The following is a 57,671-nucleotide window of genomic DNA, read 5'->3' on the forward strand; positions in this document are numbered from 1 at the left end:
CCGGCCAGGCGAAGATGCCGGATGCCGACAGCGACATCTCCATCGGTGACCCACGTACCCTGCTGCGCCGCGGCACCGGTGGCGGTTATGCCGAGGTGGATTTTGTCGGCGTCAGTGGCCGCCGCTACCGCGCGCGCTGGGAAGCCAATCGCGCGCGCGACAAGGCCAGCGGCAAGTTGCAGAACAGCCGCCAGAGCCTGATCGACCTGGACAGCGACCAACTGCTGGCCAGCCAGAAAACCGAATACAAGACCCAGCTGGAATTGGCCCTGGGCCTGAACTTCGAACAGTTCACCCGCGCCGTGTTGCTGGCGCAGAGCGAGTTCAGTGCGTTCCTCAAGGCCAACGACAACGAGCGCAGCGAACTGCTGGAAAAGCTCACCGACACAGCCCTGTACACCCAACTGGGCCGGCGTGCCTTCGACAAGGCCAAAGAGGCCCGGGATGCGCACAAACAGTTGCAGGACCAGGCCACCGGCGTGGTGCCCCTGGCCCCTGAAGCCCGTGCCGAGCTCGATCAACAATTCGATGCCGCGCAGCAGCAACTCAAGGTCCATCAAGCCCAACTCAAGCAGTTGGAGCTTCAGCACACCTGGCTCAAGGAACTGCGCGAATGGCAGGAACGCCAACTCGCCGCCACCGAACAGCTGCAGCAGGCGCAGGCCGACTGGAATAACCAGGACGCGCAACGCCAGGACCTGGGCCACCTGGAACAGTTGGCGCCGCAGCGTCATCTGTTCGTGCGCCAGGCGGAACTCGGCACACAGCTGGCGCCGTTGGCGGCGCAGATTCAGTCCCATACGCGGCAACAAGCCGAATTGCAGGCCCGCCAGGACCAGGCCCGGCAGCAACTGGCCAGCGCGCAAACCGCCTTGGCGCAAGCCCTGAAAAACCAGGCGGATGCCGCGCCTTTGCTGCGCCAGGCGTTCGACGAACACAGCACCCTCACCCACTTGACCAAAGAGCTGGCCAAGCGCACCGAGGACAAACAGCAACACGCAAGCGCCTGCACCGAAGGCCAGGCCCGGCTCACCGGCCTGCTGGAAAAACAGAGCGAAGTCGCAGAGCGCCTGCAACGCCTGGCCAACGAGCTTGAGCGTAGCGCCGCCCTCGCGCCCTTGAGTGATGCGTGGACCGCCTACCGCGACCGCCTGCAACAACTGATGCTGATCGGTAACCGCCTGAATAAAGGCCAGGCCGAACTGCCGCAATTGGAGCAACGTGCAACCCGCGCCGCCGAACAGTTCACCCAGCAACGCGAAGCACTGGACTTGCTGTACCAGGAGGCCGGTGCCGAGCCTCACGCCGTGGCCGAGCAGATCCAGTTGCTGGCCAGCCTGCTGCAAGACAATCGCAAACAGCAGCGTGCCTTCGAAGACCTGACGCGCCTGTGGGACCACCAGCAACAGCTGGATCAGCAAGCCGCCGGCCTGACGCAAAAGCTCACCGTGACCCAACAGCAACGCGAGCAGTTGAACCAGACCGGCTTGCAAACCAAGGCCGAGCTGGCGGTGGCCGAACAAACGCTGGACGTGACCAGACAACTGCTGGAACGCCAGCGCCTGGCCCGCAGTGCCAGCGTCGAGGAGTTGCGCGAGCAGTTGCAGGACGATCAGCCCTGCCCGGTGTGCGGCAGCCACGAACACCCGTACCACCAGCCCGAAGCCCTGCTGCAAAGCCTCGGTCGTCATGACGAAAACGAAGAAGCCAGCGCGCAGAAAGCGGTGGACACCCTTAAGGAAAAACTCACCGAGTTGCGTGGCGAAGTGGGCGGTTTGATCGCCCAGCAAAAGGAATACCTGCAACAGCAGGAACACCTGGCGACGCAACAGCAAGCGCTGAAACCGAGCCTGGATGCACACCCGCTGTCCGCGTCGCTGTTCAATCAGGAACCGGCCAAGCGCAGCGCCTGGCTTGAGCAGCAACTGGGCCAGTTGACCCAAAGCATCACCCAGGATGAACAGCGCCAAGGCGCCCTGCTCAACCTGCAACAAAACGCCGGGCGCCTGCAGCAACAACTGCAAGCCGCCCAGGAAGCAAGCCAGCAGGCCCGTCAATTGCTGGTGGACCAGCAGCGCGAGCTGGCCACCGACCGCGAACGCCTTGAGCAGGAACTGAGTGCCTTCGCCAGCCTGCTGCCCGCAGACACCTTGGAAGGTCTGCGCGCCGAGCCCGCTGCCACCTTTATGCAGCTGGACCAGCAGGTCAGCCAGCGCCTGGAACAACTGGGCCATCAGCGCGACGAATTGGCCGAGCAACAAGAGCGTCAACAGGCGATCGAGAAGGAACAGACCCACCAGCAGCATCGCCAACAGCAACTCGACGCCCTGCTCCAGCAAGTCACCGAACTGGCGACCCAACAGCAAGCGGCTCAGGAAAAACTCAACGCGTTGCTCGGTGAACACACCAGCGCCGAGCAGTGGCAGCAACAGTTGGAACACGCCGTGACACAGTCACGCCAGAGCGAAACCGACGCCAACCAACAACTGCAGGACATCCACAACGCCCTGATCCAACTGGCCGCCGACCTCAAGGCCCAGCAGGAACGCGAGCAGGCATTGCAGGCCGAACAGCACAGCCTCGACATGCGCCTGCACGACTGGCGCGCGCTGCACCCGGAACTCGACGACGCCGGCCTCGACCGTTTGCTGGCCTACGACGACGCCCAGGTCAGCCACTTGCGCCAGCAGTTGCAACACAGCGAGAAAGCCGTCGAACAGGCCAGGGTCCTGCTGCAAGAACGTGAGCAACGCCTCGCCGAACACCAAGCCCAGCACAATGGCAACTTCGAAGCCGATGAACTGGACACCGCCCTGGCCACGCTCAACCAACAGTTGGCCGAGGCCGAGAAACACTGCGCCGAACTGCGCGCGCGCCAGTCCGAAGACCAGCGCCGCCAGGACGCCAACCAGGCGTTTGCCGAACAGATCGCCAAGGCGTATGACGAATGGCAACGCTGGGCGCGCCTGAACGCACTGATCGGCTCAGCCACCGGTGACACCTTCCGCAAGATCGCCCAGGCCTACAACCTCGACCTGCTGGTGCACCACGCCAACGTGCAATTGCGCCAACTGGTGCGCCGCTATCGCCTCAAGCGCGGCGGCAGCATGTTGGGGCTACTGGTGATGGACACGGAAATGGGCGACGAACTGCGCTCGGTGCACTCGTTGTCCGGCGGCGAAACCTTCCTGGTGTCACTGGCGTTGGCCTTGGGCCTGGCGTCGATGGCATCCAGCACCTTGAAGATCGAGTCGCTGTTTATCGATGAAGGCTTCGGCAGCCTGGACCCGGAATCGCTGCAACTGGCGATGGACGCGCTGGACGGTTTGCAGGCCCAGGGGCGCAAGGTGGCGGTGATTTCCCACGTGCAGGAAATGCACGAACGCATTCCGGTACAAATCCAGGTCAAGCGCCAGGGTAATGGTTTGAGCACGCTGGAGGTGAAGTGAGCGAGGTGCTGCTGTATTCGTTCCGGCGTTGCCCGTATGCGATGCGGGCACGCCTGGCCTTGCGTTATTCAGGCGTGCCCGTACAGATCATCGAGGTCAGCCTCAAGGCCAAGCCGGCCGAGATGCTGGCATTGTCGCCCAAGGGTACGGTGCCGGTACTGAGCGTTGACGGACGCGTGATTGAAGAGAGCCTGGAGATCATGCAATGGGCCCTGGCCCAGCACGATCCGGATGATTGGCTGCTGCAGGGTGACCCGGCGGTATTGGCACTGATTGCCGAGAACGACCAGGGTTTCAAGTATCACTTGGATCGATACAAGTACGCCGACCGCTACCCGGAACACCCGATGGAACATTATCGGGCCGAGGGCGAGGCGTTCTTGCAGAAGCTGGAAGGCCTGCTGGGGGAACGCGCCTACTTGCTGGCAGAGCATCCGAGCCTGGCGGACATGGCCCTGGCGCCGTTTGTACGCCAGTTTGCCCATGTGGATCGGGAGTGGTTCGCCGGGACGCCGTATCAACGGTTACAAGCCTGGCTTCAGCGCGTCCTTACTTCACCGCTATTTATCGCCGTGATGACAAAACCCTGAGGCCGGCACAATCAAATGTGGGAGGGGGCTTGCCCCCGATGACGGTGGATCAGTCAGCTAATCTGTAGCTGACCCACTGCTATCGGGGGCAAGCCCCCTCCCACATTTGATCTCAGTGACCTACCGCTTAGTGCTGGGTCTTGTGATCCAGTGCGGCGTAGAAGTTGGCACTCTGTTGCAAGTATTTCTGGGTATAGGCGCTGGTGCTGGATTTTTTGCCGGTGACTTCCACGCTGGCTGCGGCAGGCAGGGCAACGGTGGCGGAAACAGCGGAAGCGGCGATGATGGAGAAGAGGTTCAGATTCATGTCGGTAACCCTTGTGTTCGTTTGGTTGAGTGGCCGGGGAAGGCCTTGGAACCAAACTTACGCCCGAGGGCTGAACCTTAGAAATGCTTTGAAACAGTAGCCGCTATTAACAGAATTAATAGAAAGGGTCAGGCCCCGCACGGCGGGGCCTGTGGCTTATTGACGCACCAGGAACTTGAGGTCGCTGGGGGCATCGATCGGCAATTTCTGCACGGTTTTACCCAGCAGGCCGGTTTTGGGGTCGCGTTCGACCACGACGATTTCGTTGCTTTTCTGATTGGCGATCAGCAGGAACCGACCGCTGGGGTCCAGACTGAATTCGCGCGGGTGGTCACCGTCCACCGAGCGACGTTGTAATTCCTTGAGGTGCGCGGTGGCCGGATCGATGCTGAACACCAGCAACTGGTTGGCCGTGCCACGGTTGCTCACGTAGAGGAATTTTCCGTCACTGGAGGCGTGCAACGCGGCACCGGCCTTGTCGGACACCGGTTGGCCGGCGGCGAAGTCCACCAGTTGCGTCTGGGTCAACTGGCCATCCTTGTAGTCGAACACTGCCACCTGCGCACTCATCTCAGTGGTCAGCCAGGCGTGCTTGCCATCGGCGCTGAACAACAAGTGACGCGGGCCGCTGCCTGGCGGCAGTTGCACCGAGGCCGGATTGGCCGGGGTCAATGGCAGCTCATGGTTGGCCTTGGGATCGTAGCGGTAGGCAAACAGCTTGTCCGCCCCCAGGTCCTGTACAAACACGTACTTGCCATCCGGCGACGACACCACCGAGTGCACATGGTTGGACGCCTGGCGCTCAGGGTTCACGCGGCTGGCCGGGTGCCCGCTCAGTTGCACCGGAGGCGACAGCTTGCCCGTGGCATCGACCGGCAGCACCGCCAGGCTGCCACCCGGGTCCTCCACGACCGAATAGTTGGCGACGAACAGGTAGCGCCCATCGGCGGCCAAACTGGAATGGGTCGGCTCGTTGCCCAGGCTCTGCACCTGGTTGATCAGGGTCAATTGGCGAGTCTGCGGATCGATGCTGTAGCTGCTGACGCGCCCGACCGGGTCCTTCTGGCCGGGGCCGTTCTCGTTGACCACGAACAGGTGCTTCTGGTCCTTGGAGATTGTCAGCCAGGACGGGTTGGCCGCTTTGGCCGCGAGCACCGGTTTACCGCTGAACTGGCCTGTGCGGCTGTCAAACTGCAGGCGATAGATCCCTTCACTGCTGCCGGCGGTGTAGCTGCCCACCAACAGTTCATAGGTATCGGCCGGCGCGGCTTGCACCGACATCGCTCCCACGCTGCCGGCCATCAGCAGCGGCCAGAATTTACGCATCATCATCCGCTTCATCCTCGTCGTTATTGTTGCCGGTGAAGGCGCTCATGCAGATCAGGCGGTGCTCGCCCGAATCACCGGTAAGGGTCCAGCTTTGCAAGGTGTCATCGAACGTCGCGGCGTTGACCTGTTCCAGGCTGAAACGCCAGCGTTTTTCTGCACGGCCGTCCATGGCGGTGATCAGCAGTTTTTCGTTGTCGAGTTCAAAATCAAAGGCATGCAGCCCATCGATTTCAAGCATGTCGCTGGTTTCAAGGACGGCAGGCAAATTCTCAGTCATCACAGTCTTTCATCAGGTTCAAAGCGCTAATCATAGGCCAGTTTGCCGCCAGGGCCTAAAACCATAGCGGGCTACCGCATGGCGACAACGCTGGGCATTACCTTGCAAGGACGCACTCTTATCCGACATCAAGGAACCCACATGCCTGTACAGCCCCCCGCCCCAGCGGCAAACCCCACACGACAAGCGATTGCAGCGCAATTTCTCGGGCGCCCCACTTTGCGCACCGTCACCGCGCAAATGCTGGGCACCCACCTGGTGGAGAAGTACCCGCCCCTGACGCTGCCCGTCGCCGACCTTCGGCTGGCCGTCCCCCGCGAAGGCGGCGGCCGCGCCCTGCTGCCGTTGCTGGACGTTGCCCTGGACCATATCGCCGACGGCAGTTTCCCCGAGCTGACGGCACGCCAGAACCTGGATTGCTACCTGAGCGATGCCACTGGCACCCGGCTCGGTTCTCATGAGAACGGAGAGCGCCGCGACTTCGACCTGCGGGTTATCGAAGCCCTCATCCGGGAGCTGCCACGGGTGCTGTTCATCGGTTTTCAAGAAGCCTTGGCTGCGTACTGGGGACAGGACAGCGACGCAGGGAGCGTCCGCTGGAAGTGGCTGGCCGATGTGCTGCAAGGTGTGTTGCTCGAGGTCGCCACACGCCAGACCGGCCTCGCTGCCCAGCACATTGAAATACTCAGCGCGTTGAACCGTTATCCCGACCGGGCATCGCGCACGCTCAGCCCCGCCCCCGCCAACGAGGTCCACGCCTACACCTTGGAAACCCACTTGCAACGCGCCGGCAAGCGGCTGACCGTACAAGGCACCGAGATCCTGGTGGTGCGCGGTAAGCAAGCACTGCTTTTTCGCCTGAACGGTGAGATCCAGACCTACCCCGACCTGGAAACCTTCGGCCAGGCGTGGGGCGAGCAGTTGCAACAGCGCTTCATGGCCGAGCGCATCACCTGGCAGCAGTACGAACCCGACGGCAATATTTTCGAAGTGCAAGCGGCGCTCATCCTGAACCAGCAGTTGGACGATCTCGCGACTCTCCAGCTTCCCGCCCAATCCACGCGGCAAGCAGTGGAACGCCTGTTTGCCGTCACCACCGACCCTGCGCAGTGGCTGGCGCCATCAAACGCCACGTCGCCGGCAACGGTGGCGGCCATCCAGGCCGCCCTGCCGGATCATCTGCAAGCCACCAGCGCCGCCAACCGCCTGGCCTACCGACACACCCTGCTGGAAAACGCCAGCATCAAGCGCCAGACCCTTGGCGACGCCGACTTCGATAGCCTGGAAACACTGCGCGGCTATGCCACCGCGCATGTGAACCAGCAACTGTGCATGGACCGTGCGGTTGCCCAGGGCGGACTGCGCGCCTGCACCCATGAAGCGCTGGCGACCGGCTACGATGCTGGCGATCTGGAACTGACCTTTCATGTGCCGGTCGGTATCCTCGAAGGCGGTTACGTCGAACCGGTCGTCATGAACCTGGTCGACCTGGCCCTGAAGAACCTGTCGGGCCGCCCCAAAGGCCGCATGACAATACGCCACGTCAAAGGCCGCGCGATCGAAGCCTGGCTGACACCCGACTACCTCCTTCAACTGGTCCAGCGCGTCGACATCGGCAAAAACTACCCCGCTTACCTGCGCCGGGAGCTGATGGGGCAGACCGAAGCGGCACGCAAACGTCAACGCCTGTTCGAGCAACTGCGCCCCCTGCATCTGAAAACCCAGGCACTGGAGCGTTTGATCAAGGGCGAAGCCGGCCTCACCCAGCGTGGTTTCGAGTGTGTGAAAGCGCTGGTCAACCCCAACCCGCTGGAGCGCCGGGTCAATGGCGAGGATATTGTCATCCGGCCGCTGGCCTTTGTACGCAAGCCAGGCGCCACCGCGGATGTGGTGCGCAATATGTTCGTCATCGAACCCCGCGACACGCAGTCGGGACCGCACCTGCTGTATCGACCGGCCTATGCCGAGGCGCTGCTGGAATACCCCAATCGCCAGCAGTTGCTGGCGGCCATCGTGCAACCCGGCGACCTGCAGGAGAGCGTACTGACCTGGTTGCCGGACCAGGCCAGGGCGGTCTACAGCAACGGCGGTTTCAACGAGCCTCACTACGTGCGCATCGGCATGGGCTCGGAGTTCGACAGCCTGCCCAGCGTGCCAAAGCCCGCCGAGCTGGCCGGTGCCGACGACGAAAGCAACGATGAAATAGGCCTGGCGCTGCGCAACGGCAGCCTCATGGAATATCTGTTCGGCAGTGAAACACAGCAACTGGTGGACCAGGCCGAAAGGGAGTCGACCTCCAACAGTGAAAGCCGCTGGGCGCTTATCCTTGAAGGCCTGCAACTGGGATTCAACACCCTGCTGCTGGTTGTACGCGGCCCCATGGCGGCAGTCGGTTGGCTGATGCAGGCCATGCATGGCGTAGTGAAGGACCTGCCGGCACTGGAGAGTGCCGATCCCACAGCCAGGGAGCTGGCGTGGATTGATCTGCTGCTCAATATCGGCATGGCGATGTTGCATCACGGATCGACCGGCGCGTCGCACGAAGAATCCCAGCGCGATGAACAGGCCACGATCCCTTTGCCCTTCAAGCACCCACTGCCAGGCCAGCGTCTGATCAGGCCGGCGGTGGTTGAACGAGGCGCTGTCGGCCTGCCTTCCGAGCCACCGGGGGGTGGTCGCACGCTGTTGGACTTTGATCGCTCCCTGGCCGGCGATGGCGCCTCGGCGGCGCTTTTCGAGCGACTGCGGGCCGTCAATGTGCCCTGGCCCACGCCGGCTCCCGAACCGGTCAATCTCGGGCCCTATCGGGGTTTGTACAAGATCAACGACCAATGGCATGCCTCGGTGGGAGGCTTGTTGTTCAGGGTCAACATCGTGCCGGGTTTCGGTGAAGTCTTTATCATTCACCCGCTCAAACCGGATCACCCGGGCATCAAGCTGAAAACCGACGGCAACGGCCATTGGACGCTGGACCGTGGTCTCAAGTTGCAGGGGGGCGGACGCAAGCGGTTGCAGGAGTTGCGCCATGAAAAACAACTTGAGAACAAAAGGTTGAAGGATCGCTTGCTCCAGCTCGCTCAGGAGGCGCAGTACCTCATGGTCCCCATTGATCAGGCAGGAGCGCAACTGGCATCCGCCCTCAAGGGCCTGGAGAAACAACTCAAGACCCTGCGAATCATTCAGGATCTGCTGCTCAAGGCTTCGCAAACCCAGCGTCCAGACCTGGAAATACGCCAACAGACTGAAATCTCCGAGTACAAACGCCTTCGCAACCAGTTTGGTGTATTGCTGCAGCACCTCGAAACTCAACTGTCCGAATCCCTGCCCGTGCGCTTTGAGTTGGCCACCTTGACCCGCCAGCTGGAGGCCGCCGCCATTGCCGACCTGCCCCTGATCAATGCGTCAACCATCCTGAAAGAGCTCTGGAACCAACAGTTGTTCCTCCACAAGATGCAATTGGAAGCGTTGGATTTTCATACCGCTACCGAGGCGGGCGAGCCATTGGCGGCATGGCACGAACGGATGCAACCGCGAATCGTCGCGGGAGACTTGACCCTCGTCGACGAAAACCTGCGGATGGTCACCGGTTACATCGACTACCTCGAACACATGGCCGCGCATTCCGCCACCATGGAAGCCACCCTCCAGCATCTGGGACAAGCGTCCGCTGCAGCGCGCGCGGTACGGCAGGAACTGCTGGCAGGCATTCCAATCGTTGAATTGTTTTTCTCCGACAACCTCAAGCTCAGCGCGCTGGAACTGCTTGCCAGCCTGAGCCAACTACGCTTCAAGATGCCTTCATCACTGTCTGCGTTGCAGTGGTATTACAAGGCGCGTTATCAGGTGTGCGGGCTGGACATAGGCCTGAAATCCCACATCGAGGTACGCAGCAGTACCGAATACCCGTTGGCCGAGCAACGCAATGTCTACGAGACAGTTCTCGATAAATACCAGCAGGCCGAGTTCGCCCTGAGGGCCCTCAAGACGCTGAAGCCCGATGCCTTGGGGCCCGAAGCCGAACGTGTGCTCAAGGGCCTCGAATTCGCCAGGGCGTTGGCGCAAAACGAACTGGAGGCGGTGGTCAGAGAACAGGAAGACCTCAAGGTCGAACTGCCACTGTCCAAGACACTGCGTGCCAAGCCCCCGGCAAAGCGGGTGTTCAAGACCCGCAAAAAGGAATACCTGATCGGAGAGTTCAAGCCCGCCGACGCGCATAACGGCGAGGAACACATCACCATCACCGACACGTTGCTGGGCAAGACCCTGGCTTCGTATAACCAGCATACGGACGGTTGGGCCCCCATCGACGAGGCAACCACCTCGACGCCGGCCCCGCAGCTTCGCTCACTCGCGACCCTCAAGAGTGAAGCCCAGGGATTGATCGGACAACGCCAGGACCTGGAGCAATTGGTCGCGGCGGACCAGGCGAAACTGGACAACCCCCTCACTCGCCAGGATGCCAATCCCGGCGAATGGGACACGCTGCTCAACGCGCAAGCCGAAAAACTTACCCAACTCGCCAATGAAATCAAACGCGACCATCTCGATGCACCCACGGCCCAGAACCTGATTGACGAATGCCTGGCGCAAGCCAAGGACATCAATCGCTGGGCACAGCGCATCTGCAGCGATGCCTACAAACGCCAGTGGCCGACAATGGAAAGCGTCGCCTACCTCTGGGACCACCAGCAGATCGATATCAACCTCACGAGCCAGGCCGACCCGCAACGCCCGACCCTCAGTGGAGACTTCTTCACCGAATACGCGGTGTACGACAAGGCGCAAAAACCGCCGGTGGTGTTGTGGTACGCCCATTTCCACTACGCCACCGCCGACGCGCCGCCCGATGGCTATACGCGGGCCCATCTGAAATTGCCGGAGCAACGCAAACTCACCCAGAAGGATTTGCTCAAGGCCCATGTGCAGGATTACCTGAGCCGCGTGAAAGACCCGGGCAGCGAACCCGTGACGAAAATCGTCTACGTGCTCATCACTCCACCGCTGGACAACCTGTTCCTCAAGATAGCGCCCAAGCCCAAGGGTGTTCAGGCGTGAACAAGGCCGGCTGACCAGAGGATGGGGTATTAGCGTGGTCGCCAGCGGGTACGACGGTCGACGTGGCGGTCACGTACCCGTTGGCGCCGTCTGTTCACACACTGAAACAGGCGCGCTCAAGCGCGGTACGACAAGGCTTGGCAAACGTGTCGGCGGCGACTCGACACAGTTCAAAACGCTTTTTCGAAACCTTCGCTGCATCGAGCTTGTACTTTCTCTGGCGCTTATCAACCTGAAGCCAAGGAAGTGCCTCTATGCCATCAGTACACAGCGCCTATCGACTCAGTTCCGCCCCGTTCAGCACTACGTTGCCGGCCATCATCAGCCAGGCGCCCGTCACACACTCACCCCTACTGGAGCGGCCAACCGCAGCGGCGAAACCCCGACGTGCCCGTCCTCCACTGCCAGGCCCGGGATCGAGGTTCCTTGCTCAGCTCACCCCAGGCACGCCAGTAGTGCATGACTCGCCCGCCCAGGTGGTGGCTGACCAATTCGCAACACGGCCAACGGTGCGTTCGGTGGTGGCCTCCCTGCTGAATGAAGCCGTGAGGCATCGATACCCCACGCTGGAGTTCGACAGTGACAAGACCTCCGTGGCAGTGGCGACACAGTCCGATCCGCTGCAGTACCGGCTCAGGCCACTGGTGGACCTGGTGCTTGAACATCTGGCATCCGGCGCCGAACTGGACTTTAGCGACCGCTACGGCGAGCCGTGCAAGTGGGTCGACTCCACCAGCGGCAGCACGCTGAAAATCGTCGACGGCACAGGCAGTCGTGCAACGCCCCTGGATACGCAGACCGTCGAGCTGGCCATCGGCAGCCTGAAATCCTGCCTGAAGGATGCCTACGCCCAAGCACTGAGCCAGTATTGGGGCCAGGACGCCTTCGTGCAGGCCACGGGAGCAGGCGCTTCCGTCAGCCGCTGGCGGTGGCTCAGCGACACCCTCTGCGACACCCTGCGTATCGCCGGCCTCAAGCAGCCCGGCCTGGATGAGCGGCAGCGCGCAACCCTGGATCAGGTCACGCGCTACCCGGATACCCGTGAACGAACCCAGGTCCACGGCGCGAACGCCGCCAAGGTATTCACCCTCGACTCTATCCTGAAACACGGCCAGACCCGCGCTGACGTGCTGAGCCCGGACCTGTTGATCACCCACGAGGTCGACGGCCATACCGTCGTTCTGCAAGTGACGAGCGCGGGCGTCGTCACGCCCTATGAGTCCCTGGAGCAGTTTGCCGTGGCCTGGGAGCGTCAGCTCGGCGCGCAGTTCAGCTTCGACCGCCTGAACTGGAAGCGCGTGGAACCGGACGGCAACATCTTCGATATCCAGGCCGCCATTCTCCTGGACCGTCAATTGCAGAACCTCAATGCAATCAAGCTCCCCGCCCAGGGCAATGGGACCGATCTTGAACAACTGTTTTCCCAAGCCACCGATACCGCCGCGTGGTTCAGCACGAGTTCGCAGTTGCCGCCCAACCGGCTGGAGCAGTTCAAGCGCAACCTGCCCGATTGGCTGGCAAAGGCCGGCGAAGCCGAGCGCTTTGCCTACCAACGCCATATCCTGGACCTGGCCAGCAGCGTGCGACGCCATCAGGGCCGAAACTTCCTTACCGACATCCCGGACCTGCGCACCTACGCCGAACAACAACTCGATGCAGAACTGGCACCCAAGGGCTACACCGCCAAGGACCTGGAAATCACCTTCAAAGTCCCCGTGGGCAACATGGGCAGCGGCTATATCGAACCGGTCAGGATGAGCCTGGTGGACATGGCGCTGGAGAATCTCGCGGGGCTGCCCAAGGGAGCCATGGATATTCGCTTGCGCGGACAGCCGGTGAACGATCCCCAGATGGCGCAGACACTCAAGGACCTGATCAGCAAAGTCGACATCGGCCAGCACTATCCGGCCCTGCTCAACCAGCAGTTGCTCAGTGACACTGCCCAGGCCCGGGAACGTGCCGCGCTGTTCTGCGAGCAAGTGCCGATCCAACTGGCCATGCAGGCGCTGGAACTCAAGTTGAAGGGGCAAGCGGGGATCAGCGCGAAAGGCTACCAGTTTGTCGAAGCCATTGCTCAGCCCGGCGCCGGTGCGCGCCGGGTCGACGGCCAGGAAATCACCGTGCGTCCCCTGGCGTTCCTGCGCAAGCCGGGGGCCACGCCGGATGTGGTCGCCAACATGTTCCTGATCGAGCCCGTGGACCCCGCGAAAGGCCCGCACATCCTGTACGGCCCGCAACTGTCCCCGAGCCTGCAAGAGTTTCCCAGCCGCGATGCGCTGCTGGCCGCGATCCAGGAACCCGGCACGCTGCAACAGCGCATCCTGGCCTGGCTGCCGGACGAAAAAACCCGTGCGATCTACGGTAACGGCGGGTTCAAGACACCCAACATCGCCCGTTACGGCGTGTTCAACGAATTCGACGCCCCCAGCCAGCCCGCTCCCACCACCTTGGCGGTCGGTGGTTACCCGGCGGCACAGCAGTTGCACCACGATGTACAGAACGGCGACCTGATGCAATATTTGTTCAACGCCAACGCTCGCAGCCTGGTGACGCTGGCCGATAACCAATCCACCTCCGACGCCCAGAGTCGCTGGGCGTCCTGCAAGGAGCTGGGATGGCTGCTGTTCAACACACTGCTGCCCGTTTTACGCGGCCCAGGCGCGATGGTTGGCTGGCTGATGCAGTTGGCCAGCCTCGAGCACGACATCAAAGAAGGCAGTGAACCGAATACCCGTGATCCGGCCGCCAACATGGTCGATCTGCTGGTCAATGTCGGCACATTGCTGAGCCACACCGCCGTCACAACCAAGCCGGTCCGCCCCGTGGGTGACGTGCCTTTTGCACAACGCACGGAAGTCGAAATTGCGCTACGTCGCACCGATGCCGTCAGTCCTCCCTCGCAAATATTGGTCGAAGAGGGTGACCCCGCGTCCGCCCCCGGATTCATCGACAGCCAACGGGCGTTTGACTTCGCCTATTCCAGCCCGCGAGACCTGAGCCCTGCCCAATGGGCACACGTGCAGACATTCAGCGTACCCGCCCCTGCCGAACCGGGCACGGCGATCACTGAAGGGAGCTTGAAAGGCCTGTACCGTATTGATGACAAACTGCATGCGCACATTGGCAACCTGTGGTTCCGCGTGGCACGGGACCTGGACGGGGTGTTCGTGATTGATCAGCAGGACAAGGCGCGCACAGGGCCGCCCCTGAAGCGCGATGACGCCGGCCGCTGGGATTTCGACCTCAGCCCCAAGCTCAGGGGGGGCATGCCCAAAGGCGGCATCGCACGTAAGATGGATGAAAACCTCAGGGCAGAGGCGCTGAAAGAGGCCGAGTTCGATCAGCAAACTGACAAAGTGAAGATGGCCTCGGATAGCTATCTCAAAACACTCAATGAGCTCAACAAAGACCTGGTTGGCGACAAAGACCTGGTTGGCTACGAAGGTGCCAGAAAGAAACTCATAACGCTATGGAAACTCACCCGAACGGACCCTTCGAGCGGACGTTTTGACGCTCAATATGCAGAACAACTGCGTACCACGGAAGCACTGAAAAGCAAGATCGACCAACATCTCACCCAGCTCGAACCCTACCTTGCTGAATTCCTGCAGCATGGCAGAAATGCCATCGAAGTCCTCCGGCCCAAAAAATTTGCTGACATCGATGATCTCCTGGAAAACAAGATGCGACGTTCGTTGCTTTATATGAGCATGTCAAAAGCGCTGAATAACTCGATTATCGTCTACAAACGACTGCTCCGAGAGAGCCAGGCGCACACCGCTCATGGCGAGCCCATGAACGAGCTGGTTCAAGAGCTTCGATCGGGTTCCGCAGCTGCGTACCCAAGAGTCATAGAAGGGACGAAAGCGATTTACCAGAACCGTGAAAAACTGTGGCAGGCCAAGCAAGCCTTCGCGACGTTGGAAGAAGAGTGGCGCAATGACTCCTCCTTCGCCGCCACAGAAGTCGATCATTACCTTGACCGCATAACAACGCGGCCTCCGATCATCGTAGCGCTCGAAGAAAAGTTAACACTTTTGAAGACGCTCAAGATACTCAGCGTCAACCGGTTTGCCAGAATCGCAGAGGGGTCAGACGCTCAGTTTTATGCAAATCGCTTTCACACAACGTCGCTGGACGCAGTGAGTCGGGCGTTTAGGGATCTGCACGAATATAGCGGCTACACGCTCGATGAACGCAAAGCGTTATTGCAAACCATCATCGACACCTACAAACAGAGCCTGCACGACAGCACTGCCCTATCTGAAACAAGCCCTGAGCTGTGCCGTCCCGAGTACCAAAATGTATTCCACCAACGCCTGAACGAATTCATCGCCGCTGCCGAACGTGATCTGGCCGATGTCGTCCGGGAAGAACTGCAACTGACGCCCCCCCGACCCGCGAGCAAGAAACGCCCGCCCAAAACAAAGAAACAGCAGGTGTTCAAAACCCGTGACAAAAAGACACTAACAGGCACCTTGCGTGAACCCAAGACTGCGCCGTTCAACATCATTGACGTGAAAGATCCCCAGACGGGGGAGACCCTCGCCAGCTACAGCGAACATGTCACCGAAGGCAAATGGGTTCAGATAGTTGAGGGACAACCGTCCGCCCCCCAGCTTCCTCGTCCGCCGAAATCACTGGCGACCTACAAAGAGGAAGCCGCCACAGTGATGGTGGAAGCCGCGCAGAAAGAGGCGTCGATCAAGCATCAGAAAAAGAAACTCGAGAAACCCGAAACCCGGGACACCGTTGATCCATTGGATTGGCACGATATGCTGCAACAGCGCGCCGACAAGTTGCGAGAACTGGCCCAGCAAGCCGAGCACCACCAGGGAACGCGTCCGGAAACCGCTGAGCTCGTGGCCCGTTGGAGAAACGAGGCGGATGAGCTACAGCGCAAAGCACGGCAATATGCGGCGGATGGTTATTTCGCAGTGAAACCCAAGCCGGAGAATGTCGACTTCCTCTGGCGCAACGGCTTCGTCGATATCAACCTGGTGCGGCGCGATATACCCACCGCAAGCGGCGACGTCTTCACCGAGTACGTGGTCAGGAAAAAAGGCACTGTGGAGCCGTTGTGGTTTGCGCACTTTCACTACCCACAACCCGGCGCACCGCGTGACACGTACACGGCGGCGCACCTGAAGATACCCGCCCAGCGCTACCTGACCCAGAAAGACCTGGTCAACGAGCCGGGTTCTGCCGGGGCGGTGGATCTTGTCCGTGCGCAGATTGGCAAGCCACTGGATGAGAAACTGTTCCTGAAACTGTAACCCGCAAAAAAGCCGCACCCTGTGCGGCTTTTTCGGAGGCGGCGACTCAGTGCGCAAACAGCGAGTTGCCCTTCTGCCCCGCCAGTTTCTCCGGTTTGATCAGGAAACGCGCCAGGGCCGGCAACAGCCACAGCGCACCGAACATGTTCCACAGCAACATGAAGGTCAGCATCAGACCCATGTCGGCCTGGAACTTGATGGCCGAGAAAATCCAGGTGCACACGCCGATCGCCAGACACAGGCCGGTGAATAGCACGGCTTTACCGGTGGACTTGAGGGTCTGGTAATAGGCTTCTTGCAACGGCAAACCGGCACGCAGGAAGCTCTCCAGGCGGCTGTAGATGTAGATGCCGTAGTCCACGCCAATCCCCACGCCGAGGGCCACCACCGGCAAGGTCGCGACCTTGACGCCGATGCCCATGAATGCCATCAGCGCGTTGCCCAGCACCGAGGTCAGCACCAGCGGCAGCACGATGCACAGCGTCGCGGCCCAGGAGCGGAAGGTGATCATGCACATGGTCGCCACGCACAGGTACACCAGGATCAGGATGGTCAGTTCCGACTCCTTGATCACTTCGTTGGTGGCCGCTTCGATCCCGGCGTTACCGGCGGCGAGGATGAATTCCAGGCCGTCCTTGTTGTTTTCCCTGGCAAAGTCCTGCACGGCATGCACCGCACGGTCGAGGGTCTCGGCCTTGTGGTCGTTGAGGAACACCAGCACCGGCGCCAGGGAACAGTTGTTGTTGTACAGGCCATCGGCACGGGCGATGGAGTTGTTCAGCACATCCGGGTTGCGCGACAGGGTTTCCCATTTCAGGTTGCCCTCGTTCATGCCCTTGATCATCTGCTTGGACACGGTCACCAGCGAAATCGCCGACTGCACGCCCTCGGTGTTCTGCATCTTCCACATCAGTTGGTCGATGGGCGCCATGGCTTCATAGCGCGAGCAACCTTCGGCCTTGGTCTTGACCATCACCACCAGCACGTCGGAACTGGTGGAGTAATTGCTGATGATGAAGTTGTTGTCCTTGTTGTAGCGCGAGTCCGGGCGCAGCTCCGGCGCACCCTGGTCAAGGTCGCCGATCTTCAGGTTCTGGCTGTACCAGAGGCCGCCGCCAAAGGCGACAAGCGCCAGGGCGATGGAGATCGGCGCGACTTTCGGGTTGGCAAAATTCGACAGCAGGCGCCAGAACGAATGTTCGCGATTCGCGTCTTTCTTGCTCTTGGCGATGGCGCGCTTGCTGATACCGACATAGGAGATCGCTACCGGCAACAGGATCAGGTTGGTAAACACGATCACCGCTACGCCGATGGACGCGCCGATCGCCAGTTCACGGATTACACCGATGTCGATGATCAACAGCGTGATGAAGCCCACGGCGTCGGCCAGGATTGCGATCATCCCCGGCAGGAACAGTTGCCGAAAGGTGCGCCGGGCGGCGGTCAGCGCGTTGTCCGCCTCGCTGGACTGCAGCGCGATGCCGTTGATCTTCTGCACGCCGTGAGAGATCCCGATGGCGAAGATCAGGAACGGCACCAGCATCGAATAGGGATCAAGGCCGAAACCGAAGAAGTGCATCAACCCCAGCTGCCAGATCACCGCCACCAGCGTGGTGCTCAACACGGCGACTGTGCTGCGCAGGCAGTTGGTGAACCACAGCAGCAGGATCAGGGTGATAACGAACGCGATGCCGAAGAACATCACCACCATGACCAGGCCGTCGATCAGGTCACCGACCTTCTTGGCGAAGCCGACGATGTGGATCTTGACGTTGGGGTTCTGGGCTTCGAACTTGTCGCGGATCTTGTCTTCCAGTTCGTGGGAGAACTTGCGGTAGTCCAGGGCCAGCAACTTGCCCTGGTCCTGCGGGTCCGGGTAGGACTCCAACAGCGGGATGTCGACAATGCTCGACTTGAAATCGTTGGCCACCAGTCGCCCGACCTGGCCAGACTTGAGCACGTTGTTGCGCAGTTGATCGAGACTTTCCGGCGAGCCGTTGTAGCTCTGCGGGATCACTTCACCGCCGGCAAACCCCTCTTCGGTCACTTCGGTCCAGCGTACGCTGGGGCTCCACAGCGACTTGAGCCCCGAACGATCGACGCCGGAGATGTAGAACACCTCGTCGTTGATCTGCCGCAGAGTCTCCATGTACTCCCTGGTAAAAATATCACCGTCCCTGGCCTCCACCGAGATGCGCACCGTATTGCCCAGGTTGGCCAGGTCGTTGCGGTGTTCCATCATCTTTTCGATGAAGGGGTGCTTGAGGGGGATCATCTTTTCAAAGCTGGTGGACGGGCGTATCAACGTTGCCTGCCAGAACAGGAAAATACTCACCAGCAGGCAGATCACGATCACTGCCGGGCGGTTGTTGAAGATCAGGCGCTCAAGAAAGGTCGCTTTATCGTTGTGATGACTGCTCATGGTTCCCCGCCTTCTTCTTATTTTGGCTCTTTATTTCAGGAGCAGTTCGGCGCCAGTCGGCGTGGCAACCCGCACCCCACCCTGCCCGGCCAGAATCAAGTTGCCGTTGCCGGCCGCCGTGACGGACGACAGCGAAATCCGGTCCGGACGGTTGAACACGCTGAAGGTCAGCCCATCGTCATGGCTGACCACCACACTGCCGCCGTTGCCCACCACGACGATGGCACCGTCATCCAGCAACGCCGCGCCCGACAAACCAAACTCCAGCGCTCCCCGCGCCGCGTTCAATTCGACCTGTTCCCAGGTACTGCCGAAATCCGTGGAGCGGTACAGGTTGCCGCGCAAGCCGTAGGCCAACAGCGTTTGCGCTTGGGCGGTGCCGATCACGCCAAACAACGAACCCTCGTAGGGGCCTTCGAGTTTTTCCCAGGTCTGGCCGTCGTCACTGGAGCGGAACATGCTGCCCTGCTCGCCGACGATGAACAGGCCGGCATCCTTGATGTGGGCAATGGCGTTGAGGTGATACTGGTCTTCGTTGTCGAGGCGGTCGCTGACGTCATTCCAGGTCTTGCCACCGTCGGTGGTTTCAATCAGCGCACCGTAGGCGCCCACGGCCAGGCCGTGGTTCGCGTCGTTGAACCACACATCGAGTAGAGGCGCTTCGCGCTTGAGGTCCTGATACTGCTGGCTCCAGGTCGCGCCGCCGTCGGTGCTGGCGAGGATCTGTGCATCGTGGCCGACCGCCCAGCCTTGCTTGTCATCGACAAAAAACACCGCCGTGAGCAATTGCCGGGTGGGGACTTTGGCTTGGGTCCAGGTGCTGCCCTGGTCGTCCGAATAGAGGATGTGCCCGCGATCACCGACTGCCACCAGGCGCTTGCCTGCGTGGACCACGTCGATCATCAGGCCCTTGGCGGCCTTGGGGGATTCAATCGCAAAAGTGGTATCGCCGGCGGCCTGGACGGAGGTCGACAACGCGGCTGACGCTACCCCCAGTCCAAACAGCGAGAGCGCTGCGGCCAGCATCGCAACCCTGCGTGCGGCGCGTGGGCGGCAGACAACCCAACCCATGACAGGCTCACTCATAGACCCTTCTCCCATTTATTATTGTTATCGCTCGCCTTCCGGGGCCTTGGAACCTGCAATCTAGAGCGCCTGGAGGAAGCAGGGGCCATCCTATCGGGCTTTCGAATCGTCTGACAATCGGCGCTACGTTATCTTTTGTTAACTGAAGGCATTTGGCCCCATGGTGAATGTAGCTGCATTCGCCGGGGTGATTGCCAGCGCACAAATGAATTTTTATTCCATCTATTGAATTTAAGGAATTTTTATTCCATTAATAGCCTTCCTGAAAACAATAATCCAAAGGACCACGGCGATGCGTGAACTCGGAATCGGCTTGATCGGCACAGGCTTCATGGGCCGCGCCCATGCATTGGCATTCAATAACGCCCGTGCGGTATTCGAACTGCCGGTACACCTCAAGCTGGCCGCCCTGGCCGATGCCGACAGCGAACGCGCCCGGCGCTGTGCCACCGCCTGGGGGTTTACCCAGGCCCATGGCGATTGGCAGGCGCTGATCAATGATCCGAGCGTCGATGTGGTGGCTATCACCACGCCCAACCATTTGCACTATCCCATGGCCATGGCCGCGATAGCCGCGGGCAAGGCGGTGTACTGCGAAAAACCCCTGGCCGTGAGCCTGGAACAGGCCGACGCCATGCGCCGCGCCGCCAGTGCCGCCGGGGTGGTGACGCGGGTCGGCTACAACTACCAGCACAACCCGATGATCACACTGGCGCGGCAGATGATAGCCAGCGGCGAGCTCGGCGAAATCATCAGCTTCCAGGGCGAGTTCAGCGAGGACTTCATGGCCGACCCGGCCTCCCCGTGGTCATGGCGGTGCGAAGTCGAACATGCCGGTGGCGCCCTGGCGGACCTGGGCAGTCATTTGTTGTCGATGGCCCGTTATCTGGTGGGGGATGTGCTGAGCGTGTGCGCCGACACCCAGACCGTCCATGGCCAGCGCCCTGCCGTCAAAGGCAGCGCCGAGCTGAGATCCATCGCCGTGGATGACCAGGTGCATGCCCTGCTGCGTTTCGCCAATGGCGCACGTGGCACCGTCAGCAGCAGTTGGCTCAAGCACGGCTACAAGAACCACCTGAGTTTCGAGATCAGCGGGACGCAAGGCACCCTGGCGTTCGATCAGGAACGCTTGAATGAATTGCAGGTGTGCCGCGTGGGTCAGGAGGGGTTCCAGCGTTTGCTCGCCGGCCCTGCCCTGCCGGGTTATGCGGCGTTCAGCCCGGCGGCGGGGCATCAACTGGGGTACAACGAACTGAAGACGCTGGAGGTGCAGGAGTTGATTCTGGCGCTGGCAGGCCAAGGTGCGGATGGCACGGACTTTGAAGCGGCGTGGGAGGTTGAGCGACTGGCAACGGCGATTCGCGTAGCGGCCAAAGAAGAGCGCTGGGTAACCGTGAACGCCGTCTGAAACACAGCACAGGTCGAATGTGGGAGGGTGCTTGCCCCCTCCCACATTCGGATCATAGACAATTCGAGGTCAGCGCAAGGCCCGGCGCAGTACTTTGCCGACGGTGGTCTTGGGCAGTTCAGTGCTACGGAACTCCACGAACTTGGGCACCTTGTACCCTGTCAGGTACTCCCGGCAATGCGCCAGAATCTGCTCCTGCGTGAGGTTCGGGTCCTTGCGCACCACGATGATTTTCACCCTCTCCCCCGTCACGCCATCTTCCACCCCAATCGCCGCCACTTCGCCCACGCCTGGATGCAGCGCCACCACATCCTCGATTTCATTGGGGTACACGTTGAAGCCCGAGACCAGGATCATGTCCTTCTTGCGGTCCACCAGGCGGATATAGCCGCGCTCGTCCATTACGCCGATATCGCCGGTCGACAGCCAGCCGTCGGCGTCCAGCACCTCGGCGGTCGCCTCAGGGCGTTTCCAGTAGCCCTGCATCACCTGCGGCCCGCGCACTTGCAGTTCGCCCTGCTCGCCGATGTCGGCCAGTTCGCCGTCTTCGCGCATGAAGCGCACCCAGGTCGACGGCAAGGGCACGCCGATGCTGCCGGTGAACTCCATCTCACGCATGCGCGCAATGTTGATCGGGCTGATGCTCACCACCGGCGAACACTCGGTCAGGCCGTAGCCTTCGATGATCGGCAGCCCGGTGACTTCTTTCCAGCGCTTGGCCACCGCCGTGTGGGTGGCCATGCCGCCGGCGATCACCATGCGCAGGTCGGAAAAGTCCCGCGCACAGAACTCCTTGTTCTCCAGCAAGCCGTTGAACAATGTGTTGACCCCGGCAATGCCGTTGAAACGCTCCTTGCGCAGGATCATCTGCACCCGTTTCACGTCCCGTGGGTTGGCGATCAGGATGTTGCGCCCGCCCAGGCACATGAACATCAGGCAATTCACCGTCAGGGAAAAGATGTGGTACAGCGGCAGCAAGGTGACGTTGGTTTCCTGCTTGTCCTGGTCCAGTTGGTCCCCCACCCACGCCTTGGCCTGCAGCAGGTTGGCGATGATATTGCGGTGGCTGAGCATCACGCCCTTGGCGTCGCCGGTGGTGCCGCCGGTGTATTGCAGAAACGCCAGGTCGTCCAGATGCATCCCCACCGGAAAATGGTTGAGTGCCCGCCCCTGTTTCAGCACTTGGTTGAAGCGCACCGAACCGCGCAGGTTGAACGCCGGCACCTGTTTTTGCACACGGCGCAGGATGAAATTCATCGCTGCGCCCTTGAAGGTGCCGAGCAGGTCACCGATGGCCGCGATCACCACGCGCTTGACGCTGCTGCCGGTGATGACTTTTTCCAGGGTGTGGGCGAAGTTCTCGAAGATCACCACGGTTTCTGCGCCGCTGTCCTTGAGCAGATGCTTGAGCTCATGGGCGGTGTACAACGGGTTGACATTGACTACTACCGCACCGGCCAGGATCGTGCCCAACAGGCAGATCGGGTACTGCAAGCAGTTGGGCATCATCAGCGCCACGCGGTCGCCCTGTTTGACCCCCTGCCCCTGCAGCCAGGCCGCAAAAGCGTAGCCTTGCACCTGCCAGTCGGCATAGGTCATTTCGGTGCCGATGCTGACGTACGCGACCCGCTCGCGAAACTTATCCAGGTGCTCCAGGAACACCTCGCGCAACGACGGATAGTCCTCGATACCGGCATCGATATCCGCCGGGACGCCAGGCAGGTAAGCGTTCAACCAGACCCGTTCGGTGTGTTCCAGGCTTACAGCGTTCATGGCAGTCTCCTTGTTGTTGTTTTTGATAGAGCTACTTTTCGACGATGGCGGTAATGCCCAGCCCGCCCGCCGCGCAGATGGAAATCAGGCCGCGCCCCCCCCCGTTCTCGTGAATGAGCTTGGCCAGCGCCGCCAGTTGGCGGCCACCGGTGGCCGCAAACGGGTGGCCGCAACCGAGTGAGCCACCGTTGACGTTCATTTTTGCGCGGTCAATGGCCCCCAGCGGTGCCTCCAGGCCTAGGCGCTCGCGGCAATAATCGGCGTCTTCCCAGGCCTTGAGCGTGCACAGCACCTGGGCGGCAAAGGCTTCGTGGATCTCGAAGAAATCAAAGTCGTTGAAGCTCAAACCTTCACGCTGGAGCATGCGCGGCACTGCGTAGGCCGGGGCCATCAACAGGCCTTCGGTGCCGTCGACGAAGTTCACCGCGGCGGTTTCGCCGGTACGCAGGTAGGCCAGCACCGGCCAGCCGTGTTCGGCGGCCCACGCCTCGCTGGCCAACAACACCACCGAAGCGCCATCGGTCAGCGGCGTGGAATTGCCCGCCGTGAGCGTGCCGTCCTGGCGGTCGTAGGCCGGGGCCAGGCCGGCGAGTTTCTCCAGGCTGGCGTCGGCGCGCAGGTTGTTGTCCTTTGCCAGCCCGCGATGGGGGCTGATCAGATCGTCGAAGAAGCCGCGCTTGTAGGCCGCTTCCAGGCGCTGATGGCTGGTGAGGGTCAACTCATCCTGGGCCAGTCGCTTGATCTGCCAGCGCTTGGCCATTGCTTCGCAGTGCTCGCCCATGGACAAGCCAGTGCGTGGCTCGCCATTGCGCGGCAGCAATGGTTTGAAGAACATCGACGGCCGAACCTTGAGCAACGTCTTGAACTTGGCGCCCATGCCCTTGGCGCGGTTGGCAGCGAGCAAGGTGTGGCGCAGGGATTCGTTGATGCCGATCGGTGCGTCGGAGGTGGTATCGGAACCGCCAGCAACGCCTACCTCGATCTGGCCCAGGGCGATCTTGTTCGCCACCAGCAAGGCCGCTTCCAGGCCGGTGCCGCAGGCTTGCTGCACGTCGTAGGCCGGCGTGTCCGGGGACAAGGTGGTAGAGAGCAACGACTCACGTGCCAGGTTGAAATCCCGCGAGTGCTTGATCACCGCCCCGGCCGCAAACTCACCGAGGCGCTGGCCGTGCAGGTTGTAACGGTCGACCAGGCCTTGCAAGGCGGCCACCATCAGGTCCTGGTTGCTGTCGTGGGCGTACACCGTGTTGGAGCGGGCAAACGGGATGCGGTTGCCGCCGATAATCGCCACGCGGCGAGCCGGCGGCGGGTTGAAGCTGTAGTCACTCATCGAACGCTCTCATTCCAAATGAATAGGCCACGCATATGGGGCTTGTCGCCAGCGAAGTTGCGCACTTCGAATTCACGGCGCGGGCCGGTCACGGGGCGATTCCACAGCGCTACCTGGCCGGGCAGGAAGACCGGCAGCTTGAAGTCGCAATGAGCCTCGGCCTGGTCCAGCCCGCCGGGCGGTTGCTGGGCGGCGAGCGCCCGGCCCAGGGTCCACATGCCATGGGCGATGGCGCGGCGGAAACCGAAGAGTTTCGCGCCGATCAGCGAGGTGTGAATCGGGTTGAAATCCCCCGACACCCTGGCAAAACGCCGGCCCAGGTCGGCGGGCAACACCCAGCGTTGGGTGCGCAACAGACCCTCCTCCTGCAACGGCAACACGTCGTCCCACGGCTGGCCGACCGGGTCCTTGACGTCCCGGCGCAGGTACAGGCTGTCGCTCTCCCAGACCAGGGTGTCGGCGCCGTAGGCACGGGTGGCGATGCTCAGCGCCTGGCCTTTGGGATGGGCGACCCAGCGCTCGGCGTACACCTCCAGGCGCAACGCCTGGCCCGGGTGCAGGCGCTGGTGCTGGCGAATGCGATTGGCCAGGTGCACCATGCCGCTGGCCGGGTACGGGAAGCTTGGGCGCGTGAGCAGCATCAGGTGCAGCGGGAACGCCAGCACATGGGGATAGGACAACGGCACACCCTGCTCGCGGCGAAAACCGCAGGCGCGGCCATAGGCCTCAATGCCGGCGCCGGACAACTCTGCGGCCGCGCGCACCAGGCGCTCCCTGGGCAGCACCGGCGCGCCGTCAAGTTTGGGTTTGCGCAAGGCGCGCACGCCATCCAGCAGCAAGCGGGTGCGCGATGGCGGCGGGTCGATAATCTGCGTCACGTAGTCCATGGCTCAGGCCCCCAGCAGGCTTTGCCCGCACACGCGTACAACCTGGCCATTGACCCCGCCGGAAGCCGGGTGTGCCAGCCAGGCGATGGTCTCGGCCACATCAATCGGCTGACCGCCCTGGGACATCGAGTTCATGCGCCGCCCCGCTTCACGGATCATCAGCGGGATTTTTGCGGTCATCTGGGTCTCGATGAACCCGGGCGCCACCGCATTCACCGTGACCTGCTGCGCCGCTGCATGGGGTGCCAGGCCTTGCACCAGGCCAATCACACCGGCCTTGGAGGTGGCGTAATTGCTCTGACCGAGGTTGCCGGCGATGCCGGAGATCGACGACACGCACACGATGCGCCCGCCGGGATTGAGCCCCTGGTTGTCCAGCAACGCCTGGCTCAGTTGCAACGGTGCGTCGAGGTTGACGGCCAATACGCTGCGCCACGCCGCCTCGGGCATTTTGGCGATGGTTTTATCACGGGTGATCCCGGCGTTGTGCACCACCACATCAAACCCGCCGTATTGGCTGGTGTGGGCCTGCAACAAGCCGGCAGCGTCCGGGGCAGTGATGTCCAGCGGCAACGCGGAACCGCCAACGCTAGTGGCGGCTTGCTGCAATGCGTCTTGCGCCTGGGGCACGTCCACGCACACCACATGCGCGCCCTCCCGGGCTAACACCTGGGCAATCGCCAGGCCGATGCCACGGGAAGCGCCGGTGACCAGGGCGCGGCGGCCGGCGAAGGGTTTGTCCCAGTTGACCGTGACCTGGCCATCTACCGGTTGTTCCAGGCGCACCACTTGCCCGGACACATAGGCCGAGCGGCGCGACAGGAAGAAACGCAGGCTGCTGTCCAGCGCGCCTGCGACACCAGGCGCCACGTAGATCAACTGCACGGTGATCGCCCGGCGCAGCTCCTTGGCCAGCGAACGCACCAGTCCCTCGAGGGCGCGTTGGGCGATGGCCTGGGGCAAGTCCTGGCAATGTTCCGGCGCAGTGCCGAGCACCACCACACGGCCATGGTGGCCGATGCGTTTGGCGTTGGCGTGGAAGAATTCATACAGCTCGTCCAGCTGCTGCAGACTGGCCACGGCGCTGGCGTCAAACACTGCGCCCTGCACCTTGACCGTGGACGGTGCCTTGGGCGTGGCCGGGGTGGCGGTGACCGTGTCGGTGGCCGCGAACACACGCTGCACTTCAGCGGCCAGGCGCCCTGCCCCAGCGACGATCACCGGGTTGACCAGGCCGTGCTGGCCGCTGCGATGGCGTTGCAGCGGCAGCGGTTGCGGTAAACCCACGGCCTGGGCCAGGCGACGGCCCCAGGGGGAATTGACGAACGAGAGGTAGCTGTCACTCATAGATAGATTCACTCACCACACATACATGCCGTGTAAACCGGGTCTGTGTGGGAGGGGATTGCCCCTCCCACATTGATTGGTTTTTTTCCTAATTGACCGAGGCGTTTTCGCTTTGGCTGGCGCGACGTTTCGTCGTCGGCTCCAGCGCTTGCTTGCGCTGTTGCAACGCCTCCAGCAAGCCGAAGTCCTGCGGGAAGTCGTCCACCTGAATGCCGTGGTCGGCGTATTCCACATAACGCCCGAGCAAGGTGTCTTCATCGTCGCTGATCAGGTCCAGTGCCCGCGCCTTGACGCGCCAGGTCGTGAACGCCGTGGCGGAGATCGGCATCGGCTCGATCAGGCCCTGCTTGACGGCGGATTTGAGCCGGGCCTCGATCAGCTCCACTTGCGGCAACAGGCGAAAGCCCAATTCGCCATAGGCCAGCTTGTCGATTTCCGGACGCGGAATGTAGGAATTGGCCAGCAGGCGATCGCGGGTTTCCCCCGGCGTCTGCACCACATCGGCCACCTGGGCCAGCAGGCGGTCCGACGGTTTGCGCAGCGGGATGCCGAAGGGAAACGTCAAGGCCTTCAGCACGGAGGCGGCGGCTTTCGACGGGTAATTGTCGAGCACTTCGGCCAGTGCTTCATGGGCGCGCAGCAAGGCGTCCTGGGCCGCCCAGTGCACCAGCGGCAAATCCGCCTGGGGCCGGCCGTCATCCTCGAAGCGCTTGAGCACGCAGGACAGAATGTACAGCTGCGACAGAATATCCCCCAGGCGCCCGGTGATACTTTCCTTGCGCTTGAGGGCTCCGCCCAGCACGCCCATGGAAATGTCCGAGACCAATGCCAGCACCACCGACAGGCGATTGGCCTGGCGGTAGTAGGACGCCAGCGCGGGGTCGGTCTTGGCGGGAGCAGAAATCAGCCGGCCGCCTGTAAGGGAATGCACCACCGCACGCACGGTGTTGGCCAGCACAAAACTCACATGGCCGAACATGGCACTGTCGAATGCTTCCAGCGCCTTGCGCCGATCAGGGTTGCGCGCCGCTTCCATCTCGCGGAACACATAGGGATGGCAACGGATCAGGCCCTGGCCAAAGATGATCAGGCAGCGCGTCATGATGTTCGCGCCTTCCACCGTAATGGCGATGGGGCTTTGCTGATAGGCGCGGGCCAGGAAGTTATTCGGGCCCATGCAGATGCCTTTGCCGGCGACGATGTCCATGCCGTCATTGACGATGATCCGCGCCCGTTCGGTAACGTGGTACTTGGCAATGGCCGAGATCACCGAAGGTTTTTCACCGGCATCCAGGGATGCTACCGACACCTTACGCACCGCATCACAGGCATACAGGTGCCCGGCCATGCGCGCCAAGGGCGCCTGTACCCCCTCGAACTTGCCGATGGGCAGGCCGAACTGTTTACGCATCGCCGCATACGCGGTCGTGCCGCGCACCGCGACCTTGCCCAGGCCGACGTTGGCCGATGGCAGGGAAATCGCGCGCCCGGCGGCCAGGCATTCCATCAGCATGCGCCAGCCGTTGCCGACTTGTTCGCGCCCGCCGATCACCCATTCCAGCGGGATGAACACATCCTTGCCGGTGGTAGGACCGTTCTGGAACACGGCGTTGAGTGGCCAATGGCGGCGACCGCTGTTGACGCCTGGGTGAGACGTAGGAATCAACGCGCAGGTGATGCCCAGCGAACCCGGCGCCCCCAGCAGCCCGTCCGGGTCTTCTGCGCGAAACGCCAGGCCGAGTACCGTGGCGATCGGACCAAGGGTGATATAGCGCTTGTCCCAGGTCACCCGGAAGCCCAGCACTTCCTCGCCTTCATGCATCCCTTTGCAGACGATGCCCAGATCGGGAATCGCCCCGGCATCGGAGCCGGCATACGGGCTGGTCAGGGCAAAGCACGGGATGTCTTCCCCCCGTGCCAGACGCGGCAGGTAGTAATTGCGCTGGGCGTCGGTGCCGTAGTGCAGCAGCAGTTCGGCCGGGCCGAGGGAATTGGGCACCATCACCGAAATCGCCGCCGCCGAGCAGCGCGTCGACAGCTTCATCACCACCTGCGAGTGCGCATAGTGGGAAAAGCCTTTGCCGCCGTACTGCTTGGGAATGATCATGCCGAGGAACCCGGCGTCCTTGGTGTATTGCCAGCCCTCGGGGGACATGTCCTGCCAGACCTGGGTGGTTTCCCAATCGTTGGCGATGTCGCACAGGGTTTCCACTTCGTTGTCGAGGAAGGCCTGCTCTTCGGCGCTCAGGCTGGCGGGCGCGGCTTGCAACAGGCGCTGCCAGTCAGGCTTGCCGCTGAACAGCTCGGCGTCCCACCACACGGTGCCAGACTCGATGGCCGCGCGCTCGGTGTCGGACATGGCGGGCATGATTGTACGAAACAGCGCCAGAGCCTTGCTGGTGAGCAAGGTGCGGCGCAGGGGTTTGATGGTCATCAGCACTGCAGGCAGAAGCACCAGGAGCGCCGCGACGGTCATGCCGAAACCGGCGACCACGTTGAACAGATAACCGACTGCCAGCCAGATCAGGCCAGCGCCCAGCCAGTGAATGGCAGCGGCTTGTCGATACGCCAGGGCAATCGCAGCTGCGACACCCACCAATAACCAGATAACCATGGGGATACCTCTACTCGATCAGGGCGTGGCAAACACTATGCAGCTCGAAATGAGCGGCGGCGTAAAGCCACACTACAAACTCGGAAAAGCAAATTCAAATTTTATTTTGAAATTTTTATTTAATTCATTGGCGAAAAAATAGCGGCTGAACCCGTCAGCCTGCTCAAGTGATAGTGAAGAGCTCATCACCCCTGCATAGGAGGACGCTCACAGATAAGGGCAGCAAGATGCGCTTGATGCCCTTCTCCATCATCCTCTTAACGTCAGAACGCGTAGGTTGCCGAGAGACTGACCACATCGCCCGACGATTCTGCTTTACCGTCAAGGCTGGCGCCCCCCAGGCGATCGACGTTCTTGGTCTTCAGCTTGACCTCCTGTACGAACTGGTGGGAGTAGGCCACGTCAAAACTCAAGCCCTTGATCGCTTTCACATCGTACCCGGCTCCGAGTGAGAGGAAGGTGCGGTCGCCGTCCGGAATCCGTGGATCACGGGTCGAATTACGCGTTGGCGTCTGGTCAATAGCGACACCGGCACGCAGGGTCAACTCATCGGTAGCGCGGAAGTCGCCACCGACCGAATACATCCACGTATCTTTGTAGTTGTAAGGAATAGAGACGATATTGATATCGCCAGACTTCAGCGTGAGATCCTTGAACGATGACCATTGCGTCCACACCACACTCGCGCCCAAGGTGAAGCGGTCGTTGAATTGGTGCACCCAGTCAAAGCCAGCCGTGGCCGGAATATCGAGCTGGGTGCTGGCATGGGCACCATCGGGGAACAGTTTTAGGCCTGGGTAAGCCACTTCAACCAATGTTCCGTTGCCACCTATCGGGCTGGGTTGGGTCATCAAGGCATAGTTATACGCGTCCGCCCGAATATTGTACTTGCCCGTCATCTTGTTCTTGATCTTGGCATGATAGTTAAGGCCCAAGGTGTCTTGATCAGTCGGTTTCCAGGTCACACCGGTAAACCAGCCTGTCGAAATATTGTCGACCTTGACCCGCATCAGCGCGCCCCCCACGCCTGAGGGAAATTGGACACCACTCAGCTCAGGGCTGTTGGAAAGGGAAGCCGCGGAAAACAAATCGATGTTCTGGCTCACAAAACCTTTGCTGTGCTGAACAATCAAACCGCCACCAATGGAAAACTGATCATTGACCTTGAATGAAAGAGAGCCTGTCAACCCAACGGTTTCGATCTTTGTATCTACGGCAAAATCACGGAATTTGGAGTCCTCATTCCATGTCGAACGCATGCCTTGGGGCACCACCTGGCTCAAACCGAAAGCGAAGCGGTCGCCAAGTGGCATTACCATGAACCCTGTCGGCAACCACGCCGTAAACCCGCCTTGTCCCCCATCGTTGTTGTTCACCGCAGCCGCCGATATATCGGGAAAACCGTTGTCCCCAATTGGAATATTGGCAATAGGGTCGCCTTTGTAATCATTGGCGCTCCCCTTGTATTTGATCTTGATGCGCGCGTAATCGACCGTAAACTGCGCAACGTTATGTTCTACGAAAGCCATGGCTGCCGGGTTGTTGTACGCAGAACTCGGATCGTTCTTGAACAACGAACCGCCAGCAAAGGCCCGGCCCCAACCAGGTGCCCCATAAGTAGGCGTAGAGAAACCGCCGGCGTGTACAGGCGCGGCAGCCATCACCCCTCCCATTAATGCCAAGCCCAGCAGAACCTGTACCTGTTGTTTTTTATTATTCATACGGCACTCCTTATTGTTATCTCACTGAGTCGGCCCCAGCCGACTCGTGTTGCTACTTGGTTTTCCTGATTTGCTGTGCATCCCGCTCAGGGAAGCACGGTAATACCTGGGGCCACGGCGCCTAGGCTGACAATGGTGCAGCCACCTGTAAGTGCCTGGTTGCTCGCGCCCACACTCAAGCCGCCAGGTGTATTAGCCAGCGAGACAGAGACGGTGGATGGAGCACAATGAGTCGCAGGCCACGCGGGAGAGGTCGTCGCGTAGGTCAAGGCCATGCCGGTGATTTGACCAGTGGCGATGCTGGTAGGCGTCAACCGCCAGGGTAAATCAGTGGGCTGATACAGGGCACAGATCGCCCCTCCGGAAAGTGACACGGTGTTGATTCTCAGCCCTGCACCCTCTGGCTCCACCACGCCTGTAAATGCGAAGCTGCAGTTGACCGCAGCTCCAAATGTCGACGCGGATTTAATGGTTATAGTCCCGCCCGAACTGGTCGTTAAAATCGCGCCGGATGGACTGAAAGACGCCGCATTGGCAACCGCTCCCAGGCCAAGACACAACACTATCGAGCCTGCCTTTACGAGTGCTATCAAACTCTTCATTACCTTTTCTTCCCTGTGTGACGGTTGATATGAGCGTGAACTGTTATTCAAGGAATAAAAATAGCGTTGGACACTTCGACACTCATCTATACCACCGTACCGCCGCCAGCCGGCACTTGATGGGTTGCTGAAACATCAAGACCATACGGGCCATTGCCAACACTCACGTTAATAGGCGGCCATCGGCACTGCCGCAGAATTAAATCAAGCAAACAAACACGTGCGATCACAGTCGTCTTTTGCACTTGACGTATTCCTCTCTGAACTAATGACAGCGTTCACTCGGTATAAATGGACACTCCACGTTCAAGGGAACACCTGGCGCGCCTCAACAAGCGCCTCAACAGAGACGCTTGTCTTCTTAAGGGGTGATCAGCCCTTTGTTCTCAAACAACCATCAAGGAACAATGGTCAACGTCGGCGATGGGGTGACGCTCAGGCTCACCACGGTGCAACTGCCACTCAGGGTCTGGTTGGCAGCGGTCAGCACACCACCGCTGTAGCCCACGGTAATAGTCGAAGGGCCGCAATTGGAGGCTGGGTACAGAATCGAGCTGGCGATGGTATAGCCGACGTTTGTCACCGAACCGGCGGCAGGGCCCGTGGCAGTCAGGGTCCAAGGCAAACCGGTGATCTTCGGCAGCGCGCACAGGCCGCCACCGGTGACCGCAACGCCAGTGATCTTGGCCACGCCTGTCGCATCGACATTCCCGGTAAACGTGGCACCACAGTTGACGGTGGCCTGGAAGGACGAAGGCGACTTCACCGAGATGGTGCCTGGCGCGGTGAAGCTCGTGTTTACAGGACTGATGCTGTACGCGTTCGCCATCGAAGCAGCACCCATGCAAACAGCCAAAGCAGACAACGATACGAGGGTTTTCAAGCTTTTCATTGTTTTTCCTCACATGTTATGGCGAAGTCATTTCGCCGGGGGTAATGGCCATGAACGAGAGGTCACGGTGAATCTGCAGAACTTCCCTTTCCAGCCAAATTTCAATTCAATTACCGCTGTAACATCCGACGGTTATTCAACAACTTTGAAGTTCGGCGGCATCTTGATCGACACCGTCTTGATCTTGCAGTCTTCGCCAATGGGTACATTGGCGGCTTCCAACGTGCCGGTGGCGTTATCCCAAGTGCCATCAGCCGTCGAAGGTCCGCACTTTCCGCCCAGACCGAATGCATGCACGTCCACGCTGATCTTCGACATGGAACCACTCTTGGTGTCTTTGGCGACTAACACCCACGGCAAGTTGATGGCTTCCACGCGGCTGCACTTGAGGCCGCCGTCGAATTCCACTTTGTCGACATTCACCGAAGAACCATCGGCCGCGACCTTGCCGGCCACCTTGATGGTGCAGTCGGCGCTGATCAGCGCACCCTTGGAGAAGCTGATGGGGCCTTGGGCGGTAAAGGCGCTGCCCGCCGGCTCGATGCGCGCAGCCTGGGCCTGGTGATAGGCAATCAGGCCCAGCGCGGCCAATACGATGTGAGTGGTGAACTTGGCAGGTGATTGCATGGTGTACGTCCTTCCCTTTAATTATTTTTGTTCGGGTCAAACCACTGTATTGCAACTCGTTTTGTAAACCTTGGGCAAAAGCAGCCTGCGCGGCACGCAGGCCCCGAGTACGCCAACAACCGGTTACTTGAACTTAGAACGGCTTGGCGCTGTTACTGTACTTCTCCAGGTACTTCAACCGCTGTGAGGGCTGAAGGTTGGTCAGGGTGATATCCCCGGCGTAATGATTGAGTACGCGATGATCCATGCGCCGCCGCCACAAGTACGGTACATAGGCCCAGACAATCATGCTCGCGTAGCCATAAGGGAGTTGAGGTGACTCATCAAAGTGGCGCAACGATTGATAACTACGGGTCGGGTTGGCATGGTGATCAGAGTGCCGTTGAAGTTGGAACAGAAAGATATTGGTGACAATACGGTTACTGTTCCATGAATGCCGTGGCGAGCAACGTTCATAACGACCATTGGGCAACTTCTGGCGCTTGAGGCCGTAGTGCTCCACATAATTCACTACTTCCAGCAGCGAGAAGCCGTAGATACCCTGGATGATCAGGAACGGAATCACCGCCGCGCCCAACCAGGCGATCATCGCGCCCCATAAGACCACGCTGTACATCCAGGCGCTGAGTACGCCGTTCTGCCAGTGCCAGGCCGGCAGACCAAGCTTGCGCAGGCGTTCGCGCTCCAGGTTCCACGCCGAGCGGGCGCTGAACCACACCGAGCGTGGCAGGAAGGCCCAGAAGCTCTCGCCCAACCGCGAGCTGGCCGGATCTTCCGGCGTCGCGACACGCACGTGATGGCCACGGTTGTGCTCGGTGTAGAAGTGCCCGTAGAAGGTCGGTGCCAGGGTGACCTTGGCCAGGAACACTTCCAGTGGGTTGGGCTTGTGCCCCAATTCATGGGCCGTGTTGATCGCGATGCCAGTGGCGGCGCCGGTCGACATGGCCATGCCCAGGTAGGTGAACCAGCTCGGTTCGCCATGCAGTTGAGTACGTGCGGTGATGTAACTGGCGGCGTGGGACAGCCAGCTGGACGGCTCCAGGTTGGCGGCAGCCTGCAACAGGCCACCCTGGATGATCCAGTCGATTCCGCCCGCGGCGAGCCAGCCGGTGATCACCACCGAGGAGATGACAAACACCACGCCGGTGTAGACGATCCAGCGATAGTAGCTTTGTGATTCGAGGTGGCCGACAGCGGATTCGGGCGGGTTGCTCACGTCTTCACCGAGCAAGCCATCGATCAATGGGATCAGGCCGAAGATGACCAGTACACCGACCCACCAGAGTTGCTGGGTACCGGTGCTGATGGCCAGTGTGCCGGAGAGCAACGGAGTGGCCAGGGGCAGGATGCCCAGCCACCACAGGTGACGCTTGCCGTCGGTCCAGATGCTTGGGGCTGCCAGGGTCTGATTCATGGCAGCCTCCGTGTCATGGGGGCAGGAAACAGGTTCAGGGAGCGCTGAGTGCTCCAGGAAATCCAGGAAATCAACCATGCGATAAAAGACGTTTTTTTCATTTTTATTCGCTCTTAGGCATTTCAAAAATCATTTCAAAATAAACATTGAAATATTTTTTTAAAGAAATAGCGCGGAATCGTTAGGTCGTCAACTACTTTTTCGAAGCCTTTTTTACGTGACCGGGCAGTCTCTTTTTCAGCTGTTTGGTCAGGTCTCTAGGGCAAGCATTTCGGACGGTCCAACCCGCAACGAGGGCCACGATTATTTGTTCGCCAAGGCAAACGGCGGGTGCAGGATCGCGGCGGTTTGTGCTGGCCGCGCACGCTTGGCCAGCTGCTGCACCGCTTCCGCCACCCGTTCGGTGGCGGTGATCGGCAGCATATGCCCGCGCCCCTCCACCACTTGCAGCTTCAGGCCGGGCACCTTGTCGGCCAGGGCCTGGCCGTGTTTGCGAAAGTCCAGCACCTTGTCCCGTGCGCCGTAGATCAGGCTGATGGGCAGCGTCAGCTGCGGATAGCGCTTGACCATGTCCGGCAGGTGGTCGTTGACCAGGGCGATCTCGCTGGAGGCCGCATAGAAGTTGTCAGGACGCATGCCCAGCAGGCCGCCGCCACGGGTGGCGAAGTCCTGCGGGGCACTGTCCGGTGCGAACACGCCCTTGACCACCGAGCGTCTTGTCAACAGGCCCATGGGAACCGTCAGGGTGCGCGACACCCAGCGCCTGAGCCAGGCAGGCCGCACGGCCAGTGACCAGAACACCAGTGGCAAGGTCGGTTGCGGGTGCGTCAGGGGCGCCACCAGTATCAGCCCCGACACCGCATGGGGATGGTCGAGGGCCAGCGCCAGGGAAATCGCCCCACCGAGGGAATGCCCCAGCACCAGCGGTTTATCCAGGCCCAACGTATTGATAAAAGCCGCCACCTGACGCGCCTGGGCCGGCAAGTCTGCGGCAGTGCCTTTATGGCGCGTGGAATAGCCCGACCCCGGTCGGTCGAGGCTGATCACGCGAAAGTGCTCGCGCAACTGACCGGACAAGGCATACGTCAGGTTGCGACTGCTGCCCATCAGGCCGTGAATCATCACCAGCGGCGGCCCCTTGCCTTCCTCGTAATAATGAAAGCGCTCGCCGTTCACCTCCAGAAAGCGTCCGTTGATCGGAACGGCGGCTTCGATACGCCGCGTCATCCACGTACTGAATCCCCACAACACGGCGCTCGCGCCTACAAACACAGCCGCAGCGATAACCCATTCAACAGCCATAGCTCGGTCCTCTGCATCCCTGCTGCCGGCGACCTGACCGGAATTGATCAAAGCCTCGGCCATCGTCCACACCCTGGACCCGAACGGCGTGCCTGTCCGTCGGACAAATGGCACATGAGGAACCTGGGACTAGCGTAGGCGATATTTTCAGGTAGATTATTTAAAATCTTTTTTAAAATAAGTAATTCAATTTTTCTTTGCAATGGTGTTCTATCTAAAAGACAAAACAAGAAAGGAGCACATCCGATGCCCACGAGGGACTGCTTATGAATGCCCAGAGTGATTCAATCGACATCGCCATCATCGGTTCCGGCTTTGCCGGCCTGTGCATGGCGATCAAGCTCAAGGAAGCCGGGTTCACCGACTTCTTTATCGCCGAACAGGCCGACACCCTCGGCGGCACCTGGCGGGACAATCATTACCCGGGCTGCGCCTGTGATGTGCAGTCCCATGTGTATTCGTTTTCCTTTGCACCCAACCCGGCCTGGACGCGGCAGTTCGCGCCGCAGGCGGAGATCCGTGCGTACCTGGAGCAATGCGCCACGCGCTTTGGATTGGCGCCCTATCTGCGCTTCGGCATGGGCCTGGAGCGAGCGGTGTTCGACGAGCACCTGCAACGCTGGCAATTGAGCTTCAGCGGTGGCCGCCAGGTCAGTGCGCGGGTGCTGGTGTCGGGCATGGGCGGCCTGTCGCGTCCGGCGTTACCGGATATTCCGGGGCTCGATCATTTCAAGGGCAAGCGCTTCCACTCCCAGCAGTGGGACCATGAATACTCCTTGAAAGGCAAACGCGTCGCGGTGATCGGCACCGGCGCCAGTGCCATTCAGTTCGTACCGCAGATCGCGCCGCAAGTGGCCCACCTGGACCTGTTCCAGCGCACGCCACCGTGGATCATGCCCAAGCCCGACCGGGCGATTACGCCTTTCGAGCGCTGGCTGTTCAAGCACCTGCCCTTCACTCAGCGCTTGGTGCGCGGTGCTTTCTACTGGGCGCTGGAAGGCCGCGTGGTGGGCTTTGCCCTGCACCCAAGACTGATGAAAATGGTGCAGAAAATCGCCCTGCGTCATCTGCACAAACAAGTAGCCCGCCCATCCCTGCGCAAGACTCTGACCCCGGACTACACCATCGGCTGCAAACGCGTGCTGATCTCCAACGACTACTACCCCGCCTTGTCGCGCAGCAATGTCGAGGTGGTCACCGATCGCGTGCTGCGCATCGAAGCCGACGGCGTGATCACCGCCGACGGCATCAAGCACCCGGCCGATTGCCTGATCTTCGGCACCGGTTTCCAGGCCAGCGATCCCCTGCCCCGCGACTGCATCATCGGGCGCGGCGGTGTGGACCTGATGGACACCTGGCAAGACGGCGCCCATGCCTACAAGGGCACCACGGTGCCTGGCTATCCCAACCTGTTCCTGATCGTCGGGCCCAATACTGGCTTGGGGCATAACTCGATGATCCTGATGATCGAAGCCCAGGTGACTTACATCATGGGTGCCCTCCAGCACATGCAGCGGCACCGCATCGCCACGGTGGACGTCAAGGCGGCCGTGGAAAGCGCCTACAACCAACAGTTGCAAGCCAAGCTCAAGCGCACCATCTGGAACACCGGCGGTTGCCAGAGCTGGTACCTCGACCCTCGCACCGGCAGGAACACCACCTTGTGGCCCGGCTCGACCTGGCGCTTCAAGCAGGTCACCCGCCAGTTTGCGCTCAAGGATTACGTGGTCGACCAGTTGCCGGTCAACCTGCCCAGCCGCCCCGTGCCGGCCCCCCACTCCACCCCGGAAGGCAGCCTGTCATGAAGTCATTCAATGGCCGCGTAGCGGCAATTACCGGCGCCGCATCCGGCATGGGCCGCGCCCTGGCATTGGCCCTGGCGCGTGAAGGTTGCCACCTGGCGCTGGCAGATAAAAACAGCCAGGGGCTGGAGCAGACCCTGGCGCTGATCAAGACCTCGACCCTGGCCCCCGTGTCGGTCACCACCCAGGTACTGGATGTGTCCGATCGCCAGGCCATGGAGGAGTGGGCCGCACGCTGCGTGGCCGATCACGGCCAGGTCAACCTGGTGTTCAACAATGCCGGGGTGGCTCTGTCGAGCACGGTTGAAGGCGTGGACTATGCCGACCTGGAATGGATCGTCGGTATCAACTTCTGGGGCGTGGTGCACGGCACCAAAGCATTTCTGCCATACCTGAAAGCCTCGGGCGAAGGCCATGTGATCAATACGTCCAGCGTATTCGGTCTGTTCGCCCAGCCCGGCATGAGCGGCTATAACGCCACCAAGTTTGCGGTGCGCGGTTTCACCGAATCCCTGCGCCAGGAACTGGACCTGCAACGCTGCGGCGTGTCGGCCACCTGCGTGCACCCCGGTGGCATCCGCACCGATATCTGCCGCAGCAGCCGTATCGACGCGAACATGACGGGCTTCCTGATCCACAGCGAACAGCAGGCCCGCGCCGATTTCGAAAAGCTGTTCATCACCGACGCCGACCAGGCCGCCAAAGTGATCCTGCACGGCGTGCGCAAAAACAAGCGCCGCGTGCTGATCGGCCGCGACGCGTATTTCCTCGACCTGCTCGCCCGTTGCCTGCCCTCGGCCTATCAAGCCCTGGTGGTGTTCGCCAGCAAGCGCATGGCGCCCAAGCCGCGCACGCCGGTATTTGAAACCAACGACGAGCCCCACCTCTGAACAGGAGCACGCACTATGTTGCCGATCCGCCGTGACATCCATTTCGCCCTGCCCGCCGAGCGCATCAAGGACTGGCATGAACAGGGCCCGTTCATCACGCATTTCTTCAATGCCCTGTCGCTGCTGTTTCCCCAGGGCGAGCTGTTTTTCATGGACAGCGTGCGCCACTATCGCCAGGACATCGACGACCCAGCTCTTAAAAAAGAGATCCAGGGGTTCATCGGCCAGGAGGCCATGCACAGCCGCGAACACGTGGCCTACAACGACTTGCTGCAAGCCGCCGGGTTGCCGGCACATACGCTGGACCGGCGCTTGAAGTTCATCCTCGACTGGCAGAAAAAACACCTGCCTGCGTCCTTCAACCTGGCGGTGACCATTGCCCTTGAACACTACACGGCGATGCTGGCCGAAATCCTGTTGAGCGACCCGTCGCGCTTCGGCAATTCGCTCAAGGGCTATCAGCAGATGTGGTATTGGCACGCCCTGGAAGAAACCGAACACAAGGCCGTGGCGTTCGATGTATGGAACCGCGTGATCAAGCCCGGCCCCAAGCGCTATCTGCTGCGCACCGGCACCATGCTGACCACCACGGTGTTCTTCTGGCTGGTGGTGTTCGACTTTCACCTGCGCCTGCTGATTGCCGACCGCAAGTCGGGTGGGCACCTCAAGGGTTTCTGGCGCATGTTGAAGTTTCTGTATGGGCCGAAGGGTGTTTTCCCACGAATGCTGGTGCCGTGGCTGCACTACTTCAAACCCGGCTTTCACCCCTGGGACCACGACAATCGGGCGCGCCTGGCCGGGATCGATGGCCTGGTCGAAGAGATCGAGCAGACCCAGCGCGGGTATTAAGCCTGCGCCAAGGCGGCGCGTTCGCGTACGAACCCTTCCAACTGATCGCCCGGCAGCGCCTTGCTGAAATACCAGCCCTGGATAATCAATTCGGCGCCGGTATTCAGGAAGGCCAACTGCTCGGCAGTCTCCACCCCTTCCACCACCACGCCCAGGTTCAGCGCCTCACAGAAGCGCAGCATGCCGGTCATCACCTGCGCACCCTTGGGGTCGTGCTGGGCCACCACGAAGCTGCGGTCGATCTTGATGAAGTCCACCGGGAACTGGTGCAGGTAACTCAGGGCCGAAAAGCCGGTGCCGAAGTCGTCGATATACACCTTGGCACCAATGGCCTGCAGCTTCTGGATAGTCTGGCGCGTGACCTGGATATCACTGACCAGGGCGTCCTCAGTGATCTCGACCGATACGTGCCCATGGGCCTGGGCCAGGATCTCCACCAGGCGTTCGCCGAAGGCGGCGTCGGTCAGCGTCGCGCTGGAAATATTGATGGTCATCGGCAGGGCAAAACCGAGTTTCTGCCACTTCTGGTACTGGCGAACCGCCTGGGATGCTACCCACACATCCACATCCGGCATCAACCGCGCCTGGGCCAGCCATTGCAGGAATTCCCACGGCGAATGCACCGTGCCCTGGGCGTCGCGGGCCCGCATCAGCGCTTCACACCCGGTGCACAGGCCTGTGCGGGTCGAGACTTGCGGCTGGAATTCGAGGTAGAACTCATAGTCGCTGATCTGCTGGATGCGGCTCAGTTCCACGGCCTGGCGCGCCAGGGTCTTGTGGGAGGCGAGTACCGGGTCCAGCTCGCGCAGCCGGCCCTTTTCTTCAAGGCCACGGAAGGTCATGTCCAGGGACTTGAGGTACACCGTGCCCCCTTCACTGGCCTGGCGATGGATCGCGCGCACATACGGCGCGTACACCAGGGTGCCCAGGCCCAGCAGCGCCACTTGCAGCGCCACCGCCGCCAGGTCGCCGTGGGTACTCAGATAGGCATTGAGCAGCACCGGCGCGGTGAACGGCACGCTGACCACCGCCGGCGACACCCAGCCCATCTGCACCACCGTCAACGCCAGCATGGCATTCAACGCCGGGACGATCAGAAACGGTATGAACAAACGCGGGTTGAGGATGATCGGCAAGCCGAACAGCAGCACCTCGCTGACGTTGAACAGTGACAGCGGCAGGCTCGCCACCGCCAACAAGCGCATGGACTGGCTCCTGGAGAACAGCAGGATGGCCAGCAACAGGCACAATGCACCGCCCGAGCCACCGATAAACGCAAAGCTGCCCAACAGGCCACTGTTCAACACATATTTGACCGGCTCGCCCGCCGCCAGGGCCGTGCTGTTCAGCACCACGACCTGGTCCAGTACATCGAACAGCGGTTGCATGGCGTACACGCCGTGGATGCCGAAAAACCACAGCAGCGAATTCATCAGGGTCACGAACAGGCCGCTGCCGTAGGGCGACTCCAGCGCGTCCAGCACCTGGGGGCCTTGCAACTGCGCCACATACGGAATCTGCAGCAACAAGGACAGCACCACCACCAATGCCAGGGCGGTGATAGCGCCTGGCAGCACCATATTGATCGTGCCCCGCAGGTTGTGCCCCACCAGGTCTTCGTTGACCAGACGGGTCCAGCGGTAGCGGTGCAGCCAGGCAATTGCGGGAACGTTCAACAGCGGCGAGGCAATGGCGATAAACAGCACAAAGGTGGCCGAGGCCCTGGGGTAGTCCCGCAGGATGAATGTCGCCACCACCACATGGGCCAGGCACAGGAATGCCACGGGCAATTGGGGCAGGCGATGCTGGATCGCCAGCATGTAACCGATGGACGCGGCCACCAGCAGCGGGATCACGGAACTGATCTGGTTGTGCAGGCCGGCGAGGAACGCCACCACCTGAGCGTGGAAGCCAAGGACGCGAGCACATTCCGACAGAATCAGAAAGCCCGCCGAGACCAGCAGGCAAGGCAGGATCCACAACAGCCCTTCGCGGATCGCCCGCAGCGATTCAGTGCTGGCCAACGCAGCCAGGCGTTGGGTGAAGAAAAGCTTGAACAGCGTTTGCGCCATGACCCATCCCTCTGCCCATCGCCCACTGTCCCTGCAAGGCAGGGCTGGAAGCACCGGCTAACGCTACACGTCCTGGCCCAATGAGCGAAAGCCTTTTGCCATTCATCTGGGTGAATTTCCGAATCGGATAACAGGCCAGGCCCTGTTTTTTCCAAACAGTTGAGTTTTATGATCCAGGCCAATCGCTCAATCTGCTTCAATGACGCCTATCCGCCCTCCCCCTGACCTGTGTTTGGAGTAAGCCTTTGTCACAACCCGGTGATAGCCACCAGCGCGCGCTGGACAGATTCCTCGATGAACACCCCGATGTCGCCGCCGAACTGGATACCCTGAATCCGCTGGCTGCCCAGGCCAGGGGCGAAACCCTGGCCCAGTACCGCGCCGAACGCTTGCATGAAGCCTTTGAAGCGCAAGCTGAACGCCAGGGCCTGTTTGCCTGGGAGCTGACCCTCAAACTGACCGCCGATTCCTGTGAGGCCTTTGACGCCCAGCGTCGTGAGGTACACAAGGAGGTGGCACAGATGGCGGGCCTGAGCTGGGTCGAGTACTGCCAACTGCACGACCTGCCCGGCTAACGCACTACCCCAGGAACCAGAGACGGCGCCCGCCGCCCAGCACTTCGCGCAACTCGGCGACCGACACCGTGCGTTGTTCAGGATCCATCGCCAGAGCCGAAGACACTGCAGGCCAGCAATGCCTGGGCAACTGCCTCGGCCTCGGCAGCGGCTGATGCTGCTGACGTTCGCCGGGGCGCCGTCCTTCGGCCAACTCATAGAGCACACTGGCAACCCCGTACAGATCGGCACGGGGTGAGGGAAGCCCTCCGGCTATCAGCTCCGGCGCTGCATACGCAGGGGTCCAGGCATTCAGGCGACTGCGGCTCAGGCCGGGCAATCCGGCCCTTGCCTGCGCTTCAGCATGCCCCAGGCCAAAATCGAACAGCCGTATCCCCTGCTCCCCCAGCATGATGTTCGCCGGTTTCACATCGCCATGCAGCACTCCTTGTCGGTGGGTGTAGGCCAGCGCATCCAGCAGTTGCAGGGCGATGGGTTGCAGCGCCTGCCACGCCATCCCTTGCGGGCATTCCGGGAGCAGGCGGTCCAGGGTCAGGCCGGGCATCACTTCCATGGTGAAGAATGCCAGCTGGTGCGCCGTGTCGACCTCGAACGAAAAGGCCCGGACCACATGTTCATGTCGCAGGCTCCGGGTCAGGGCGAACTCGCTGTACAGCAACACGTGGGCGTCGGTGGACGCACAGAGCGTCTCACCCAACAGCTTCAGCGCCACGCGCGCGTCCGGTTCGCCAAACGCCTCATGCAGCAGATCCCGGGCACGATAGACCACCCCCATGCCCCCTGAACCGAGAATTCGCTCCAGCTGGTAGCGTCCCGCAAGCAGGTTCGGCGGACCGGCTGCGGCGTTCATGGCTGCACCACCACCGCAGTGAGGTCATCCAGCGCAGGTCCACGCAACACGTCGCTGAACAACCGCTCCACTACCTGCCCGGGCGTGCCGGCATTCATCGCACGCCCCAGTTGCCGGTGGCTGAGCCCCTGGTACAAGCCATCACTGCACAGCAAGAACACATCGCCTGGATGGGGACGCAGTTCCAGTATCTCCAGACTCAGCGGTTTTCCGGCGCCAATGGCACGAGTCAAGGCACGGGCGTCTGGATGAGCGCGGGCCAGTTCCAGGCTCACATGCTGCTTGTCCATCAGTTGCTGTTGCAGGGAGTGGTCCCTGGACAGCTGATACAAACGCTGCCCTCGCCAGAGGTAGCATCGGCTGTCCCCTGCCCAGATGCACGCCGCGCGGTCACGCTCAAGCAACAGTACAACCACCGTACTGCCCATGACGCGTGCCAGGCCATCGGCCGCCTGCAACTGGCTGTCGAGCCCCCGCAGGCAGCGTTGTACGGCCTCGACCCGCTGGTCGAAGCTGCCTTGGCCTGGCAGCGCCGCGAGGCTGCTGACCACCCGTTGACTGGCCACATTCCCAGCATGGTGCCCTCCCATTCCATCGGCGACCGCCCAGCAACCGCGTTGCGGGCAATCGAGGAACCCATCCTCGTTACGCGCACGACGCTTGCCTTGCGCCGTGCGGCCAGCACTTCGCCAAGGGTACGCGCGGGTCACAACTGCTCCGGCAGGCGGAAGCCGCGCCATGTGGCCATCTGGAACGGGCTGGGGCTGCGTTGGCTGGTGAGCAGGTAGTTGGCACGCAGGCCGGCCAGGTCGGCCTTGAGTATCTGTGCATCCCTGCCGCTGGCCGGCTCGTTTTGCATCAGTTCGAAAAGCCGGAACAACGACCAGGCTCCCCGGTCTTTTTCAATGCCCAGCGGTCGCTCGGTACCGCGCTCCAGTACCAGGCTGCTGCGCCCATTGTCCGCATCACTCGGCCAATGGAACGCCATCGGCACGATGGGACCGTGACGGTATTCCAATTGCTGATCGCCCACCCGCAGCGTCGCACGGTTGACGGCCTGGTCCAGGCTGTAGGGCGCCAGCGTGAACAGAACGGCCCAATTCCCCTGGTCTGCGCTGAAGAACCCCTGGCGAATGACCTGCGCGCGTGTCAACTGGTCGAGCAACGAACGTGAAACAGGCAAGCTGCGACCCTCAAGGCCACGCAAACGATAGCGGCTCCCCTCGACACTGACGAACGGCCGCAGGTAGCTGTCATAGAAGTGCTCCATCACCCCCCGTGGTTTGAAGAACGACTGGAAATCACCCAGGGCAACATCGCTGCCGGCGTCGGCATTGAAGGGGTAGCGGTGCCGGATGGCTTTCACATAAAAGCCATACACCTCACTCTGATAACGCTGGTTCACATACCCATAGGCGTCATCAAGGAGATGGCGCCAGGTTTGCTCGGCAATCCCGTCCAACCAGCCCTTGAGCGGCTGCGGCAAGCGAGCAGCAGCGTCACGCAGGTTACCCAACAGCGGCTGCTGTCCATCCATGCGTTGCCGGGCCATCTTGAATGCCGCGTGCTCGGGCGAACTGTCACGGTTCAGTGTCGAGACTTGCAAGTGCAACTCATCCAACAGGCGCAAGGCCTGGGTCAACTCGGCGGTCGGGTTCAGCTCTTCATCCAGCAATTGGTGCAAGGGCTCGAAACGACGCAGCAATGCGCGCCGGGCAGTATCCGGCAATGTTTGGCGCGGCAAGGCTCGGGTGAGCAAGCCGGACACCGGCGTGCCCAGCTCAGCGACCTGCTGGCTCACCGCTCCAAACCGCTCATGGGTCGGCAGCAGTCGCGTGTGTTCCCGCACTTGCCGCAACAGCAACACCAGCGCCGACTGGGCGGAAGTCAAGTTCGCGAGCTGCTGCGCATCGTGCCTCAGGTCGTCGCTTTCCAGCAGCCTGACTCGACCCAGCGCATCACTCCAGATGTCGGCGTATTCGCTGAAGTAACGCTGTTCCAGCTCCAGCATCAGCTTGCGCAAGTCCACGACGCTGAGGTCTGCGGCCTCCCCAAGCACCCAATTATCCTGGGCGATGGCATTGACCAACTGTGGCCCCTGGCTTTCGAAAAACTGCAGGTATTTACGGGTATAGAAACCCGGGATGGGGGGCTCAACCCTCGAAAACGCCGGGCTTTCAGCGAGGCGAAAGGGCTCCAGGTGCCGAGCTTGCTCGCGCAGTGTCCGGTAGACCACCTCTACCATTGGCTCACCGCGCAGCACCAGGCGGGCCTGGGCGACCAACTCATCATTCAGCGGGGCCAAAAAAACCTGTTCAACGAGCCGTGCAACGTGTTCGTGCAGGCGTTTGTGTGTCGATGCATCCTCGATGTACCCAACAGTCCGCAGCCCCGCCACATGCTCGGCCAACCAGGCCTTATCACGTCGCTCGGGCAGGTTGAGCATCAAGTAAGCGCGAAGGCTGTCCAGTAACTGCTCGCGATCACCCAGGCTGTCACGTACCTGTTGTTCGAGCCGCAGGGTCACGTAGGGGAGCAATTGCTGATGCAGGGCTTGCTCGTAGGCGCTGTTCAATGATGGCCGACTCAACTCGCCCTGATACAAGCCGCCCCGCTCAACCCAAGGTACCTGCGCCGCCGGTGGAAACACTCCCGTGGCCGCCAGGCGACTGTCCAACAGCGCGAGCAACGCCAGGCTGGCGTCCGCTTCGGGTTGGCCTACAGGCTTGGGGTTGATCAGCTCCCGCAGTTGCACCAGCCGCTGATAGTTGAATGCGTAACTGTGCGCCCACAGCGCCCCGGCCGTACCCACAACCAATGAGGCGGCCAGCGCCATCAACCCGTGGCGTCGACGTATGCGCTGTCGCTCCGGGGTACGCAGCCCGGCAAGACCGGCCTCGGCAAAAATCACCCGATTGAACAGGCCCTGGGCAAAATGGGCACGCACATCACCTGTCTTCGCACAGGTCAGGTAGAACCCGCGCAAGCCGTTGATTCGCTGGTAGCGATGGGCGGCAAACGTACTCTCGATAAACAGGCAGACGAACTCGCCCAGGCGAGCGAGATGCTGAGGAAAGCCTAGCATGCGGCCTCGGCGCTCAAGGTTGCGTTCCTGATGCAAGCGCGGGATCAGCTCGGCACCCACACGTTGCAACAAGGCGTCGAATGTTTCGCGCACCTCGGCGGTATCAGTGCCTGCCATGCCTGACACCAGGCACCCACCCAGGCAGCCTTCCGCGGCATCGCCCTGCCGCGCATCAAAGAACTCGGCAAACCCGGCCAGCCGATCAAGCTGCGTCAGCACCAGATAAACCGGCACATCTACCTGCAGTGACTGCTGGATGTCCTGCAAGCGGTTACGCACATGGCGCGCGTGAAGCTCCAGGTCGTGTTCGTTGCTGCGCAACAGCGTATCGACTGACAGCGTCACCACCACGCCATCGAGCGGCCGTGCCCTGCGCCATGACTTGAGCATGTCCAGCATTGTCGACCATCCCGCTGCATCGACACTGTGGTCGGGCTGGCTCAGGTATCGACCTGCCATCTCGACCACCACCGCGTCGTCGGCAAAATACCAGTCACAGGAAGAGGTGGCGCCTGGCGGCATCGCGTGCGTCCGGTCGAGCGCCGTTGGCAACCCGGCAGCGGCCAGCAAGTCGGTCTTGCCGCTGCCCTGCTCGCCAATCAACAGGAACCAGGGCAGTTCCTGGCGCGAACGCTCACTGCGCTCGCCGTAGCGGTGTGAGGTTTTCAACGTCTGCAGCGCTTCCTTGAAGCGCCTGCGCACCTGCACCACTTCGTCATTGATCAACCCCTGCTGCTGAAGATGTTCCAGCTGCCCAGGCTGATCCAAACGCGCGGAGCGACGTGCCCCCACAACCACCATCGCCAACCCCCATGACAGCAGCATTGCGCTGATGGTCAACAAACGGGCCGTCGAACCCTGCCAGAAACGGTAGTCGTCTACCGCCAGCAACGGCCCGACAAACCACACCAGCAGCGCACCGGCCAGCACCAGCAACAGGCTCCATACCCAACTCTCGCGCAGCACCTTGCCCACGCGTCTGAAGAATGCGTTCATTCATTGCTCCCAGCGTTACAAGGGCGTCCGAGAAGGCTCTGCCAGCGAAGATTGGAAAGCGTGCAACGTCGCCCTGCGCTCCTGGCCCAGCATCCAGGCGAACCCCGAATACACCACCAGCAGACACGCCAGCACGCAGGCTGCGGCCCAGGTAGCCGAGACAATGCGTATCCGTACCTGAGAGGTCCCGCCGGCGCCGGATACAAGGGTTAACGGCGGCTGATCACCGCGCACGTGCCTGATCTGGCGATACACCGCGTCGTGCACAGTTTCGAGCTGCGCCCTTCCCCGCTCCATGACACGGTATTGGCCTTCGAACCCCAGGGACAGGCACAGGTACATCAATTCCAGCAGGGCCACATGCTTGACGGGGTCACGGGACAAACGCTCAAGCAACTGGAAAAATTTTTCACCGCCAAAAGTTTCGTTGTGGAAACGGCTGAGCAGGCTGGTCTTCGACCAGTCGCTACGGCCGCCCCACGGCGTAGTGACCACGGCTTCATCAATGACGCTGCACAGCACGTAACGCGCCGACATCACCTGACTATTATCGGCCCCCAGATACAAGGCATAGGCCTCGAACGCGGTGATGCCCGAGGAAAACTCCTCATTGAGTGCCGGCAGGCTTTCCCGGCCGGGGCTGGCCTTGAGTTGGACCACTTGCAGCAAGAGTTCCCAGGCCGCGGTCAACAGCACGTTGGGGCCACTCTTGAAGTGCCGTATGCCTTGCATCTGGGCGCAATAGATCATGCGGTCTTCCAGTTGCTCGAAGCGTGGCGGCGACGGGAAGTCCGTAACGGCTGCGTGCGCCGGTCCGAGACCCTCACGGTCAAGCAACACGGTTTTTTCGTCTTGCGGGTATTCACTGTCCATAGTCATGACGTCAGTTCCTGATAGCCCAGAAGTTGAGTTCCAGCTCGGCAAACTCGCCGCTGGCGTGGAAGGCGAAACCACCTGATTGCTCCAACTGCGCAATGTCACGGGGGCTGAGTTCGAGCATGAAATAGGTCTTGCCGGCGTGGAACGGAATCTGCCGCGGCGCTACCGGCAACGGCTTGACCTTGATCCCGGCCAGGTGCAGGTTGACCAGTTCGCGGATGCGCTCCACCGGTCCGATCTTGAGATGGGCCGGCAGTCGATGACGCAGTTCCTCCGTATCGCACTGGGCAGTGGCCGCCAGGATGAAGGTGGCTGTACCGAGTAACTTGAGGTCGCTCACCGGGCATACCAGCACCCCGTACTGCCGTGGTTGCAGCGTCAACTCGACCGCCTGCTGTTCCAACACCAGCGACAGCGCCGCACGAAGGCCTTCCATCAATCCACCAAAGCTCGCGCCCTGATCGCCATGCCGGTATTGCGCCGGAAATTGCGCCCGTTTGCTGTCGTTGGAAAAGGTGCACAGCTCACCGAAAATCGACAGCAACTCCCGATACACCACCTCCGGCCGCACCTGGGTCTGGCTCAGGTAGTGACGCAATCTCAATTCCGCACGATTGATCAACTGCAGCATCAAAAAGTCGCCGACCTGTGCGCTGGCGCTAGCGCCGTTTCCCTGGATGCGCGCTGCAATCGCATCGCCACGGGTCGCCAGCAGGCTGGTGACTTCGTTGATGCAAGACGCCACATACCCCGAACCCTGAAGGTAGATAAACGTTGGTACAAAATCCGCATCCAGCCTCACGCCGCCGTCCTGGGTCGAATCCAGCACCCGGGCAACCTGGAGTTTCACGTAGAACGCGTCACCGGGCGGCTCGCCCAGCATCAGGCGCAAGTCCGGGCGCGCGCATTTGATCTGGCAACGGGAGTCGACCCCGGCAGTGGAGTCACCGATTTCTGTATCACAGGCAACATAGCGCGCCAGGACATCGCGTTGCTCCTTCGAACGCACCTCGACCTGATTGTCAGTCGCCAGCGGCAGCGCCAGGTACACAGCCTGTCTGCCTGCATTGGCAGGCACCTGCAACATCAGGGGTTCCAGGGTGCCGCTCAGCTCGAACAGGCTGCCGTCCGGTAGCACTCCGGTGGCCTGGTTCACCACAATCTTGCCCAGGTTCAGGTACTGGACATCGACTTCCAGGCTCAGGAAACCCCAGGCATCACTGCTCAGCAGCCGGGTGTGGTTGAGTTGCCGATGGTAATAGCGGTCGCTGTGCTGCAAGTGTTGGGGCCTCAGCAGCATGCCCTCTTGCCAGATAACGTTGTGGATCTGCATCTCAGTCCTCCGTCCTGTCAGGTTGAGGTGCCGCCATCCGGATACCGGTCTGGTCCAGCACGATGTCGGCACGGGTCAACTGTCCGGGAGCCACAGGCAGCACCCATCGCCATTGCACATGGGGCAAGTCACGATAGGCCGCCAGCACGCCGACATAGCGACTGCGCGGCTCGACACTCAGCTTGAGCGCCAGCCGTTCGCCGGGACGCAGTTCCAGTTCCTCGCCGCTGACCCAATCCTTGGGCAGTGCCTGCTCGGCCCGGCCGTAGAGGCTGAAGAAATCGGCGTTTTCAAAAGCCACCGGATGCCGCAGCTCCAGCAATTGCACCACCACGGGCGAGGGGCGACCGTGAAGGTCGGGGTTGACCTCGTCACTGGCCGTCAAAGTCAGGTCCAGCTTGGTCAGGGTGGAAAAAGGTGAAAGGGTGCTGCATCCCGCCAGCAACCCCAGCAGTAGCAGCGTGAATGAAACCGCGACCCGAGACCGGCCAATCATTCTGCGTACCCCGCGTGAAGGGTGGAGACCAGGCGTACCTGCTCCTCGTAGGCTTTGCAAAATTCATGACGCAGCACCTGCTCATCCAGGGGCTCGTCCTCAGTCAGTCGCCGATAATGACGTTGGTAGGCCCGCCAATGGGCGCCATCGCTGAAGAACCTGGGTGACTTGCCGTCACGTTCGAAGCGCAGCAGCAAGTGCCCAGGCGCAAAGGCTGCCAATGCACCGCGTATGGCAGCCCGACAGGCCACGACCAGAGCCAGTTGATGAACCTGCAAGTCTCGGTACGCCTGGTCGACCGCTTGCTCGGCAGAGAACTGACAGGATTCATCGGCGCCGAGCAAAAAAGCCAGGGCGGCATGGCTGTCGGCACAGTCTTTCAACGGATTGCGGGTATTGAGCAGCGGAACCGCCAGTAAGCCGTGGACCTCGCTGTTGAGTTCATCGCGGGTTCGCACGCTTTGCTGCAACCCTGCGAGGGTTTGTCTGAACAGGCCCGCCACCTTGATCGCCAGGGCTTCGCGCCCCGGCGTATCAAGCGAGTCCACCTGCATGCCCAATGCGTGGGCGAACTGCGCCCAGAATGCTTCCGAGGTTGCAGGTGGTGGTGTGACAGGGCCAGGTGACACGACGTCTCTGGCCGGCTCAGCCCATTGCGGCACGACCAGGTGATCGTGCTCCACCGTGCCCTGACGCAAGGTTTCGAAAGGTGCCTGTGGCGTTGTGTCCAACGCGTCCAGCTCTGCTGAGGAATTGCCGAGCCGTACCTCGCGATCCAATGCGTCGACAGGATCCAGCCCCAGGAACGCGTCGTCTGGAATCGTGTCTTGCCGAGCAAAACCCTGCCCTGCCTGCAACACCAGGCGGGCACGGATATCCAGCAACCCCAGTTGGTACACATCGCCGTCACTGATGAGCCGTGCCTGTCCTTTGCACAAGCGCTCCATACTGCCCGACACACCGATACCGTTGCTGCTGATATCCGTCAGGAAATAGCGGCCCTCTCTAAAACTGACCAGAGCGTGGTGACTGGAAATCAGACGGTTGGCATCCGGGAGCACCCAGTCACAACCCGACCCACGTCCGATCACGCCACCGACACCGTCAAATGTCTTGCGCTCAGGCGGCTCCCCGTTTGCGGTGCTACAGCGTTCAAACATCAATTGCATGACAGCAGCCCCCCTATTCAGTGCCCACGACGAGTCGCGTGGGGGTCACCCAACGGACGGTAGTCGGCGTCATCAAAGACATAATTGGCGTTACAGCCACTCAACAAACACAGCGCAAGCACCAGGGCTTGCCACGGATGAAAAGGCATCAGGTATCTCCCATGAAAATAAGCGGCCCGCACGTTCCCTGCTCAACACTCCTCGCGGACATCCCCCACGGGGATTTTCAAGCGTGCCAGGCGGTAAAGCAGCGTGCGCCGCGCAACGCCCAACTCACGTGCGGTACGGGTGCGATTGCCACGGTTCTTGTGCAGGCAATCGATCAGGAATACCCGCTCTACCCGCTCCAGGCGCTGGCGCAGCGTCGCATCGACTGCCCCGGTGGCAGCCGGCACCGGCAAGGACAGGTGTGCCGGCAGGATCACACCGTCGTCACAGAGCAGCACCGCACGTTCCACCAGGCACTTGAGTTCGCGGACATTGCCGGGGAAGGCGTGACCCGAGAGTTGATCAAGGGCTGCACTCGACCATTGCACCGGCACACGCCCGAGGTCGGCAGAGGCTTGATGCGCGAACTCCCGCGCCAACAGCAACACATCGCCGTCGCGCTCACGCAGGGGCGGCAGTTCGATGGGAAACTGCGCAAGCCGGTAGTAAAGGTCCTCGCGAAAACTGCCTTGGGCGACCATGGTGGCGAGGTCACGGTGGGTGGCGGCGATGATGCGTACATCCACCTTGTGGGCCGTACTGGCGCCCAACGGACGCACTTCGCCCTCCTGCAAGACCCGCAGCAATTTAGCCTGCAGCGACAGCGGCATATCACCGATTTCGTCGAGGAGCAGCGTGCCGCCGTCCGCGCTGTCAAACAGCCCGGCGTGGTTACGCTCGGCCCCCGTGAAAGCACCTTTGCGGTAACCGAACAGCTCACTCTCCAGCAGCCCTTCGGGAAACGCCGCACAGTTTTGCACCACAAATGCTTTGCTCCTGCGCGGCCCCGCAGAATGGATCGCCCGCGCCACGACCTCCTTGCCCGTACCGGTCTCGCCACGCAGTAACACGGTGTAGGGGGTATGCAGGACCTTGCCGATCAAACGATACGTCTCGTCCATAGCCATGCTGCTGCCGATCAACCCGTACGCTGAACGTGGCGCCGGCATGTAAGCCTGAGGCTGGGCAACACATCCAGTGGCACACTGACACTGCAGTAAAGCGCGCTGCATCAAGGCAAGGCTGCCCAACTGGCTCAAGGCGGCGGTGTAGCCCTGCAGGTTTTTCCGATGCTGGCTGGCACACAGCAGTACCCCCTTGATGCCCTTGCCTCGGTCAAACAACGGCACACATGACAACGCTTGCCAGGGGGCCCCCATGACCGGCAGGAAACCGTACTCGTACATGCTGCCTGAGTGTTCTTCCAGGCTAAGGGCAGTTTGCTGGTTGAGCACGTAGTGCAGCACCTGTTCATGCTGGAAATCCTTGGTACAGGCCGGATCGCCAGGGCAAGGTATGCCGTGCAAATGCTGGGCGATCAACTCAAGCCGGCCAGTGGATTCGTTGCGCCAGTACCATTGGCTGAGGTCACACTCGCTCAGTCGCGCCGCTGCGGCGACACACAAACCGGGGAGAGTGGCTGCGTCGTCCGCGCTGCCCAGGCGGATGAACCCGTCAAGCAGCGCATCGGCACAGACCGCCGAACGGGGCAGCAGGGTGAGCAGCCGATCCTCTCTCATTGGCTGAACTCACAGGTTGGAACGCCGTTAGCCGCCAGCCGGGCATGGACCTGTGACACAGGCTCACCTCGGGCCATGGCTTGCAACCGCCGATCGACCACCTGCGGCAACAAATGCAGCTCGATCCATTGATCGACGTAACGCGCGCCACTGTCATCGTGGGCGCACCGCTCGGCCATGTGTTCAACCAGCTCCGACGTGTAACTGAATGCCAGACTGCGCAGACTCAAGCGTTGCCCCAGGCGTTCGAGCTTGAGCCTTGCCAGGTCATGCAGGACGTCACCCGTGACCGGGTAATACGGCACGACACGCATCCTGGCCAATAACGCGGCTTTGAAGTGGTCCCGCAATTGCGGCAGGATCGCCTCATGCAGCGTTCGCACGTCAGGTCGCCCGCCACCTGCGCACAATTGCCCGATGCACTCACTGCCCAGGTTGGACGTCATCAGGATCAGCGTGTTGCGAAAGTCGATTTCCCGCCCTTCTCCATCATTGGCCAGGCCCTTGTCGAAAATCTGGTAGAACAGGTTCAACACTTCTGGGTCGGCCTTCTCGACCTCATCGAGCAGCACTACCGAATACGGGCGTTGGCGCACAGCTTCCGTCAACACGCCGCCCTCGCCAAAACCGACATAACCGGGCGGTGCGCCAATCAACCGAGACAGGGAATGTTTTTCCTGGAACTCCGACATGTTGAGGGTGGTGACGAAGCGCTCACCGCCATACAGCAGGTCGCCAATGGCCAGCGCCGTCTCAGTCTTGCCCACGCCACTGGGGCCGACCAGCAGGAATACGCCGACCGGCGCATCAGCCTTGTTGAGCCCCGCAGCAACGGCACGCAGGTTGCGGTCCAGGGCCTGCACCGCTTGCTCCTGGCCGAGAATGCGCAGGCGCAGCGCATCGGCAAAACCCAGTACCTGTTCACTGTGCTCAAGTGCCAGTTGTTCAACCGGGATCCCCGTCCATGCACTGATGACCTGAGCCACCAGGCGGGGGCACACCTGCTGCGTGGTTTGCTGCTGTGCAAGCCAGCGTTGCTCAAGGTCCAGGCGCTCGCCGTCCAGCGCCTCCATCCGCAGGTTCAACGCGTACAAGGTCTGTTCGTCCACGGGAAAGCCTTCGTCCCGGTCTCGGCTCAATGCCTGACGCTGCCGCGCCCCCGCCGCCTGTTCTGCATAAAGGTGTTGCAACGCCTCAGGCGCGGTCTCCCGGCGAGTGCTCAAACGAGCGCAAGCGGTATCCAGCACATCTACCGCCTTGTCGGGCAACTGACGCCCGGCCAAGTAACGGGCGCTCATCTGCGCCGCCGCGACCACTGCATCGTCGCGCACGTAAACACCATGACTGCGCTCATACACCGGGACTAATCCGCGCAGGATCGAGATCGCTTGCTCGACGCTGGGTTCTCCGACCCGCACAGGCTGGAAACGCCGCGCCAATGCCGGGTCTTTTTCAAAGTATTTCTTGTATTCCGTCCAGGTCGTTGCAGCGATGGTGCGCAACTCGCCGCGGGCCAGCGCCGGCTTGAGCAGATTGGCGGCATCGGACGCACCCGCCTGCCCACCCGCCCCCACCAGCGTGTGTGCTTCATCGATAAACAGGATCACCGGTTTCACCGCGGCGTTGACCTCATCGATCACACCCTTCAGGCGTCGCTCGAACTCGCCTTTGATACTGGCACCGGCCTGGAGCAGGCCCATGTCCAAGGTCAGTAGCCGCACCTCCCTGAGAGACTCGGGCACCTGTGCAGTGGCCACACGCAACGCGAGGCCTTCGACAACGGCTGTCTTGCCCACTCCGGCTTCACCGACCAGGATTGGGTTGTTCTTGCGTCGACGCATGAGTATGTCGATCAACTGGCCGATCTCAACGTCACGACATAACACCGGGTCAATACGCCCTTCATGGGCCTGGCGTGTCAGGTCGTGAGTGAAGCGCTCCAGCAGTGATTCGCCCTGCGGCGCAGGGTCTGTACGAGGCGCCTGACTCGACACGAACGCCTGCACACGCTGTGCATCCAGCCGGCTCAGAAAAACCTGATAGGCGCTGCCCGCGTGCTGCAGCGGATGGCGCAAGAGCGCCAGCAACAGGGCGCCGTGATCGATTTCAATGTGCCGCAATTCCAAATGAGCAACCATCGAAGCCTGTTGCAGCCATTGCACCAGTGCCTGGGCAAACACCGGATTGCGTGACGCACTGGCCTCCCCCTTGGGTTGCAGCGTGGCTTGCAGTTCTGCGGTTTCAATACCGGCATCCTTCAGCGCCCGCACCAGCAGGCCATCGCGATGCTCCAGCAGGGTCAACAGCAGGTCTTCCACCAGCACTTCCCTGCCGCCGCGCATGACGCAGCGCTCGGCGGAACGCTCCAGGTCTCTGCGGGCCTGGGGGGTCAATGCCTGGATAAGTTGTTGCAGGTCCACATTCATCATCCTGATTCATCCCTAATAAGCGTTGCCTGGCACAATGACCACACCGTCGGCGCACTCATGCGCCAGCCAACTGGTCCAGCCGAGGCGGCAGACGTTGTGTTCGCCGATGTGCAGCGGCCGGATCTCTTCCTTGGCCATGACCAGACGCACGTCATAGTCCAAAGGGTCCCGCGCCGTCAGGCGCACCAACGAACACAGCAGCGGGTAGTCCGCGCCGGTCGGCAAAAAACCATGGAATCGGTCCCACCCCACCCCCTGCAGATGCACCCTGAACTTGCCATTGCGATCAGCCACCTGGCTGCCCAGCACGTGGTCATGGCCAAGGGTGCTGTTGGCGGCGCCAAGCCGATTTCGCTGTGATTCGGCGATGACCACGCTGCGCAGGACCCATTGCTCGACGAACAAACGGCGGTGTTTGAAGTAGTAACGCAGCACCGTCTCGATCAAGACCGCAGAATGCACCCGCAGGCTGAGCAACCCCAGGTAGGGCAACAGTCGCTTGCCGTTCAGTTGCGTGGCGCTGCGGACCTGCGGCCCTCTTAACCCGATCAACGCAAACATCTGCTCGGAGAAGGCATCACGGGCGCCTGCCTGGAAACACGCCCGATAGCGATATTTGCGCCAGATCGGCAGCATCAGCCGTTGCAGACGGTGATGGAACACGTCGAGGAAATCCCGGGTTGCGTTGCCACCCAATTCATCGACGCACGCCTGCTCAGCGTAAAACGCTGGCAATGGCGAACCCGCACCACACAGGCCCAGTACGTTAAGACGCAAACGCGCACGCAACTGGCCGTGCTCGATAAAAAACGCCACCCGGTCGATATCGTGACCGGGAAAACCCAGGCCCGGGTTGGCCTGGAACTCAAGCAAGTCGTACAGCGTGTCGTCATCCAGCAACGGATGGGCATCGCGCAGACGCTTGATGACCCGCAGGACCGCCTGAAACAGCGAGTACTCACGGATGACCCGGGTCAGTTGTGTCAAAGCGGGGGCTGCTGGCCCATCCGTGGTGACCATAGGTACACGTCTCCTTGTGTGCTGATGACTCTAAGTTCGTGGTAAGCGTTGAGGCTGGCGTACAGCGCGAAGAATTCGTTGAGCACCGAGGCGAACACAAACACCTCGCCCTCCCCCAGGAAGCCCTGGGGATCGATGGTCAAGTCAATGCGTAACCCTCGAATCGGCAAGCCGTGGAACAATTGGTCGACTGCTGTGTGGCTGACCGAGCGCATCGCGCCCAATCGCCGCTCGCTGACCTTCTGCGCCTGGCGATCGTGGTAGCGCGGCAAATCGTAGGTTTCGAGGATCACTTTCAAGGCATGGATGTCGGTCAGCGACAGGTAGTTGAGCGACATGTTGCTGATCAGCCGCCAGAGAAAGTCCCGGTCCAGAGGCGGAATAAAACTGGCTGTCGGTGCGCAGATATTCCGAAACGACAGCCCTTGCGGCGTCTGCTCGCAAGGCTGGTTGATGTCGCCGATCTGCAACTGTCGAGGCAGGTTGTGATTGGTGCACGTCAGCTCGATCGACAGTGTCTGCTGATCCAGCTCCAGACCGCTGCCCAACCCGAGCCAGGTATCCAGCCCGGTGTGCTGCGCCGATGGCCGCTGGCGAATGCTGTAACTCGCCGGTCCCTGGGAACGCGCGGTATCCCCCTCATGCTCGAAGGATTCAAAGGGCACGTAGGCCTGATACCCCAGCCCTCCGGGGTGCCAACCCGTGACGCTGTCTACGGAAAATACACTGGCGTTACCACGTGAGTACTCACCAGGGATCAGCAGGTATTCGTCCTGTTTTCCGTCCAGGCGGATAGGTACCGCGTCATGCTTGAACAGGTTGACGATGGGGGTGCAGTACAGCTTCACGTTATCCAGGGTGGGCTGCCCGGGTTCTCGCCATGGCCTGCCCAATCGGAAGCGCAACACTACGCCGCACACCTGCTTGAGCAGTTCGCCAGGTAATCGGTGCAGTACCCCCAACCCTCCCACATCGACAAACAGGTACTTGTCGGGAAAGGCAAAGTACTCCTGCAGATGGCGATAGCCGCCAAAAGTATTCGGCGGATACGGAATCAGTGCCTGCTCCTCGCTGAACCCCACCGGCTGAACCTGATCGGCGTCCAGAAGCAGCGATATCGCCTGCCCATCCTCCCCACCGACCGGCAAGCCATCCCGACCGAAAGGCAGCAACTCGATACCCTCCAGATGACGCAACAGACTCAGGTACAACGCCTGGCTGATGTAGCGATCTCCCGCCAGATGCAGACGTAGCTGATCGAAGTTCCACTCACTGAAGTTGCCTTCTGCACTCATCTCCAGGCGCAGGCTCAAACTGCCCCGCTCAGCCTGGGCGCTGTAGTCCAGCGCACTCAGTTGCAACGGTAGAACCTGAGTGGCGTAGCAGGTACGAAAGCGGCATCGTTCGTCATTGACTGCGACACTTTCAACCGGTGTATCGCGCGCGACCCACACACCAGGGCCTGAGTGTTTCAGCGGATCAAACTGCAGGATGCTGAACGCCGGCAATGGACGCATGTAGTTGGGCCAGAGCAACTGCATCAGCGAATGCGTCAGCTCTGGAAGCTCGTCATCCAGTTTCTGGCGCAAGCGCCCGGTGAGAAACGCAAAGCCTTCCAGTAACCGCTCTACGTCCGGGTCCTGACCCGCCTCCGCAAGAAAGGGAGCAAGCGCCGGATTGCGCTCGGAGAAGCGTCGACCGAGCTGTCGCAGTGCACTGAGTTCGCTCTGGTAGTAACGGTTAAAGGTCATCAGGCATGACCTCTACCCGGCCGGAATCAGAGAGCCGCGC

General features: G+C 61.2%; 39 protein-coding genes (2 of these 39 cut by a window edge). 9 read left to right on the top strand and 30 right to left on the bottom strand.

What is annotated here, in order from left to right; all coding sequences use genetic code 11:
- Together BM110_RS11065 and BM110_RS11070 are read left to right on the top strand one after the other, a co-directional pair.
- On the top strand, positions 1-3,449 hold the 3' portion of the coding sequence (locus tag BM110_RS11065; RefSeq protein ID WP_093513381.1) for an AAA family ATPase. The gene continues 190 nt to the left of window position 1, outside the view; the window shows 3,449 of its 3,639 coding nt (coding positions 191-3,639); the start codon falls outside the window, past its left edge; its stop codon occupies positions 3,447-3,449.
- Positions 3,446-4,039 carry a glutathione S-transferase gene (locus BM110_RS11070; RefSeq protein ID WP_093121216.1) on the top strand — a complete coding sequence of 198 codons (594 nt, stop codon included), beginning with the start codon at positions 3,446-3,448 and terminating at the stop codon, positions 4,037-4,039. Before BM110_RS11065 ends, BM110_RS11070 begins: the two co-directional genes overlap by 4 nt.
- Before the next feature lie 127 nt (positions 4,040-4,166).
- Here the strand turns inward: BM110_RS11070 and BM110_RS11075 are convergent, their stop codons facing one another.
- From BM110_RS11075 to BM110_RS11085, 3 genes are all read right to left on the bottom strand, one after another.
- Complete coding sequence (locus BM110_RS11075) at positions 4,167-4,346, bottom strand: hypothetical protein (protein WP_058424118.1); 180 nt, start codon at positions 4,344-4,346, stop codon at positions 4,167-4,169.
- A 156-nt stretch (positions 4,347-4,502) separates the two neighbouring features.
- Complete coding sequence (locus tag BM110_RS11080) at positions 4,503-5,678, bottom strand: lactonase family protein (RefSeq protein WP_093121217.1); 1,176 nt, start codon at positions 5,676-5,678, stop codon at positions 4,503-4,505.
- On the bottom strand, positions 5,665-5,952 hold the full coding sequence (locus tag BM110_RS11085) for a DUF5629 family protein (RefSeq protein WP_092244220.1): 288 nt from the start codon (positions 5,950-5,952) through the stop codon (positions 5,665-5,667). Before BM110_RS11085 ends, BM110_RS11080 begins: the two co-directional genes overlap by 14 nt.
- Positions 5,953-6,093: 141 nt before the next feature.
- Between BM110_RS11085 and BM110_RS11090 the strand changes: the two genes are divergently transcribed.
- Both BM110_RS11090 and BM110_RS11095 read left to right on the top strand, forming a co-directional pair.
- Positions 6,094-11,007, top strand: coding sequence for a dermonecrotic toxin domain-containing protein (locus BM110_RS11090; RefSeq protein ID WP_093513382.1), 4,914 nt, complete (start codon positions 6,094-6,096; stop codon positions 11,005-11,007).
- Positions 11,008-11,315: 308 nt separating this feature from the next.
- Positions 11,316-16,283: a dermonecrotic toxin domain-containing protein gene (locus tag BM110_RS11095; RefSeq protein WP_256575388.1), complete on the top strand. Its 4,968-nt coding sequence runs from the start codon at positions 11,316-11,318 to the stop codon at positions 16,281-16,283.
- 46 nt (positions 16,284-16,329) lie between these two features.
- On the opposite strand, the gene BM110_RS11100 is transcribed toward BM110_RS11095, so the two are convergent.
- Complete coding sequence (locus BM110_RS11100; protein WP_092244229.1) at positions 16,330-18,705, bottom strand: efflux RND transporter permease subunit; 2,376 nt, start codon at positions 18,703-18,705, stop codon at positions 16,330-16,332.
- Positions 18,706-18,735: 30 nt separating this feature from the next.
- Entirely contained in the window at positions 18,736-19,776 is a 1,041-nt protein-coding gene (locus BM110_RS11105) for a WD40/YVTN/BNR-like repeat-containing protein (RefSeq protein WP_092244232.1), read from the bottom strand.
- Positions 19,777-20,083: 307 nt separating this feature from the next.
- Here BM110_RS11105 and BM110_RS11110 point away from each other — a divergent pair, with 307 nt between their 5' ends.
- A complete protein-coding gene (locus BM110_RS11110) occupies positions 20,084-21,199 on the top strand; it encodes a Gfo/Idh/MocA family protein (protein WP_092244235.1) in 1,116 nt (371 codons plus the stop codon).
- A 69-nt stretch (positions 21,200-21,268) separates the two neighbouring features.
- On the opposite strand, the gene BM110_RS11115 is transcribed toward BM110_RS11110, so the two are convergent.
- The 11 genes from BM110_RS11115 to BM110_RS11165 all read right to left on the bottom strand — a co-directional run bounded on the left by BM110_RS11115 (position 21,269) and on the right by BM110_RS11165 (position 35,708).
- Positions 21,269-22,972, bottom strand: coding sequence for an AMP-binding protein (locus BM110_RS11115; protein WP_071487964.1), 1,704 nt, complete (start codon positions 22,970-22,972; stop codon positions 21,269-21,271).
- Between the two features lie 31 nt (positions 22,973-23,003).
- Positions 23,004-24,302: an acetyl-CoA C-acetyltransferase gene (locus BM110_RS11120; RefSeq protein ID WP_092244238.1), complete on the bottom strand. Its 1,299-nt coding sequence runs from the start codon at positions 24,300-24,302 to the stop codon at positions 23,004-23,006.
- Entirely contained in the window at positions 24,299-25,189 is an 891-nt protein-coding gene (locus tag BM110_RS11125; protein WP_093121220.1) for a MaoC/PaaZ C-terminal domain-containing protein, read from the bottom strand. Before BM110_RS11125 ends, BM110_RS11120 begins: the two co-directional genes overlap by 4 nt.
- A 3-nt stretch (positions 25,190-25,192) precedes the next feature.
- The gene (locus tag BM110_RS11130; RefSeq protein ID WP_093513383.1) at positions 25,193-26,536 is read right to left on the bottom strand and encodes a 3-oxoacyl-ACP reductase; all 1,344 of its coding nucleotides are present in this window, start codon (positions 26,534-26,536) and stop codon (positions 25,193-25,195) included.
- Between the two features lie 88 nt (positions 26,537-26,624).
- On the bottom strand, positions 26,625-29,150 hold the full coding sequence (locus BM110_RS11135; protein ID WP_092244247.1) for an acyl-CoA dehydrogenase: 2,526 nt from the start codon (positions 29,148-29,150) through the stop codon (positions 26,625-26,627).
- A gap of 263 nt (positions 29,151-29,413) precedes the next feature.
- Entirely contained in the window at positions 29,414-30,871 is a 1,458-nt protein-coding gene (locus tag BM110_RS11140; RefSeq protein WP_093513384.1) for an outer membrane protein transport protein, read from the bottom strand.
- An 86-nt stretch (positions 30,872-30,957) separates the two neighbouring features.
- Positions 30,958-31,473, bottom strand: coding sequence for an alkane oxidation protein activator PraB (gene praB / locus BM110_RS30020; protein ID WP_093513385.1), 516 nt, complete (start codon positions 31,471-31,473; stop codon positions 30,958-30,960).
- A 397-nt stretch (positions 31,474-31,870) separates the two neighbouring features.
- Positions 31,871-32,365, bottom strand: coding sequence for an alkane oxidation protein activator PraB (gene praB / locus BM110_RS11150; RefSeq protein ID WP_071487970.1), 495 nt, complete (start codon positions 32,363-32,365; stop codon positions 31,871-31,873).
- Positions 32,366-32,497: 132 nt separating this feature from the next.
- A complete protein-coding gene (praA, locus tag BM110_RS11155; protein ID WP_093513386.1) occupies positions 32,498-32,992 on the bottom strand; it encodes an alkane oxidation protein activator PraA in 495 nt (164 codons plus the stop codon).
- Positions 32,993-33,125: 133 nt separating this feature from the next.
- Positions 33,126-34,406, bottom strand: a complete 1,281-nt coding sequence (locus tag BM110_RS11160; protein ID WP_093513387.1) for an alkane 1-monooxygenase — start codon at positions 34,404-34,406, stop codon at positions 33,126-33,128.
- Positions 34,407-34,709: 303 nt separating this feature from the next.
- On the bottom strand, positions 34,710-35,708 hold the full coding sequence (locus tag BM110_RS11165; RefSeq protein WP_256575389.1) for an alpha/beta fold hydrolase: 999 nt from the start codon (positions 35,706-35,708) through the stop codon (positions 34,710-34,712).
- A 266-nt stretch (positions 35,709-35,974) separates the two neighbouring features.
- On the opposite strand from BM110_RS11165, the gene BM110_RS11170 reads away from it, so the two are divergent.
- Genes BM110_RS11170 through BM110_RS11180 form a run of 3 tightly spaced genes read left to right on the top strand, consistent with a single transcriptional unit; the run spans position 35,975 to position 39,249 of the window.
- The gene (locus BM110_RS11170) at positions 35,975-37,513 is read left to right on the top strand and encodes a flavin-containing monooxygenase (RefSeq protein WP_092244262.1); all 1,539 of its coding nucleotides are present in this window, start codon (positions 35,975-35,977) and stop codon (positions 37,511-37,513) included.
- Positions 37,510-38,400 carry an SDR family NAD(P)-dependent oxidoreductase gene (locus tag BM110_RS11175; protein WP_071487974.1) on the top strand — a complete coding sequence of 297 codons (891 nt, stop codon included), beginning with the start codon at positions 37,510-37,512 and terminating at the stop codon, positions 38,398-38,400. The genes BM110_RS11170 and BM110_RS11175 overlap by 4 nt, the downstream gene beginning before the upstream one ends.
- 15 nt (positions 38,401-38,415) lie before the next feature.
- A complete protein-coding gene (locus BM110_RS11180; RefSeq protein ID WP_092244265.1) occupies positions 38,416-39,249 on the top strand; it encodes a metal-dependent hydrolase in 834 nt (277 codons plus the stop codon).
- On the opposite strand, the gene BM110_RS11185 is transcribed toward BM110_RS11180, so the two are convergent.
- Positions 39,246-41,321 (bottom strand): EAL domain-containing protein, encoded by a 2,076-nt coding sequence (locus BM110_RS11185; RefSeq protein WP_093513389.1) that lies wholly within the window; start codon positions 41,319-41,321, stop codon positions 39,246-39,248. The two genes, BM110_RS11180 and BM110_RS11185, sit on opposite strands and share 4 nt — an antisense overlap.
- 245 nt (positions 41,322-41,566) lie before the next feature.
- Here BM110_RS11185 and BM110_RS11190 point away from each other — a divergent pair, with 245 nt between their 5' ends.
- Positions 41,567-41,896 carry a DUF6388 family protein gene (locus BM110_RS11190; RefSeq protein WP_093513390.1) on the top strand — a complete coding sequence of 110 codons (330 nt, stop codon included), beginning with the start codon at positions 41,567-41,569 and terminating at the stop codon, positions 41,894-41,896.
- A 4-nt stretch (positions 41,897-41,900) separates the two neighbouring features.
- On the opposite strand, the gene BM110_RS11195 is transcribed toward BM110_RS11190, so the two are convergent.
- The 13 genes in view from BM110_RS11195 to tssE are tightly spaced (at most 42 nt apart) and all read right to left on the bottom strand, a layout consistent with a single transcriptional unit that may run on beyond the window.
- A complete protein-coding gene (locus BM110_RS11195; protein ID WP_093513391.1) occupies positions 41,901-42,746 on the bottom strand; it encodes a serine/threonine-protein kinase in 846 nt (281 codons plus the stop codon).
- Positions 42,743-43,456 carry a PP2C family protein-serine/threonine phosphatase gene (locus tag BM110_RS11200; RefSeq protein WP_093121226.1) on the bottom strand — a complete coding sequence of 238 codons (714 nt, stop codon included), beginning with the start codon at positions 43,454-43,456 and terminating at the stop codon, positions 42,743-42,745. Before BM110_RS11200 ends, BM110_RS11195 begins: the two co-directional genes overlap by 4 nt.
- Positions 43,453-46,827, bottom strand: coding sequence for a type VI secretion system membrane subunit TssM (tssM, locus tag BM110_RS11205; protein ID WP_093513392.1), 3,375 nt, complete (start codon positions 46,825-46,827; stop codon positions 43,453-43,455). The genes BM110_RS11200 and tssM overlap by 4 nt, the downstream gene beginning before the upstream one ends.
- Positions 46,828-46,842: 15 nt before the next feature.
- Positions 46,843-47,706 (bottom strand): type IVB secretion system protein IcmH/DotU, encoded by an 864-nt coding sequence (icmH, locus tag BM110_RS11210; RefSeq protein WP_093121228.1) that lies wholly within the window; start codon positions 47,704-47,706, stop codon positions 46,843-46,845.
- A gap of 4 nt (positions 47,707-47,710) precedes the next feature.
- Complete coding sequence (gene tssK / locus BM110_RS11215) at positions 47,711-49,039, bottom strand: type VI secretion system baseplate subunit TssK (RefSeq protein WP_093513393.1); 1,329 nt, start codon at positions 49,037-49,039, stop codon at positions 47,711-47,713.
- A 1-nt stretch (position 49,040) separates the two neighbouring features.
- Entirely contained in the window at positions 49,041-49,535 is a 495-nt protein-coding gene (tssJ, locus tag BM110_RS11220; protein ID WP_092244286.1) for a type VI secretion system lipoprotein TssJ, read from the bottom strand.
- On the bottom strand, positions 49,532-50,704 hold the full coding sequence (gene tagH / locus BM110_RS11225; protein WP_093513394.1) for a type VI secretion system-associated FHA domain protein TagH: 1,173 nt from the start codon (positions 50,702-50,704) through the stop codon (positions 49,532-49,534). The genes tssJ and tagH overlap by 4 nt, the downstream gene beginning before the upstream one ends.
- A 17-nt stretch (positions 50,705-50,721) precedes the next feature.
- Positions 50,722-50,853 carry a type VI secretion protein gene (locus BM110_RS29805; protein WP_081049244.1) on the bottom strand — a complete coding sequence of 44 codons (132 nt, stop codon included), beginning with the start codon at positions 50,851-50,853 and terminating at the stop codon, positions 50,722-50,724.
- Positions 50,854-50,895: 42 nt separating this feature from the next.
- Positions 50,896-52,431 carry a sigma-54 interaction domain-containing protein gene (locus BM110_RS11235; protein WP_093513395.1) on the bottom strand — a complete coding sequence of 512 codons (1,536 nt, stop codon included), beginning with the start codon at positions 52,429-52,431 and terminating at the stop codon, positions 50,896-50,898.
- Entirely contained in the window at positions 52,428-54,860 is a 2,433-nt protein-coding gene (locus tag BM110_RS11240) for an AAA family ATPase (RefSeq protein WP_093513396.1), read from the bottom strand. Before BM110_RS11240 ends, BM110_RS11235 begins: the two co-directional genes overlap by 4 nt.
- A 12-nt stretch (positions 54,861-54,872) precedes the next feature.
- Positions 54,873-55,880, bottom strand: a complete 1,008-nt coding sequence (gene tssG / locus BM110_RS11245) for a type VI secretion system baseplate subunit TssG (RefSeq protein ID WP_093513397.1) — start codon at positions 55,878-55,880, stop codon at positions 54,873-54,875.
- The gene (tssF, locus tag BM110_RS11250; RefSeq protein WP_093513398.1) at positions 55,844-57,631 is read right to left on the bottom strand and encodes a type VI secretion system baseplate subunit TssF; all 1,788 of its coding nucleotides are present in this window, start codon (positions 57,629-57,631) and stop codon (positions 55,844-55,846) included. Before tssF ends, tssG begins: the two co-directional genes overlap by 37 nt.
- A protein-coding gene (gene tssE, locus BM110_RS11255) for a type VI secretion system baseplate subunit TssE (protein ID WP_371914787.1) crosses the window boundary here: on the bottom strand, positions 57,621-57,671 show its end. It continues 369 nt past the right edge of the window; the window shows 51 of its 420 coding nt (coding positions 370-420); its start codon lies off the right edge, out of view; it ends in the stop codon at positions 57,621-57,623. The genes tssF and tssE overlap by 11 nt, the downstream gene beginning before the upstream one ends.

Origin of the sequence: Pseudomonas sp. NFPP28 (assembly GCF_900115535.1) — a bacterium.
Lineage (GTDB): Bacteria > Pseudomonadota > Gammaproteobacteria > Pseudomonadales > Pseudomonadaceae > Aquipseudomonas > Aquipseudomonas extremorientalis.

What these genes read in the sequence shown, in the direction of transcription:
- BM110_RS11075 (WP_058424118.1), bottom strand. Translation starts at nt 4,346, where the DNA reads ATGAATCTGAACCTCTTCTCCATCATCGCCGCTTCCGCTGTTTCCGCC.
- BM110_RS11080 (WP_093121217.1), bottom strand. Translation starts at nt 5,678, where the DNA reads ATGATGATGCGTAAATTCTGGCCGCTGCTGATGGCCGGCAGCGTGGGA.
- BM110_RS11085 (WP_092244220.1), bottom strand. Translation starts at nt 5,952, where the DNA reads ATGACTGAGAATTTGCCTGCCGTCCTTGAAACCAGCGACATGCTTGAA.
- BM110_RS11090 (WP_093513382.1), top strand. Translation starts at nt 6,094, where the DNA reads ATGCCTGTACAGCCCCCCGCCCCAGCGGCAAACCCCACACGACAAGCG.
- BM110_RS11100 (WP_092244229.1), bottom strand. Translation starts at nt 18,705, where the DNA reads ATGAGCAGTCATCACAACGATAAAGCGACCTTTCTTGAGCGCCTGATC.
- BM110_RS11105 (WP_092244232.1), bottom strand. Translation starts at nt 19,776, where the DNA reads ATGGGTTGGGTTGTCTGCCGCCCACGCGCCGCACGCAGGGTTGCGATG.
- BM110_RS11110 (WP_092244235.1), top strand. Translation starts at nt 20,084, where the DNA reads ATGCGTGAACTCGGAATCGGCTTGATCGGCACAGGCTTCATGGGCCGC.
- BM110_RS11115 (WP_071487964.1), bottom strand. Translation starts at nt 22,972, where the DNA reads ATGAACGCTGTAAGCCTGGAACACACCGAACGGGTCTGGTTGAACGCT.
- BM110_RS11120 (WP_092244238.1), bottom strand. Translation starts at nt 24,302, where the DNA reads ATGAGTGACTACAGCTTCAACCCGCCGCCGGCTCGCCGCGTGGCGATT.
- BM110_RS11125 (WP_093121220.1), bottom strand. Translation starts at nt 25,189, where the DNA reads ATGGACTACGTGACGCAGATTATCGACCCGCCGCCATCGCGCACCCGC.
- BM110_RS11130 (WP_093513383.1), bottom strand. Translation starts at nt 26,536, where the DNA reads ATGAGTGACAGCTACCTCTCGTTCGTCAATTCCCCCTGGGGCCGTCGC.
- BM110_RS11135 (WP_092244247.1), bottom strand. Translation starts at nt 29,150, where the DNA reads ATGGTTATCTGGTTATTGGTGGGTGTCGCAGCTGCGATTGCCCTGGCG.
- BM110_RS11140 (WP_093513384.1), bottom strand. Translation starts at nt 30,871, where the DNA reads ATGAATAATAAAAAACAACAGGTACAGGTTCTGCTGGGCTTGGCATTA.
- praB (WP_093513385.1), bottom strand. Translation starts at nt 31,473, where the DNA reads ATGAAGAGTTTGATAGCACTCGTAAAGGCAGGCTCGATAGTGTTGTGT.
- praB (WP_071487970.1), bottom strand. Translation starts at nt 32,365, where the DNA reads ATGAAAAGCTTGAAAACCCTCGTATCGTTGTCTGCTTTGGCTGTTTGC.
- praA (WP_093513386.1), bottom strand. Translation starts at nt 32,992, where the DNA reads ATGCAATCACCTGCCAAGTTCACCACTCACATCGTATTGGCCGCGCTG.
- BM110_RS11160 (WP_093513387.1), bottom strand. Translation starts at nt 34,406, where the DNA reads ATGAATCAGACCCTGGCAGCCCCAAGCATCTGGACCGACGGCAAGCGT.
- BM110_RS11165 (WP_256575389.1), bottom strand. Translation starts at nt 35,708, where the DNA reads ATGGCTGTTGAATGGGTTATCGCTGCGGCTGTGTTTGTAGGCGCGAGC.
- BM110_RS11170 (WP_092244262.1), top strand. Translation starts at nt 35,975, where the DNA reads ATGAATGCCCAGAGTGATTCAATCGACATCGCCATCATCGGTTCCGGC.
- BM110_RS11175 (WP_071487974.1), top strand. Translation starts at nt 37,510, where the DNA reads ATGAAGTCATTCAATGGCCGCGTAGCGGCAATTACCGGCGCCGCATCC.
- BM110_RS11180 (WP_092244265.1), top strand. Translation starts at nt 38,416, where the DNA reads ATGTTGCCGATCCGCCGTGACATCCATTTCGCCCTGCCCGCCGAGCGC.
- BM110_RS11185 (WP_093513389.1), bottom strand. Translation starts at nt 41,321, where the DNA reads ATGGCGCAAACGCTGTTCAAGCTTTTCTTCACCCAACGCCTGGCTGCG.
- BM110_RS11195 (WP_093513391.1), bottom strand. Translation starts at nt 42,746, where the DNA reads ATGAACGCCGCAGCCGGTCCGCCGAACCTGCTTGCGGGACGCTACCAG.
- tssM (WP_093513392.1), bottom strand. Translation starts at nt 46,827, where the DNA reads ATGAACGCATTCTTCAGACGCGTGGGCAAGGTGCTGCGCGAGAGTTGG.
- icmH (WP_093121228.1), bottom strand. Translation starts at nt 47,706, where the DNA reads ATGACTATGGACAGTGAATACCCGCAAGACGAAAAAACCGTGTTGCTT.
- tssK (WP_093513393.1), bottom strand. Translation starts at nt 49,039, where the DNA reads ATGCAGATCCACAACGTTATCTGGCAAGAGGGCATGCTGCTGAGGCCC.
- tssJ (WP_092244286.1), bottom strand. Translation starts at nt 49,535, where the DNA reads ATGATTGGCCGGTCTCGGGTCGCGGTTTCATTCACGCTGCTACTGCTG.
- tagH (WP_093513394.1), bottom strand. Translation starts at nt 50,704, where the DNA reads ATGCAATTGATGTTTGAACGCTGTAGCACCGCAAACGGGGAGCCGCCT.
- BM110_RS29805 (WP_081049244.1), bottom strand. Translation starts at nt 50,853, where the DNA reads ATGCCTTTTCATCCGTGGCAAGCCCTGGTGCTTGCGCTGTGTTTGTTG.
- BM110_RS11235 (WP_093513395.1), bottom strand. Translation starts at nt 52,431, where the DNA reads ATGAGAGAGGATCGGCTGCTCACCCTGCTGCCCCGTTCGGCGGTCTGT.
- BM110_RS11240 (WP_093513396.1), bottom strand. Translation starts at nt 54,860, where the DNA reads ATGATGAATGTGGACCTGCAACAACTTATCCAGGCATTGACCCCCCAG.
- tssG (WP_093513397.1), bottom strand. Translation starts at nt 55,880, where the DNA reads ATGGTCACCACGGATGGGCCAGCAGCCCCCGCTTTGACACAACTGACC.
- tssF (WP_093513398.1), bottom strand. Translation starts at nt 57,631, where the DNA reads ATGACCTTTAACCGTTACTACCAGAGCGAACTCAGTGCACTGCGACAG.